Source organism: Stenotrophomonas sp. C-A, assembly GCF_054030835.1.
This window is the reverse complement of the sequence record NZ_CM132916.1, coordinates 2,591,428-2,649,098: the sequence shown is the minus strand read 5'-3', so window position 1 is coordinate 2,649,098 and position 57,671 is coordinate 2,591,428. Positions and strand designations below refer to the sequence as shown.

The 57,671-nt window shown below is 67.6% G+C and carries 43 protein-coding genes (1 of these 43 running past the window's edge); 25 read left to right on the top strand and 18 right to left on the bottom strand.

Annotated features, from left to right (window positions below; all coding sequences use genetic code 11):
• The first annotated feature begins 47 nt into the window (after positions 1 to 47).
• Entirely contained in the window at positions 48 to 12,431 is a 12,384-nt protein-coding gene (locus tag ACW5IY_RS12405; RefSeq protein ID WP_049437553.1) for a filamentous haemagglutinin family protein, read from the top strand.
• A gap of 351 nt (positions 12,432 to 12,782) precedes the next feature.
• Here the strand turns inward: ACW5IY_RS12405 and ACW5IY_RS12400 are convergent, their stop codons facing one another.
• From ACW5IY_RS12400 to gspH, 3 genes are read right to left on the bottom strand one after another with little or no spacing between them, the layout of a single operon-like run.
• Positions 12,783 to 13,397, bottom strand: a complete 615-nt coding sequence (locus tag ACW5IY_RS12400; RefSeq protein ID WP_049437552.1) for a prepilin-type N-terminal cleavage/methylation domain-containing protein — start codon at positions 13,395 to 13,397, stop codon at positions 12,783 to 12,785.
• A complete protein-coding gene (gene gspI / locus ACW5IY_RS12395) occupies positions 13,394 to 13,756 on the bottom strand; it encodes a type II secretion system minor pseudopilin GspI (RefSeq protein ID WP_049437550.1) in 363 nt (120 codons plus the stop codon). Before gspI ends, ACW5IY_RS12400 begins: the two co-directional genes overlap by 4 nt.
• Positions 13,753 to 14,199: a type II secretion system minor pseudopilin GspH gene (gene gspH, locus ACW5IY_RS12390; RefSeq protein WP_049437548.1), complete on the bottom strand. Its 447-nt coding sequence runs from the start codon at positions 14,197 to 14,199 to the stop codon at positions 13,753 to 13,755. Before gspH ends, gspI begins: the two co-directional genes overlap by 4 nt.
• Positions 14,200 to 14,314: 115 nt before the next feature.
• Between gspH and ACW5IY_RS12385 the strand changes: the two genes are divergently transcribed.
• On the top strand, positions 14,315 to 14,764 hold the full coding sequence (locus tag ACW5IY_RS12385) for a general secretion pathway protein (RefSeq protein ID WP_049437547.1): 450 nt from the start codon (positions 14,315 to 14,317) through the stop codon (positions 14,762 to 14,764).
• A 100-nt stretch (positions 14,765 to 14,864) separates the two neighbouring features.
• On the opposite strand, the gene ACW5IY_RS12380 is transcribed toward ACW5IY_RS12385, so the two are convergent.
• Positions 14,865 to 15,200, bottom strand: coding sequence for a hypothetical protein (locus ACW5IY_RS12380; protein WP_049437546.1), 336 nt, complete (start codon positions 15,198 to 15,200; stop codon positions 14,865 to 14,867).
• A gap of 201 nt (positions 15,201 to 15,401) precedes the next feature.
• On the opposite strand from ACW5IY_RS12380, the gene ACW5IY_RS12375 reads away from it, so the two are divergent.
• From ACW5IY_RS12375 to ACW5IY_RS12350, 6 genes are all read left to right on the top strand, one after another.
• Complete coding sequence (locus ACW5IY_RS12375) at positions 15,402 to 17,018, top strand: ShlB/FhaC/HecB family hemolysin secretion/activation protein (RefSeq protein WP_049437544.1); 1,617 nt, start codon at positions 15,402 to 15,404, stop codon at positions 17,016 to 17,018.
• 38 nt (positions 17,019 to 17,056) lie between these two features.
• Positions 17,057 to 18,841, top strand: a complete 1,785-nt coding sequence (locus ACW5IY_RS12370) for a DUF2341 domain-containing protein (RefSeq protein WP_049437542.1) — start codon at positions 17,057 to 17,059, stop codon at positions 18,839 to 18,841.
• Positions 18,842 to 18,851: 10 nt separating this feature from the next.
• A complete protein-coding gene (locus tag ACW5IY_RS12365) occupies positions 18,852 to 19,265 on the top strand; it encodes an ExbD/TolR family protein (RefSeq protein ID WP_049437540.1) in 414 nt (137 codons plus the stop codon).
• A 39-nt stretch (positions 19,266 to 19,304) separates the two neighbouring features.
• Positions 19,305 to 19,970 carry a cell envelope integrity protein TolA gene (locus ACW5IY_RS12360; protein ID WP_010485357.1) on the top strand — a complete coding sequence of 222 codons (666 nt, stop codon included), beginning with the start codon at positions 19,305 to 19,307 and terminating at the stop codon, positions 19,968 to 19,970.
• Positions 19,971 to 20,011: 41 nt separating this feature from the next.
• Positions 20,012 to 21,757: a putative porin gene (locus ACW5IY_RS12355; protein ID WP_049437539.1), complete on the top strand. Its 1,746-nt coding sequence runs from the start codon at positions 20,012 to 20,014 to the stop codon at positions 21,755 to 21,757.
• A gap of 97 nt (positions 21,758 to 21,854) precedes the next feature.
• A complete protein-coding gene (locus ACW5IY_RS12350; protein WP_049437538.1) occupies positions 21,855 to 22,184 on the top strand; it encodes a hypothetical protein in 330 nt (109 codons plus the stop codon).
• A 94-nt stretch (positions 22,185 to 22,278) separates the two neighbouring features.
• On the opposite strand, the gene ACW5IY_RS12345 is transcribed toward ACW5IY_RS12350, so the two are convergent.
• From ACW5IY_RS12345 to ACW5IY_RS12330, 4 genes are all read right to left on the bottom strand, one after another.
• A complete protein-coding gene (locus ACW5IY_RS12345) occupies positions 22,279 to 22,677 on the bottom strand; it encodes an OsmC family protein (protein ID WP_049437787.1) in 399 nt (132 codons plus the stop codon).
• A gap of 85 nt (positions 22,678 to 22,762) precedes the next feature.
• Positions 22,763 to 23,404, bottom strand: coding sequence for a hydrolase (locus tag ACW5IY_RS12340; RefSeq protein ID WP_049437537.1), 642 nt, complete (start codon positions 23,402 to 23,404; stop codon positions 22,763 to 22,765).
• A 53-nt stretch (positions 23,405 to 23,457) separates the two neighbouring features.
• Positions 23,458 to 24,138: a hydrolase gene (locus ACW5IY_RS12335; protein WP_049437536.1), complete on the bottom strand. Its 681-nt coding sequence runs from the start codon at positions 24,136 to 24,138 to the stop codon at positions 23,458 to 23,460.
• A gap of 72 nt (positions 24,139 to 24,210) precedes the next feature.
• Positions 24,211 to 25,077, bottom strand: a complete 867-nt coding sequence (locus tag ACW5IY_RS12330; RefSeq protein WP_049437534.1) for a pirin family protein — start codon at positions 25,075 to 25,077, stop codon at positions 24,211 to 24,213.
• Positions 25,078 to 25,227: 150 nt separating this feature from the next.
• Here ACW5IY_RS12330 and ACW5IY_RS12325 point away from each other — a divergent pair, with 150 nt between their 5' ends.
• Entirely contained in the window at positions 25,228 to 26,154 is a 927-nt protein-coding gene (locus ACW5IY_RS12325) for a LysR family transcriptional regulator (RefSeq protein ID WP_049437533.1), read from the top strand.
• Positions 26,155 to 26,180: 26 nt separating this feature from the next.
• Here the strand turns inward: ACW5IY_RS12325 and ACW5IY_RS12320 are convergent, their stop codons facing one another.
• From ACW5IY_RS12320 to ACW5IY_RS12305, 4 genes are read right to left on the bottom strand one after another with little or no spacing between them, the layout of a single operon-like run.
• Positions 26,181 to 26,504, bottom strand: a complete 324-nt coding sequence (locus ACW5IY_RS12320) for a DUF2149 domain-containing protein (RefSeq protein WP_049437532.1) — start codon at positions 26,502 to 26,504, stop codon at positions 26,181 to 26,183.
• Positions 26,504 to 26,980, bottom strand: a complete 477-nt coding sequence (locus ACW5IY_RS12315) for a MotA/TolQ/ExbB proton channel family protein (RefSeq protein ID WP_049437530.1) — start codon at positions 26,978 to 26,980, stop codon at positions 26,504 to 26,506. Before ACW5IY_RS12315 ends, ACW5IY_RS12320 begins: the two co-directional genes overlap by 1 nt.
• Positions 26,977 to 30,846: a cobaltochelatase subunit CobN gene (cobN, locus tag ACW5IY_RS12310; RefSeq protein ID WP_239684517.1), complete on the bottom strand. Its 3,870-nt coding sequence runs from the start codon at positions 30,844 to 30,846 to the stop codon at positions 26,977 to 26,979. Before cobN ends, ACW5IY_RS12315 begins: the two co-directional genes overlap by 4 nt.
• Before the next feature lie 41 nt (positions 30,847 to 30,887).
• Positions 30,888 to 32,831, bottom strand: a complete 1,944-nt coding sequence (locus tag ACW5IY_RS12305) for a TonB-dependent receptor domain-containing protein (RefSeq protein WP_049437527.1) — start codon at positions 32,829 to 32,831, stop codon at positions 30,888 to 30,890.
• Between the two features lie 184 nt (positions 32,832 to 33,015).
• Here ACW5IY_RS12305 and ACW5IY_RS12300 point away from each other — a divergent pair, with 184 nt between their 5' ends.
• The 10 genes from ACW5IY_RS12300 (at position 33,016) to ACW5IY_RS12255 (ending at position 44,203) form a co-directional block, all read left to right on the top strand.
• A complete protein-coding gene (locus tag ACW5IY_RS12300) occupies positions 33,016 to 33,519 on the top strand; it encodes an RNA polymerase sigma factor (protein WP_049437525.1) in 504 nt (167 codons plus the stop codon).
• Positions 33,520 to 33,601: 82 nt separating this feature from the next.
• Positions 33,602 to 34,558 (top strand): FecR family protein, encoded by a 957-nt coding sequence (locus ACW5IY_RS12295; RefSeq protein ID WP_049437524.1) that lies wholly within the window; start codon positions 33,602 to 33,604, stop codon positions 34,556 to 34,558.
• Positions 34,559 to 34,740: 182 nt separating this feature from the next.
• The gene (locus tag ACW5IY_RS12290; RefSeq protein WP_049437523.1) at positions 34,741 to 37,860 is read left to right on the top strand and encodes a TonB-dependent receptor; all 3,120 of its coding nucleotides are present in this window, start codon (positions 34,741 to 34,743) and stop codon (positions 37,858 to 37,860) included.
• Positions 37,861 to 37,887: 27 nt separating this feature from the next.
• Entirely contained in the window at positions 37,888 to 38,643 is a 756-nt protein-coding gene (locus ACW5IY_RS12285; RefSeq protein ID WP_049437521.1) for a Slam-dependent surface lipoprotein, read from the top strand.
• A 59-nt stretch (positions 38,644 to 38,702) separates the two neighbouring features.
• The gene (locus ACW5IY_RS12280; RefSeq protein WP_049437519.1) at positions 38,703 to 39,467 is read left to right on the top strand and encodes a Slam-dependent surface lipoprotein; all 765 of its coding nucleotides are present in this window, start codon (positions 38,703 to 38,705) and stop codon (positions 39,465 to 39,467) included.
• A gap of 90 nt (positions 39,468 to 39,557) precedes the next feature.
• The gene (locus tag ACW5IY_RS12275; RefSeq protein WP_049437517.1) at positions 39,558 to 41,012 is read left to right on the top strand and encodes a surface lipoprotein assembly modifier; all 1,455 of its coding nucleotides are present in this window, start codon (positions 39,558 to 39,560) and stop codon (positions 41,010 to 41,012) included.
• A 136-nt stretch (positions 41,013 to 41,148) separates the two neighbouring features.
• The gene (locus ACW5IY_RS12270; RefSeq protein ID WP_019337750.1) at positions 41,149 to 41,553 is read left to right on the top strand and encodes a response regulator; all 405 of its coding nucleotides are present in this window, start codon (positions 41,149 to 41,151) and stop codon (positions 41,551 to 41,553) included.
• A 9-nt stretch (positions 41,554 to 41,562) separates the two neighbouring features.
• Positions 41,563 to 43,158 (top strand): sensor histidine kinase, encoded by a 1,596-nt coding sequence (locus ACW5IY_RS12265; protein WP_049437515.1) that lies wholly within the window; start codon positions 41,563 to 41,565, stop codon positions 43,156 to 43,158.
• Between the two features lie 70 nt (positions 43,159 to 43,228).
• Positions 43,229 to 43,570, top strand: coding sequence for a type II toxin-antitoxin system prevent-host-death family antitoxin (locus tag ACW5IY_RS12260; RefSeq protein WP_010485378.1), 342 nt, complete (start codon positions 43,229 to 43,231; stop codon positions 43,568 to 43,570).
• 3 nt (positions 43,571 to 43,573) lie between these two features.
• Positions 43,574 to 44,203, top strand: a complete 630-nt coding sequence (locus tag ACW5IY_RS12255; RefSeq protein WP_010485380.1) for an AAA family ATPase — start codon at positions 43,574 to 43,576, stop codon at positions 44,201 to 44,203.
• 99 nt (positions 44,204 to 44,302) lie between these two features.
• On the opposite strand, the gene proP is transcribed toward ACW5IY_RS12255, so the two are convergent.
• The 3 genes from proP to ACW5IY_RS12240 form a co-directional block, all read right to left on the bottom strand.
• The gene (gene proP / locus ACW5IY_RS12250; RefSeq protein WP_049437513.1) at positions 44,303 to 45,790 is read right to left on the bottom strand and encodes a glycine betaine/L-proline transporter ProP; all 1,488 of its coding nucleotides are present in this window, start codon (positions 45,788 to 45,790) and stop codon (positions 44,303 to 44,305) included.
• Between the two features lie 170 nt (positions 45,791 to 45,960).
• Entirely contained in the window at positions 45,961 to 46,089 is a 129-nt protein-coding gene (locus ACW5IY_RS12245; protein ID WP_256202341.1) for a hypothetical protein, read from the bottom strand.
• Between the two features lie 85 nt (positions 46,090 to 46,174).
• A complete protein-coding gene (locus tag ACW5IY_RS12240; protein WP_019337747.1) occupies positions 46,175 to 46,402 on the bottom strand; it encodes a hypothetical protein in 228 nt (75 codons plus the stop codon).
• Between the two features lie 162 nt (positions 46,403 to 46,564).
• On the opposite strand from ACW5IY_RS12240, the gene ACW5IY_RS12235 reads away from it, so the two are divergent.
• The 3 genes from ACW5IY_RS12235 to ACW5IY_RS12225 all read left to right on the top strand — a co-directional run bounded on the left by ACW5IY_RS12235 (position 46,565) and on the right by ACW5IY_RS12225 (position 49,758).
• On the top strand, positions 46,565 to 46,981 hold the full coding sequence (locus ACW5IY_RS12235; RefSeq protein WP_019337746.1) for a baeRF12 domain-containing protein: 417 nt from the start codon (positions 46,565 to 46,567) through the stop codon (positions 46,979 to 46,981).
• 5 nt (positions 46,982 to 46,986) lie between these two features.
• Entirely contained in the window at positions 46,987 to 47,310 is a 324-nt protein-coding gene (locus ACW5IY_RS12230; RefSeq protein ID WP_049437511.1) for a thioredoxin family protein, read from the top strand.
• Positions 47,311 to 47,406: 96 nt separating this feature from the next.
• Complete coding sequence (locus tag ACW5IY_RS12225) at positions 47,407 to 49,758, top strand: GH92 family glycosyl hydrolase (RefSeq protein WP_049437509.1); 2,352 nt, start codon at positions 47,407 to 47,409, stop codon at positions 49,756 to 49,758.
• Positions 49,759 to 49,901: 143 nt separating this feature from the next.
• On the opposite strand, the gene ACW5IY_RS12220 is transcribed toward ACW5IY_RS12225, so the two are convergent.
• Both ACW5IY_RS12220 and ACW5IY_RS12215 read right to left on the bottom strand, forming a co-directional pair.
• Positions 49,902 to 51,275: a sensor histidine kinase gene (locus ACW5IY_RS12220; protein WP_049437507.1), complete on the bottom strand. Its 1,374-nt coding sequence runs from the start codon at positions 51,273 to 51,275 to the stop codon at positions 49,902 to 49,904.
• Positions 51,268 to 51,942 carry a response regulator transcription factor gene (locus ACW5IY_RS12215; protein ID WP_049437505.1) on the bottom strand — a complete coding sequence of 225 codons (675 nt, stop codon included), beginning with the start codon at positions 51,940 to 51,942 and terminating at the stop codon, positions 51,268 to 51,270. Before ACW5IY_RS12215 ends, ACW5IY_RS12220 begins: the two co-directional genes overlap by 8 nt.
• A gap of 62 nt (positions 51,943 to 52,004) precedes the next feature.
• Between ACW5IY_RS12215 and ACW5IY_RS12210 the strand changes: the two genes are divergently transcribed.
• Genes ACW5IY_RS12210 through ACW5IY_RS12200 form a run of 3 tightly spaced genes read left to right on the top strand, consistent with a single transcriptional unit; the run spans position 52,005 to position 57,495 of the window.
• Positions 52,005 to 53,252 carry a TolC family protein gene (locus ACW5IY_RS12210; RefSeq protein WP_049437503.1) on the top strand — a complete coding sequence of 416 codons (1,248 nt, stop codon included), beginning with the start codon at positions 52,005 to 52,007 and terminating at the stop codon, positions 53,250 to 53,252.
• Positions 53,249 to 54,421 carry an efflux RND transporter periplasmic adaptor subunit gene (locus ACW5IY_RS12205; RefSeq protein ID WP_049437501.1) on the top strand — a complete coding sequence of 391 codons (1,173 nt, stop codon included), beginning with the start codon at positions 53,249 to 53,251 and terminating at the stop codon, positions 54,419 to 54,421. Before ACW5IY_RS12210 ends, ACW5IY_RS12205 begins: the two co-directional genes overlap by 4 nt.
• The gene (locus ACW5IY_RS12200; protein ID WP_049437499.1) at positions 54,418 to 57,495 is read left to right on the top strand and encodes an efflux RND transporter permease subunit; all 3,078 of its coding nucleotides are present in this window, start codon (positions 54,418 to 54,420) and stop codon (positions 57,493 to 57,495) included. The genes ACW5IY_RS12205 and ACW5IY_RS12200 overlap by 4 nt, the downstream gene beginning before the upstream one ends.
• Positions 57,496 to 57,581: 86 nt before the next feature.
• Here the strand turns inward: ACW5IY_RS12200 and ACW5IY_RS12195 are convergent, their stop codons facing one another.
• A protein-coding gene (locus ACW5IY_RS12195) for a hypothetical protein (RefSeq protein WP_049589805.1) crosses the window boundary here: on the bottom strand, positions 57,582 to 57,671 show its 3' portion. It continues 231 nt past the right edge of the window; the window shows 90 of its 321 coding nt (coding positions 232-321); its start codon lies beyond the right edge, outside the window — the gene reads right to left on this strand; its stop codon occupies positions 57,582 to 57,584.

Here is a 57,671-nt window from a genome sequence, read left to right as displayed (position 1 = left end):
CCCCGATCGTCGCCGCAGCCGCGGCCCACCAGGTTGATGAGGTTCCGATGTCGCACCCGCTCCCGTCCGCTGTTCATCCGGCCGCGCCGATGCGCCGCAATCATCCGATGGCGTGGGCCATCGCGGTCGCCTTGGGCAGCATGGTGGCCCCGGCCAGCCAGGCGCAGCAGGCGTTCAGCCCGGGCTGGTTCGCTGAGCGGGGCGCGGCCCAGGGCAGCGCGGCACAGAGTGGCCGGATGCCCAACGGTGTGCCGATCCAGTTCCAGTTGCCGGCCCAGCAGCAGGATGCAGCACGGCAGAAGCTGCAGCAGTCGATCGACAACCTCGGCACGGCGGCGCAGGCGATTGCCCTGCAGCAGCGGCTGCAGGAACAGGCGCGGCAGGCGCGCCGCGAGGCTGGCTTCATCGTTGCCGATGGCCTCGGCAAGGATGGCCTGAGCGTCGACCAGAACCCGCTGACCCGCGGCTGGCTCAATGCGCGCGACGCAATCCAGTCGCAGGGCAGCGACGGGCGGGTGCAGGTTACGGTTGAGCAGACCGCGGACAAGGCGATCCTGAACTGGGAGACCTTCAATATCGGCGGCAACACCACGCTGAACTTCCTGCAGAACCCTGACTGGGCAGTCCTGAACCGCGTCAATGATCCGCAGGCGCGGCCCAGCCAGATCCTGGGCCAGCTGAAGGCCAATGGCACGGTGTTCGTGGCCAACCGCAACGGGGTGGTGTTCGGCAACAACAGCCAGGTCAATGTACGCAATCTGCTGGCGGCTGCAGCACGGATCAGCGATGCGCAGTTCCGTGACAACGGCCTGTACAGCCCCGACGCCAGCAGCAGCGCGCTCATCGATGCATTTGGCAAGGTGATGGTGGAGCAGGGTGCCCGCATCGCGACCCATGAGCCGACCAGCGCGACGCGCGGCGGTGGCTACGTGCTGCTGGCCGGGCACAGCGTGGAGAATGCTGGCCATATCGAAGCGCGCAAGGGCCAGGTGCAGCTCGCTGCCGGTGACAGTTTCGTGATCCGGCGCGGCGTGGGTACGGCGACCAATACGAGCTCCACCACCCGCGGCAATGAAATCGCGCCGCGCTTCGTCGCTGGCAGCACGGCGGGCAGCGTGCGCAACACCGGTCTGCTGCGCGCCCGCGAGGGTGACGTGACCCTGGCCGGGCGCAACGTCGAGCAGGCCGGTGTGGCCGTGGCCAGCACCACGCTAGCGCAGCGCGGCACCGTGCATCTTCTGGCTTCGGCCAGTGATGCCGGCAGCAGCGTCACGCTTGCCGATGGAGCCACCACGGCGGTGCTGGTCGAGGACGATGGCAAGGCCACGGTGCTGGATACGCAGCGCAACAGCCTCATCAAGGAGTCGGCAGAGCAGGACGCGATCCGCGCCGGCGCGCGCTCGGCAACCTTCGACAATCTGTCCCAGCACAATGATCGCCGGGACCAGTCGAGGGTGGAGATCGTCTCGGGTGGCAACATCCATTTCAGCGCGGATTCGCTGACGGTTGCCACGGGCGGCCAGATCATCGCCGACGCGGCAGCCCGCAGCTACGTAGACGACGCGTCACGCGTGGACGTGTCCGGCGCAGTGGGCGTACAGGTGTCGATGGAAAGCAACAATGTCCAGGTCAAGGTGCAGGGCAACGAACTGCGCGATGCCCTGGACAACCGCGATAGCGGCAAGCTGACCAGCAGCGAGGTCTGGGTCGACCGCCGCAGGCTGGTCCACGTTCCGGCCGGTAACGGGGGCTACGCGGGTGAGCGCTGGTACGCGGCGGGTGGCCTGCTGGAAGTGGGCGGCTATCTCGACAACCAGGGGCACTCGATCGGCGAATGGGCCGCGCAGGGAGGCACCGTCCTGCTGGGCGGCAGGGAAGTGATCACGCATGGCGGCTCACGCATCAACCTTGCCGGTGGCAGCCTGGATGTGCAGAGTGGCGTGATCCGGCAAAGTTGGGTGCGCGGCGTCGATGGCCAGGTCTACCGCCTTGATGACGCGCCGGCCGAGATGCTGTTCGATGGCCTGTACAGCGGCCATGAAGTAAAGCAGGAGCGTTGGGGCATCACCGAGACCTTCCGTGATCCGATTGTATTCGCGGCGCAGCGTGTCGATAACGGATACACGGTCGGCCGCGATGCAGGACGCCTGATCATCTCCGCACCGACCGCGGTGCTGGATGGAAAGGTTGAGACGGCTACCTTCCAGGGCGCGCAGCAGAACCGCAGGCCGGATACCGCGCTGGAGGGTTATGCGCAGGCGCAGACGGCGGTCGCGCGCAATGCGCAGCTGTACCTGGGGCGCTACGACGGCCAGGGCCGCAGCGGTGTGTTCGGCTCGGATGTGCGCCTGGATGACAAGGCTCGGACGAAGGCCGCGTGGTCGCTGCTGGCCCCGGTCAACGAGAGGCGGCGTGACACGGTGTGGCTGGATATCGCAGAGCTGAGTGCCCAGCAGTGGGGACGGATCGACCTGGCGACCGCCGATCGCATCCGCATCGACGGCAACCTCCGGCTTCAGGCAGGTGGACAGCTCAACCTGACCGGCAGCGAGGTGGAACTGGCAGGCGACATCGGCATTGCCGGCGGCCAGCTGTCGGCGGGCAACCTGCTGGATGTCCAGGGCCGGCCGACGGCGCTGCTGCACGATGGCCGCGCGCGAACCGCCATCGCCGACGGCACGCGGATCGATCTCTCCGGTGAATGGAGCAACGCGACACTGGCGATGCCGCGCGACGCGAGCGGTGCCTGGACGGATGGCGGCCGCCTGAGCCTGAGCAACAGTCATGACGTGGTCGTGGGCGCCGAGGTAACGGTCGACGTCGAGGCCGGCGCCGCGTTGGACCTGCGTGGCAAGGGCCACATCGGCAAAGGTGGCAGCATCAGCCTGCAGGCGAACAGCAGCACGGTTACGACCGACGGCAGTGGCCGGGTGCAACTGGGCGAGGGGAGCCGGTTCAGTGGTCGAGGACAGGGCAGCGGTTCCTTCTCGCTGGGGACCGGTGGCCAGGTGCGGGTGGGGGACGCGGACTTGGCGGGCGCGTCGCTGCGACTGGACCCCAGCCTGTTCGGCAGTGGCTTTGCACAGTACGACATCAATGGCCACCAGGGCCTGGAAGTGACCGATGGCGCGCAACTGGTCGCAGCCATGCCAGGCCTGCGCCTGACCCAGGATGCGCGGATGGCAACGGATCGGGCGACCGCACTGGCGGCGTGGGATGCGCCGCTGTACAGCGCCGATCCGTCGAGCGGGCGCGTCAGCCAGCGCTCGGGTGCGAGCATCAGCCTGCGTTCGGACCGCAACAACGTGGGCGGTGACCTGCGGGTCGGCAAGGATGCACTGGTGGCGGTCGATCCAGGGCAGACGATCTCGCTGCTTGGTGCAGGCAACATCGATGTTGAAGGCACGCTGCGCGCGAAGGGCGGCCGCATCCTGATCGACGATGTGCGCCCGGAAAACGCGCTGTACGCCGGGCAGCGCACCGAACGCACCTGGCGTTTCGCCGAAGGCGCGCTGCTGGATGCCGATGCAGACGCGATTTCGCTGCCCGATTCCAGGGGCCGCCTGCGCGGGCAGGTGCGCGCAGGTGGACGCATCGAGATTGGCGGGGCGCTGGACTGGGAGACCACCGCATTCGTCGACAACCGACCACCGGAAGCCTTCGTGGTGGTCGAACGCGGTGCGCGCCTGCAGGCGCGGGGCGCGTCGGCCGAACTGGACATCGATGGCCAGGGCCGCGTGCGCGTGGACAGCGACGGCGGGCAGATCGTGCTGCGTTCGGCCAACGCGCTGTACCTGGAGGGCGGGATGGACGCGGCCGCCGGTGGTGCCGGCGCACGCGGCGGCACGCTTGGCCTGGCCTTTGGCGGGAGCATCCATGCACGTGGCGCCAGCGAGGAGGTACTGCGAGCGCGTGCGATCAGCCTCAGCCAGCACAGCGCACCGGCGCAGCCACTGCCGGCCGCATTGGAATATGGCCACGCCGCGTTGTCGGTCGAGCAGCTGCAGGCCGGCGGCTTCGACAACCTTTCCATGTTCGGTGACATCCGCGCCGTCGGCGATGTCGACCTGCGCCTGGCCCAAAGCCTGCGCATCCACGGCCAAGGCACTTCTAGTCTGGGCATGGCCGTGGACGCCGTGCCGTCGTCGGCGTTGCGCCTGAGTGCGCCCTACGTCCGCCTGGCGCAGGCGCGCTGGCGCCAGCTGCCGGGCGAGAACCTGCTGGTCACGGCCGAGGTGGCCTCTGCGGCACCGGACCGGCATTCGCTGGCGGTGCAGGCCGAGCTGATCGACATCCGCGACGTCACCTGGCTGCCCGGGTTCGAACACGTGGCGCTGGAAAGCCGCAGCGACGTGCGCCTGACCAACGGCATTGCCAGCAGTGGCAATACCAGCGCGTTGATGACGGCCGGTTCGATGGACGTGACCGCTGCCCGCCTGTACCCCACCACAGGCGCGGTCGGCACGCTGGTGGCCGGCGCCTCGGCGCAGACCGTGCAGACCGCTGATTACTGGGCCGATCCGGATGCCGTGCTGCGCATCCACGGCACCGGTGCGGCCACGAAGCCGGCGCCGGAATCGGCGCTGGGTACGCTTCGCCTGGTGGCGGCCACGGTGCAGCAGGGCGGCAACGTACAGGCGCCGATGGGCACGCTGCAGCTGGGTGGCCTTATCCAGAACGGAACCGTCGGCAGCCGGGTGGAACTGCTGCCAGGCAGCGTAACCTCGACCAGTGGCGCCGGCTTGTCGCTGCCCTATGGTGGCACCGTCGATGGTGTCGACTGGCGGGTCGGTACGCGCAGCCTGAGTTCGCTGACGCCGGCCGGCATCTCCTCGATGGGGGTGACCTTGAAGGCGAATGAGATCGAGGTGGCGCCGGGGGCACTGCTGGACATGTCCGGCGGTGGTGAGTTGACCGGTGCCGCCTTTGTGTCAGGACGCGGTGGCTCTGTCGACGTGCTGCGAACGGCGTTGGCCGACGCCAATCCGCGCTATGAATTCAGTGCGTCGGGCAACCCGGTGTATGCGATCGTGCCGGGACGCGCCGGGACATTTGCCCCCAGCGGCGAGGAAGGATTCGCCGCACCGGCCGTGGGCCAGCAGATCACCGTGCCGGCGGGCGTGCCCGGCCTGGCGGCAGGCACCTACACGCTGATGCCGGCCAGCTATGCGCTGCAGCCCGGTGCATTCCGGGTTGAGCTGGGCGCCACCGGCACCTCGGGCATCGCGCAACCCATCGCGACCGGCACCGGCACCTGGCGCGTGTCCGGGCAGCAGCGCACGGCGCTGGGCGCGGCAATCTCGCCGTTGCTCACCGACATCCTGCTGACCCCCGCCGCAGTAGTACGCCGGCACTCGGGCTACAACGAAACCTCCTACAACAGCTTCGCGCAATCGGTGGCCGACCGCCGCGGCGAGTCGCGTGGCTGGCAGACCATCGATGCGCTCGGGTTGACCCTTGCGCTGGGCGAAGGCGCAGGTCGTGCAGACGCGCCTGCCATCCGCTTTGCCGGCACCGCGCGGTTCGGCGCCGCCACCGACAACGGGCGCGGCGGCACGCTGACAGCCACGTTGGCCAGCCCGGCGGTCGGTTCACTGGAGATCGTCGATGGCGGTGCGCAATCGCAGGCGCGTGATCGCGGTGCCACCTTCAGCGACGACGCGCTCAATGCCTTCCTGCCGGCGCGGATGATGATCGGCGGGCAGTTCAACCAGGAGGCCTCGCAGGTGGCGGTGACCGGCCAGGCGCGCAGCGTGGCGATCCGTTCCGGCGTCACCTTGAACGCACCGGAAGTGCTGGTGGCAGCGGCCTCCGGTGGCAGCGGCGTGCTGGTCGAGGCCGGTGCGACCCTCGATACACTGCCGTTCGCATCCGCCAACGCGAATGCCAGCGCGACCCTGCCTTACCAGGTCTCCGGCGGCCTGCTGGCGGTGTCCAACCAGCGCCTGAACCTGATCACCGGCACCACCGGGGTGGAGGCCGGTCCAGTGGCGATCGACATCGGGGGGTGCCAGACGGCGTGCGACGGCCAGACCCGGCTGGTTTCCGATGGCAGCATCGCGGTAGCGACCGATGGCACGCTGCAGATGCGCGACTCGGCCAGCTATGGCACCCGCCAGCTCGGCCTGAGCATGGCGGCGCTGAACCTCGGCAGTGCCGAAGCGATCGCCCAGGCCGCTGCGGCAGGTGCGCTGCCCAGTGGCATGACCATGAACCAGTCCGTGCTGCAGCAACTGCTGCGTGGCAATGATGCCATCGGCGCGCCGGCGCTGGACACGCTGAGCCTGGTCGCGCGGGACTCTGTCAACGTGTTCGGCAGCGTCGACCTGGACGCGCGCGACAGTGCTACCGGCCGCAGTGGCCTGCAGACGCTCGTGCTTGGTGCGCAGGCCATCCACGGCTACGGTGCTGCGACTGACCGGGCGCGCATCCTGGTGGACACGCTGGTCTGGGACGGCTCATTGGCGGCGAGCCAAGCGCCGGGCAGTGACGCGTCGGTGCCGCCGGCCGATCCGATGGTGGACCGGCTCGGCGCCGGGCAGCTGGACATCGTCACCCGCCAGCTGCAGCTGGGGCGGGCACCGTTCAGCCGCCCCAGCTCCGAGGTGCCGGCGAACCGGCAGGTCCTCGGATTCAGCGCGCTCAACCTGGGTGCTTCCGAGCGCCTGTCGTTCTCCGGGCAGGGTACGCTGGACGTGTTCCAGCAGCGTGGCGACTATCTGGCCGACAAGGGCTGGCAGTACAGCGGAGGCAGCCTCGGCATCGATACCCCCCTGTTGACCGCCGGTCCCGCCGCGCAGCTGCGCGTGCGCAGCGGCGGCGACTTCCGCCTGCAGGGTGGCGCCGGCAAGGCGGGTGGCGACGCACTGGGCAGTGAGCTGAGCATCGACGCCAATAGGATCGCGCTGGACAGCACGATCGCGCTGGCGTCAGGACGGCTGTCGGCGAACGCGCGCGAGGGCATCACACTTGGCAGCCGGGCGGCGCTGGACCTCGCCGGGCGCAAGGTCTCGCTGTACGACGTGGACAAGTTCAGCTGGGGCGGCGATGTCCTGCTGTCCAGCGACACGGGGGACATCCGCACCGATGCTGCCTCCCGCATCGATGTTTCCGCCCGCAACAACCGCGGCGGGCGCCTGACGGTCACCGCAATGGCCGGCCGAGCCGATCTGGCCGGTGATCTGCAGGGCGCCGCCAGTGGCCGCTACGACGCCGGTGGCACGCTGGTGCCGTACGATGGTGGCGAACTGGTGGTGCGGGCACGCCAGTTGCATGATTTCGCCGGCCTGAACCAGCGACTGACCGCCGGCGGCGTTGTCGGGGGTCGCAGCTTCCAGATCGGCGAAGGCGATCTGCGGATCGGTGACGAAGTGAAGGCGCGCCGGGTCGACATCAGCGTCGATGCGGGCAGCCTGACCGTGGCCGGCCGCATCGATGCCAGCGGCGAGCAGGTCGGCAGCATCCGCCTGTACGCCCGCGATCAGTTGCAGGTGGACGGCACGCTGGACGCGCACGGTACCGGCCTGCGCGTGGATAGTCATGGCAAGATCATCGACAGTCCGAACCGGGCCACCATCACGCTGGGCAGCGCCGAAGGCGCCGTTGGTCTGGGCAGCGCGGCGCACCTGGACCTGCGTGCAGGCAGCGACGTTGCCGTCGGTGACGGCCCTGGACAGAACGACGGTATGGCGCGGGGCTCGCTGAAGATTGATGTGCCGCGGCTGGGCAGCAACGACGCGGCGATTGCCGCGACCAATGGCGTGCGCATCGATGGCGCGGCCGACATCCAGCTCAATGGTGTCCGCCGCTACGACGATGCGCCCCTGGCCAGCACCGCTGATGTGCGCGGCAACCGCGCGCAGCTGGTCACCCAGCAGTGGCTGGACCGGGTGGTCGATCCGCACAGCGTGGCGTGGATCGATGCTGCGCTGGGCAACCCGGACCTGCAGCAGCGCACGCGCGCGCTGGGCGACGTCCGCCTTCGTCCCGGCGTGCAGGTGCTGGCGCGGCGCAGCATCGCCAATCCGGAGGGCGATCTGACCATTTCCGGCGACATCGATCTGTCCGGCTATCGCTACGGCCCCGATGCCAACCGTGCCGATCCATCGCGGCGTGGCTTCGGCGAATCGGCCTCGCTGGTGCTGCGGGCCGAAGGCAACATCAACGTCTACGGCAGCATCAACGATGGGTTCGCACCGCCGCCGTCCACGCCGGATGAGGGTGGCTGGCAGCTGTATGAGGGTCGCAATGGCAGCGCGGGGCACACCCCCTTTGGCGGCGGCCTGGTGGTGCCGGTGGACGGAGTGAAGCTGCAGCCCGGCACCGAGTTCCAGGCCGGCACCCGCCTGAACTATGACGTGCCGGTCGAATCGGTAACGCTTCCGGTCGGTACCGTGCTGCCCGCGCCGATGGTGATCTCGCAGAGCCTGCGCCTGCCAGCGGGCACGGTGCTGGGTGCGGCGGTGACCACCGACTCCGGGCAGACGCTGGCGGCGGGCACCGTGCTGCAGGAGCCGCTGGTGTTGGCGGCCGGTGCGCGCCTGGGGGCCGGCTTCCGCCTGCGCAGTGCCGTACAGATGGCGGCACAGGAATGGCCCGCCGGCGCGATGCTGCCGGTTGCGTTGCGCCTGGCACGGGAAGTCGAGCTCAAGGTGGGCGCGTACATCCCATCGTTGACCAAGGTGGAGTTGCCCGGCAACGGGCCGGTGAATCTGCGGCCGGCCGATGCCGACGGCAACCAAGGGCGCAACTGGGCGCTGGCGCCGATGCTGGCCGAGGGCACCACCTCCTGGGACCTGACCGTGGTTGCCGGCGCCGATGCCGGGGCAGCCGATCCACGCAGCCGGCGCTGGGGCAGCGAAGGCAGCGTGGTACTGGCCGACACGCACCAGGGCTCGATCGGTACGGTCAAGACCGAAATCATCTGGGTGGGTGATCGTGCGTTGACTGAGCGGGCATCGCTGGACTGGATCGGCGACACCTCCTATGCGGGCCGTCCGATCGCGGAGCTGGCCGACATGTACGGCTTCACCGAAGATGAGTTCTGCGCGATGTCGGCCGACTACTGCGGCCCGGCCCCCCGCCAGGTCGCCGCGCAGGGCTCGCTGGATTACTGGGGTGACGAGTCCTACGTGGGCACCCCTGCGAAGGACTTCGCGGCGATGTTCGGCATGACCGAAGACCAGTTCTGCAGCACCGCACCCAGCTACTGCGCCGGCGGTGGCACGCAGACCGAAGTGACCACCTACGGCAAGCGCGCGGGCACGCCGGCCTGGAGCGTGCTGCGCACCGGCAAGGGTGACCTGGAACTGCTCGCTGCCGGTGATGTCGTGATGAAGTCCGGCTTCGGTGTGTACACGGCGGGCACTCCCACCACGCTGGGCGAGGGCCGCGACGCTGCCTTCAATTCGCCCCGTGCAGCAGCCCCCAGGAACACCGCACTGCTGGGTCCGAACCTGGTGCCGGGCAGCTATGATGCTGCGTTGGCCGGCTACCGGGCCTGGTATCCCGATCATGGTGGCAACCTGCGCGTCGAAGCCGGGCGCGATATCGTCGGTGACGTCTGGACCGGGCGCGCAGAGTCGGGCACCAGCGAGCGCGACTGGGCGCTGTACTCCAGTGCCGCGGTCGGCAATTGGCTGTGGCGGCAGGGAACCGGCAGCACCACTGGCGTGGAGCCGGTGCCGACCAGCTGGTGGGTGAACTTTGGCGCCTACACCAACGTGTCCGCTGCTGCTGGCGCCTCCCCGCGGATGGTCGGCTTCACCGGCTTCGGCACATTGGGCGGCGGCAACCTGACGCTGGAGGCCGGGCGTGACGCCGGCGTGCGCGATGCGATAGGTGACGCGCTGGACTCGATGATCGCACCGCGCTCGGGAGCGATCATCGCGGCGGTGGGATCGACCGGCCGGGTCAGCGATGGCCAGCTGCACCTGACCGGCGGCGGCGACCTGCAACTGCGTATCGGTGGCGCACTGAATCCGAATCTGCGGGCGACGTTCTCCAGCCTCAATGCCTCCAGGGCGGGACAGAATCTCGACCTCAACGGTACCTTCAGCAATCTGCGTGGCAGCCTGCAGCTGGATGCGGGGCGCCTCGGTGCAATGGGCGTCACCCTGGAAAGCTACGCGACGCTGGGTCAGCAGCGCGCGGCAGACCTGTTTGCGCCCGACGCCGCCCGCGCGATGGGCGGGCCGGTGCTGGTGCTGGGTGACGCTGCCGCGCAGCTGCAGGCACGGGGCGATGTGGTGCTCGGCGGCGTCGCCGATGCAGGCCGGGTTCCGCTGGCCAACTACAGCGCAGTGCTGCAGGATGATGGCGCGCGCGCTGCAGGCAGCACGTGGTTCTCCCTGTGGACGGCCAACACGGCCGTGGATCTGTTCAGTGCCGGTGGCGACCTTGCGCCGGGCCTCGCCGGGCCGGAAAACGTGACGGGCAGCAATCTGTGGCCGGAGCGGATCCCGCTTGTTGTGGGCGGCGGCGAGGATCTGCTGAATTACTGGCTCTATCCTTCGCGCTTCAGTGCCATTGCTGCGCAGGGCGACATCAAGCTGGACCGGATCAGCACCACGCCGGGGACGCAGGATGTGATCCTGCTGGCCCCCTCAGCGACGGGACGGCTGGACGTCCTGGCCGGTGGCAGCATCTTCGCCCAGCGCGGCGCTACCCAGATCGCGCGCTCCGGTGCGGATGCGCGCCTGCCGGGACCATTCGACCCCGCATTCCTGGCCCAGCAGGGGGATTCAGGCGGTAATGTGACCCGCTCGCGGCACAACCTGTCGGTCGACGGCAACACCGGCTCGCCGGAGGCGTCGCTTCCGCTGTTCGCGTTCGGTCCGAATACCCCGCTGTCCACAGTGTCTGCGGCACTGGCGCCGAGCCGTTTCTACGCGGTGCAGGGCGACATCATTGGTCTGGCCACCGGCGCCCAGCGCACGCTGAATGTCAACGCGGGACAGCGCACGCAGCTGAACTGGTTCGAGGCCGCCGGCGCCGTGCAACTGCGGGCAGGCCGTGACATCCTCGGGGTGTCGATGACCGCGTTGAACACCACGCCCACCGATATCACGGTGGCGGCGGCGGGCCGCGACATCGTGCATCTGAACGCGACCATCGCCGGCCCCGGCAATGCCGAGATCAGTGCCGGCCGCCAGCTGCGCCAGGAGGATGCAGGCAGCATCGTCAGCCTCGGTGGCATCGTGCAGGGCGACACCCGTCCCGGCGCCAGCATCGCGCTGACGGCCGGCAACCAGCAGATCGATTTCGCGGCCCTGCGTACTCGCTATCTGGACCCCGGCAACCTTGCCGATCCCGCGCAATCGCTTGCGTCGCAGCCGGGCAAGGCAGTCAAGGTGTACGACCAGGAACTTAAGCAGTGGCTGCAGCAACGCTTCGGCGTGGCTGCCGACGGCGACGGGGCGCTGGCCGCGTTCGATGCGCTGCCGCAGGAACAGCAGCGCATCTTCCTGCGCCAGATCTATTACGCCGAGTTGCGCGAAGGTGGACGTGAGTATACCGATGCAGAAGGGCCCCGCTTCGGCTCCTACCTACGTGGACGCGAAGCCATTGCTACGCTGATGCCGGACAAGGGGGGGACCGGAGCGATGATCGACCGCACCGGCGATATCGTGATGTACGGTGGCTCCGGCGTGCGCACCGAGGCGGGTGGCAACATCGAGCTGATGGCGCCGGGAGGGCAGATCGTGATCGGTGTGCAGGGCGTGGTGCCACCGGCCAGTGCCGGACTGGTGACCCAAGGGCAAGGTGATATCCGGCTGTTCAGCCAGGACAGCGTGCTGCTGGGCCTGTCGCGGGTGATGACCACGTTCGGAGGCGACATCCTGGCGTGGTCGGAGCAGGGTGACATCAATGCCGGTCGTGGTTCGCAGACCACGTTGTTGTACACGCCACCGCGCCGCGTCTATGACGGCTGGGGCAATGTGATCCTGTCGCCACAGGCTCCCGCCAGTGGCGCAGGCATCGCAACGTTGAACCCCATTGCCGAAGTGCCCCCGGGCGACGTCGACCTGATCGCGCCGCTGGGCACCATCGACGCGGGCGAAGCGGGTATCCGTGTCTCCGGCAACATCAACCTGGCCGCACTGCAGGTGCTGAACGCGGCCAACATCCAGGTGCAGGGCGAGAGCAAGGGCCTGCCGGTGCTGGCATCGGTCAACGTCAATGCGCTGGCCTCGGCCAGTGCGGCAGCGAACAGCGCCAGCCAGGCGGCACAGGATGTGATGCGCAAGAGCCAGGACGACGCACGGCGCAACCAGCCGTCGGTGATCAGCGTGCAGATCCTCGGCTTCGGCAGCGGCACCAGCAGCATCAATCCGCCGGCGCGTGGCAACACGGCCAACAGCGGCTATGACGCCAACAGTGCCTTCCAGTTCCCGCAGGCCAGCCGCGACGAGGGCACACAGCGCCGCTAGGTGCCGACCTTGGTCGGCACACATTGCTGCCGATCGCGCTCGGCAGTAGATCCACGCCATGCGTGGATGCGACCGGGCCGGAAGAACGAACAGCATCGGGCCAGCCGCCACGGAGCGGTGGCGGCCCCAGCCAGGACGGCACGGAGGGCAGGGAGCGGCCATCAGCGGTGAGGACCACCGACACAGCGCCGCCGGGTGCAGGAGAGCACCCGGCGGCAGGCGGGGGGATCCATGCAATGCGCGGATTCCGGAGCCAACAACAATGCCGACCAACGGTCGGCACCCACCAAGGCACGGTCGGCGCCCACCGTAGATCCACGCCGTGCGTGGATGCTTTGCCTGGGAAGAATCCTAAAGCTCCAGCACCCGCCGGTAACTCAGCGGCCCACGCCCATCGCGCAGGCCCAACCGCAGTTCAAGTCCGGTGGCCGGCAGCACCTCGCCCTCGCTCGGCAACACGGCCCATCCCGTTCCTGGCTGCCAGGCCCGCACCTCGAACCGCTGCACCTCGCGCGCCACAGCGATGCCATTCGACAGTTCCGGCGCCGGCAATGGGTACCGGTCCGTAGCCGCACCACTGGCCCGCCACAGCGTGCTGCCCTGGCGCCACCAGCGTACCCGTTGCCAGTGCAGTCCATCACTGCCGACACTGCGGGTGATCTCCAGGGCGAAGCTCCCATCCGGATGCCGCTCGCTTACCAGCGAAGGAGGCAGCAGCCGCTGCGGTTGATCGGCCGGGCGCACTGCACCATTCATCAGCGCATCGTCGGTACGCATCTCGATATCGCGCTGGAACTGCTGAAGCACGCGCAGCGCAGTCGTGGTTTCCGCATCAGCCTGGCGCAGACGCTGGTCGCTGTTGGCCACGCTGTCGAGCGCCCGCCAGCAGATCAGTGCCAGTACGCCCATGATGGTGATCGCAATCATCACCTCGATCAGGGTGAAACCGCGCACGGCTCGCGTCATTGCGCGGCCGTCCATGGCAACTGCATCCGCGCCAGCGACTGCCGGGGAGCATCCTCGGCAACCACACTCAGTTCCAGCTGCGGCTGGCCGTCGCTGCCCGTGCCCAGATGCTGAAGCACCAGGAAGCTGCCGCGCCCCTGCACACAGCGCTGCCGGGCATCCTGCGGCGCCTGTCCGCTCAGGCGCAGTTCCTGCCAGCGATCCTGCGCGCACAACAGTGCCAGGCGACGGTCACGCAGCCGTGACTGGTCGTCGGTCGCCACTGCCACCGAGCGCATCATCGCCGCCAGTGCAATCGATACGATCGCCAATGCGATCAGCACTTCGATCAGGGTGAATCCGCGCGCCGCCTGCTTCATTGCACGACCTGCAACTGTCCGCTGCCATCATCACGAAGACGCAGTTTGCGACCCTCCAGCGACAATCCAAGCTCCCAGGAGATACCGATCCACTCCGGGCTCAGCTCAATGGGGTTGGCGGGCTGCACCGCAATGCCCGTTGCCTGCCACTTCTGCGGACGCAGCAGATCGTCGTGTTCAACGGTCACCCAGCGGCTGCCTTCGCGGCGGCTGAATCGATAGCCGTTGGCGTCGGCCTGCCAACGCAGGGGGCGGCCATCGATGCGCGCCTCATCGCGTGCCACCTGCAGGCGCTGCGCCAATCTCTCGGCCTCCTGTCGCAGCTGCCGACCCGGATCAAGCAGGCTGCCCAGGCCCAGCCCGATTCCGGCCGTGCAGATGCCGATGATCACCAGCACCACCATCAGTTCCAGCAGGGTGAAACCACGCGGCACGCGGTGCATCGACGTTGCCTCCTGTCCGGGTCGATAGCTGCCAGCGTAGGCCCGCATGATGAAACAAAAGCGTCAGCCACAGCTGCTAGCGTAGGCGGACACGAACGTGGCGGTGGTGCGGAACATGGATGGCAGGCGCTGGGATCGCAATCGCATACTGACCCTGCTGGCGGCGACGCTGCTGCTGGCCGTGGTGGCCTATTGGAGTGTCACCCTGTCTGCGGTGGCGCCAGCGGCCGCGGCCAGCGAGGCGAAGGCCGTGGCGCCGGTACGGCCGATGTTCGATGCAGTGGCCAGCCTGCCGCTGGTGCGGCTGTTGTCCCCCGGTGCAGTGCAGACCGAGGTGGTGGTGCTGGGCGTGATGGCCGGTGACCATGCGCCATTGGCCCTGCTCTCGGTGGATGGACGCCCGGCGGAAGCGTATGCGCCCGGCCAACGGCTCGGACCTTGCACCGTGCTGGCCAGCATCAGTGCCAGCGCGGTGGAACTGAACCAGGCCGGGCAATCGCGCAGCTTGCCGGTGCCTGAGCTGCCGCCGGTGCCGACCGATGGCATCGTGCCGGCCGCACTGTAGAGCCGAGCCTACGCTCGGCTGCGCCTGGAAGAACAGTCGAGCATGGCTCGACGCTACAAAACCCTGCCGAGCTTGGGCTTGGAACCGCGGCTGCGCAGGCTCAGCGCGCCGGGCGCTGCGGTACCACCGAACGACCAAAGGCGTCGCCCATGCGCTGTCGTGTGCCTTCCAGGTTGTACTGCATCAGCTGGTTTCCGGGCTGCCGCATCAGGCGTTCGGCCTCCGGTAGCGCCGGTGATTTCGCTGCTTTCGATGCCGGCGCAAGTTTGCGCTGCAGGCAGTCCCAGGCCGGAATGCGCTCGCCGTTGACCTGTACTTCGATGCAGGGCGCGGCGTCTTCCTGCTTCTTCGCCTCGCCGGCGCGAAGCGGGGCCAACACCAGCAGCAACGCAAGGGTGAGGGCAGCGCGCAGCTCCATTATCAATGATTCACGCATCTCGAATCTCCCGCAGCAATCGACGTTCTGCAATGAAGACGTGTGGCGAAGGCAGGGTCCGCCTGCGTGCGTTGCGGCGCTGTCAAAAGATGACAGTGCTGTCACAAAACTGTTGGCGGTTTTGACGCGACGTACACGTCCTGTTGGTAGACCCACGCGCCGCTCCCTGGCCACTCCCTTCGATACGACGCGATGCCTTCGATGAATCCTGTTCCGTGCCGAGCCGTCCGCCTTCCCTTGCGCCTGCATCCACTGGTGCTGGCCCTGGCCGCGATGCCGCTGCCATTGTTCGCGCAGGAGGCGGCGCCTGCGCCCAGCGTGAACATCAATGAATACATCGTGCGCGGCAATACCGTGCTCGATCCGCGCCAGATCGAGCGCGCGGTCGAGCCCTTCCTCGGCCCGGGAAAGACCCTGGCCGATGTCGAGAAGGCACGCGATGCCGTCAGTGCGCTGTACCAGCAGGCGGGCTACCAGTCGGTCTACGTGGAGCTGCCCGAGCAGCAGGTCAGTGGAGGCGTGGTGTTGCTGAAGGTACAGCAGACACCGATCGGCCAGCTGCGGGTCGTGGGGACGAAGCACGAATCGCCCGAGCGCATCCGCGAACGCGTGCCGGCACTGGCGGAAGGCAAGGTGCCGGACTTCGACCAGGCCCAGAAAGAACTGACCGCGCTGAATGAGGGCGGACGACGCCAGGTGATGCCGCTGGTGCGCGAAGGCCAGGTGCCGGGCACGATGGATGTGGACCTGCAGGTCGAAGAGAAGTCGCCGTGGCGTGCCAGCGCGTCACTCAACAACGACCACAGCGCCGACACCGAGAAGCTGCGCCTGAGTGCATCGCTGGCCTACGACAACCTGTGGAAGCGCGGGCACAGCGCCAACATCGGCGTGTATCTGGCACCGGAAGACACCAAACAGGCCAAGGTGTTCTCGGCCTCGTACACGATGCCGTTTGAAGGTACCCCATGGAGCCTGGAAGCGTCTGGCTACAAGTCCGACAGCCGCGTGTTGAATGCCGGCGGGCAGGTCGGTACCGGCACCGGTACCAATGTGATCGGCAACGGCCATTCGATCGGCCTCAAGCTCAACTACCGCCTGGCCGGCAGCAGCCAGTGGTGGCGCCAGCTCAGCCTCGGTGTGGATTTCAAGGACACCGAGGAAGACACGCAGATGGGCAAGGACAGCCTGAAGACACCGCTGAAGTACGCGCCGATCACCCTGGCCTTCGTCGGCGTGCGCCAGGGCGAGCAGGATCAGCTGAGCATCAATACCCAGCTGGTGGCCGGTACCCGCCGCCTGTTCGGTTACGGCAGTGATGCCACCGCGTTCGGGCAGAAGCGCTACTGGGCCGACCCGAGCTTCGTGGCCTTCAAGGCTGACGTGGCCAACACCCACACCTTCAGCAATGACTGGCAGTGGTATGCGCGTGGCTCGCTGCAGGCAACCGATGCGCCGCTGGTGTCGGCCGAGCAGTTCGCCGCCGGTGGCATGTACACCGTGCGTGGCTACCTGTCGGCCGAGGCGATCGGCGACTACGGCGGCCTGGCCAGCCTGGAATGGCGCACGCCTGCGTGGTCGCTGTGGAGCGGCACCGACCTGCGTGTCTACAGCTTTGCCGACGCGGCCTACCTGCGCCTGCGCCAGCCGCTGCCTGAGCAGCGTGACAAGTACAACCTGGCCTCGGTGGGCCTGGGCGCGCAGCTGCGCCTGGGCGAACACCTGCAACTGCGCCTGGACTACGCCTGGCCCTATGCCGACGGCCCGGTCACGCGCAAGGACGATCCGCGCCTGCATTTCAACATCAGCACCAGTTACTGACCCTTCCCTTGAACATGCGTTCTCCGGAGACCCTTCGCATGGACCGTTTGCTTTCCCGAGTGTTGTTGCTGCTGGCTGCGCTGGTTGCGCTGCCGGCCGCTGCGGCCGATGCCAATTGGTGGCAGGCCGAATGGAAGTACCGCAAGCCGATCACCGTCGACGCCGGCCCGCAGGGCGCGGGCCTGGCCGGTGACCCGGGCCGCACGCCGCTGCTGCTGCGCCTGCATACCGGCAACTTCGGTTTCGACGGCACCCAGGACGCGGGCAACGACCTGCGCTTCGTCTCGGGTGATGGCCGCACCGTGCTGGCCCACCAGATCGAGCAGTTCGATCCCAAGCTGGGCCTGGCCCTGGTCTGGGTGGACGTGCCGGCGATCAGCGCTGCGGCAGCGCAGACGATCTGGATGTATTACGGCAACGAGAAGGCCCCTGCCAGCGGCAATGGCCAGCAGGTGTTCGACCCGGACTACACGCTGGTTTACCACTTCGCCGAGGCCAATGCGCCGGCCCGCGACACCACCGCTTATGGCAACAATGCCGGGGCCGTGGCGCCCCCTTCGGAAGGCTCGGTGATCGGCCGCGGCGTTCAGCTGGGCGCAGGCCCGCTGCCGCTGCCGGCCAGCGCATCGCTCGCACAGGAGGGGGGCGCGCCGCTCACCGTTTCAGCTTGGATCAAGCCGGGCAGCAACAATGCGGCTCAGGCGATCTACGCGCGTCGCGACGGCGCGTCCGAGCTGATGCTGGGCATCGAGAACCGTGTGCCGTTCGTGCAGCTCAATGGCCAGCGCAGCACGCCGGCGCAGCCGATTCCGGAAGGGCAGTGGGCCCATGTTGCACTGACTGCAGAGAAGGGTGCTTTGCAGCTGTACCTCAATGGGCGCGTAGTTGCCCAGCTGAGCGGCGAGCTGCCGGCGCTGACCACTGCGCCGGTGGTCGGCGCCGATGCGCCGGGCGCGGTGCAGCCGCTCGCCAATTTCGAGGGCGCGCTGGATGAGCTGCGTATCTCGCGCGTGGCACGCCCGGCGGCACTGCTGCTGGCCGATGCCACCGCACAGGGCGCCGACTCGCGCCTGATCAGTTATGGCGCCGACGAGCAGTCGGCCGGGCAGAGCCACTTCGCCTTCATCCTCAAGGCGATGCCGTTCGACGCCTGGGTGGTGGTCGCCATCCTCGGCCTGATGATGCTGCTGTCGTGGGCGATCATGATTGCCAAGGGACGCCACTTCGGCCGTACCAGCAAGGCCAATGCGGTGTTCATCGAGAGCTTCGGCAAGCTGTCCGGCGTGCCGCTGCGCACCCTGTCCGACATGGACCGCCAGGGAAAGGCACCGACCGCGATGCATGACGGTTCGTTGTGGCGCATCTACCAGGTGGCCATCGATGAAATGCAGCAGCGCCACCAGCGCGACGGCAACAGTGGTTACCTCAGTGGCGCCACCATTGCGGCGATCCGCGCCTCGATGGATGCGGTCATGGTGCGCGAGCAGGAGGCGATGGCGCGGCGCATGAACTGGCTGTCGACCACCATCGAAGGCGCGCCGTACGTGGGCCTGTTCGGTACCGTGATCGGCATCATGCTGGTGTTCGTGGTGGCGGCGATGGCCGGTGCGGTGGACATCAACTCGGTGGCACCGGGCATGGCCGCGGCGCTGCTGTGTACCGCAGCCGGCCTCGGCGTCGCGATCCCGGCGCTGTTCGGCTACAACTACCTGGGCGCACGCGCCGAGGCGATCGGCGCGGACATGGCGGTGTTCATCGACGAGTTCGCCGCACGCCTGGCCGAAGAGCAGGACGGGCGCGGCCCGGCCGCGGTCCAGGGCTGAGGGGCGCGCCATGGGCCATAAGGCGAAGTTCGGCATCAAGAAGCGCGAGAAGGGCATCAACGTGACGCCCTTCGTCGACGTGCTGCTGGTGGTGCTGGTGATCTTCATCCTGACCAGCAACGCCTCCATCCCCGGCATCGAGGTCAACCTTCCGAAGGCCAGCAACAGCGTCGCGCTGGAGAAGCCGAAGACCAAGGCGATCACCATCGACCCCAGCGGCCAGGTGTTCCTGGATGCCTACCCGGTGACGATGGCCGAGCTGGAAGACCGGCTGCGCACCGAGCGCGCGACCACGCCGGATTTCCCGGTGATCGTGCGCGGTGATGCGCAGGTGCAGTACGCCCGCGTGGTCGAGGTGCTGGACCTGCTGCGACGGCTGGAGCTGGCCCAGGTCGGCCTGGTCACCGGCAAGGCGCAGGGCTGAGGCATGACGGCCCATCAACCCCCTCGGCCGGAGCCCGGCATGCGCGGTCGCCAGTTGCTGGTGACCGTCGCGCTGGTGCTGGCCGCGTTGCTTGTGCTCGGCATCGCCGTGTGGTGGATGCTGTTCAAGGACACCGCCAGCACCCGCCGGCCGGTGGTGCAGCCACCGATGCTGGCGCTGCCACCACCCCCTCCGCCGCCTCCGCCGCCGCCGGAAAAGCCGCCGGAACCGGAGACGCCGCCGGAAGAGACCATTCCCGAGCCGGAGCCGCTGGATCAGCCGACGCCGGCGGAAGAGCCGACGCCGACCCCGGACAACGCCGACCCGGTAACGATGAATGCCGATGCGCAGGCCGGTGGCGACAACTTCGGCATCCAGTCCGGCAGTGGCGGCGGTTCGTCCGGCGTCGGCCGTGGCGGCGCCGGCAATGCCACCTATGGGCGCTACCTCGGCTATCTGATGCAGCAGGCGATCTCGCGCGACGACAAGGTCAAGCGCCTGGCGTTCCAGCTGCAGGTGAATGTGTGGCTGTCCAACGATGGCCGCCTGGAAAAGGTCGAGCTGGTGCGCGGCAGTGGCAACGAGGAGGCCGACGCGGCCGTGCTCGATGCGCTGCGACGCATCGGCAAGGTCGACCAGGCACCGCCGCCGTCGCTCGATTTCCCCGCCCGCGTGCTGATCCAGGGCCGCCGGCCCGGGGCCTGACTCCGACTTCCGTGATTTCCCTTCTTTCGATGAGAACCGTGATGAACGACCACGTCCGCGCACGAACCGACTCCCGCTGCCCGCGGCCGGCCCGACGGGCGCTGCTGTGCTGCGCCGTGCTGCTCAGCCTGGCCGCCCCGGCCGGCGCGATGGCTGCCGAAACCACCATGGTCAAGCTGATCAAGGGCCTGATCGCCAGCGGTGCGCTGAAGCCCGAAGACGGCCAGGCATTATTGGTGCAGGCCGAGGCTGAAGCAGCCGCCGCATCGCGCACCGCGGCCACCGCAGCTTCGGCCGCCAGCGGTGGTGTGGCCCTGGAAGCCGGCGACGTGCGCGTGCCCTACGTGCCGCAGAGCGTGCGCGACGGCATTCGTGACGAAGTGCGCCAGGACGTGATGGCGCAGGCCAAGTCCGAGGGCTGGGCGGCACCGAACGAAGTGGCCGAGTGGACCAAACGCATCAAGGTTACCGGTGACATGCGTGTGCGCAGCGAGTCGCGCTTCTACTCCGAGCGCAACAGCGACATCGTGAGCAACTGGGCGTCGATCAACTCCGGCAACGGCTTCGACACCAACACCAATACCAACCTGCAGTTGCCGCCGTTGCTGAACACCCGACAGGACCGTCGCAACCTGTGGCGCATCCGTGCCCGCCTGGGCATCGAGGCAACCATCGGCCAGCACACCACGGCCGGCGTGCGCCTGGCCAGCGGCAGCAGCAACGGCCCGGTGTCCACCACCGAGCAGCTGGGCGGTGGCCTGAGCAAGAAGGACGTGTGGCTGGACCAGGCCTGGCTGGCCTACAGCCCGGCCGACTGGGTGACGGTGCGCGGCGGTCGCTTCGGCAATCCGTTCTGGACCAGCGACACGCTGTTCTCCAACGACCTCAACTTCGATGGCCTGGCCGCCAACCTGCAGTACGACTTCGACGGCGGTGACCTCGGCCTGTTCGGCAATCTGGCGGTGGTACCGCTGGAGTACACCTCCGACAGTGCACCCAGCCAGAGTCGGGTCAAGACCCCGAACGAAAACAAGTGGCTGTCCGGTGCACAGGTGGGCGTGAACTGGCGCTTCAACGACGACAATGCGCTGCGTGCCGCGTTGGGCTACTACGACTTCAAGAACATCAGCGGCCGCCTGTCCTCACCGTGCGCCCTGTACGCGGGTGCGGTGGGCTGTGACACAGACTGGTCGCGTCCGGCGTTCATGCAGAAGGGCAACACCCTGATGCTGATCCGCGACATCGCGCGCAATCCGCTGGACCCGGCCAATACGCCCACCCCGCAGTACGTCGGCCTGGCCTCGGCCTTCCGCCTGGCCACGCTGAACCTGCGCTGGGACACGCAGCTGGCACAGGGCATCGGTCTGCGCCTGGACGGCGATTACATCCGCAACATGGCCTACGACAAGCAGGCCATGTTCAGCCGCGCCAACAACGGCATCGTCAACAACTATGGCGCCGGTGGCACCGCCAGCATCGATACCTTCCGCAGCGGTGACACGGCGTGGATGGTGCAGGCCACCTTCGGTGCGACCGAGCTGAAGGAGAAGGGCCAGTGGCAGGCGCTGCTGGGCTACAAGCACATCGAGGCCGATGCGCTGCCCGACGCCTACAACGATCCGAATTTCCACCTCGGTGGCACCAACGCCCGCGGCTACTACGTGGGCGGTGCCTACGCGCTGGACGCGCGCAGCTGGATCAGCGGCAAGTGGATGGCGGCCAAGGAAGTGTCTGGCGCGCCGCTGTCGATCGACGTGTTCCAGCTGGAGTTCAATACCGGATTCTGAGTGGCGGCGTGATGCGGATCACGTAGTGCGTGGCGGGGGCGCAGCGATGCGCCCGTCTAAGGAAAGGAGACCACGCGTTGTTCAAAAGGAGGAGTGGATGAGCCGTCGCAAGCTGTTCGAGAGTCCCGAAGCGTCCAGCAAGGTGCTGGGTGTTGGACCGGCCTATGTTTCCGTGGAGGGCCTGCGCCAGCACCTGGCCGAGTTCCTGCTGTATGCGGGCCGGCCGGTGGTGATCATGCGCGGTCGCAGCGAAGTGGGCTATTTCCTGCCGGCGCGCTGCTGGCGCCAGCGCGACGATGATCCGCTGGCGGCCGCCGCCGCCGACCAGCTGCTGGATGCGGCCGGCTTCCAGGCCGAAGACATCCAGCAGGTGGAGCAGGAATTCAACGCGATGCGCCAGCGCACCGTGCTGCATTCACGGCGCTGAGCGGAATGTAGAGCCGAGCCCACGCTCGGCTGCATGCTGCGGAGCCGAGCATGGGCTCGGCTCTACAGTAGATCCACGCCAGGCGTGGATGGGGTTACGCTGCAGCCCCACGCTCACTGGTGATCCGCGCACCCTCACGCATCACCAGCGTGACCGGGGTCTTCTCCACCACCTCCAGCAAACGCTGCCACTGCGCATCGCTCAGCTCGGCGCTGGCATGCAGCACGCGGTGCACATGGAAGCGTCCGTCCGCGTCACGCTCCGAGCGCAGCTCGGCATGGAACTCGCCCAGTTCCCAGCCCTTGCGCTGCGCATACATGCGCAGGGTGATGGCGGTACATGCCGCCAGCGAGGCCAGGTACAGGTCGAATGGTGCGAAGCCCTTGCCCTGGCCACCCAGCGAGGCGGGCTCGTCCGCATCCACATCGAAGCTGCCATTGCTGACGTGATGCAGGTAGTTGTCGGCGGTCGAAACAATGCGTGCGTAGGCCATCAGGTTCTCCATCTGCCTGTAGCGTCGAGCCATGCTCGACTGCTTCAAAAGGCGGCGCAGGCCATGAACCCGCGCCGCCACGTAATCACTCGGTACGATCGTACGAGAACTGGATGCCCGCCGTACCACCGGTTTCAATGAAGAGGTTCATGAAGGCCGGCACCGTTTCCGAGCGGGCCCAGTCGCGCTGCAGCTCACAGAACAGCTGCGGCACGCTGATCAGCTGGCCACCGGCCTGTTCGATGCGGCGCAGCGCGGCATCGTGCGCGGCCAGCGAGGTGCCGCCGACGGCGTCGACCACCACATACACCTCATAGCCTTCCTTCAACGCATCCAAGGCCGGGAAAGTCAGGCACGCCTCGGTCCACAGCGCGGTCATGATCAGCTTGCGGCGGCCGGTGGCTTCCACCGCCTTGCGGAACTCGACGTCCTCCCAGGAATTGATGGTGGTGCGATCGTAGGTAGGGTAGTCGCCCAGAACCTTGCGCAGCTGTGGAATCGGCGGCTTGTTCAGGCCGGTCTTGACGTTCACCGTTGAATGCACGATCGGCAGCCCGTAGGCCACCGCGGCCCTGGCGGTGCCGACGATGTTGTTGATCAGCAATTGGCGGTCCATCGAGGCGATGGAGTTCACCTGCACTGGCTGGTAGTCGATGATGATGAAGGCGGAATTCTGCGGGGTCAGCAGGTGGTCGCTGGCTGGGTCGCGGATCGGTTCACTGGACATGGGGGGTCTCCTGTTCGAGGGCGTGCCGGCGATCGGCCGGCACCGGGGGCAGCTCAGCTGCGCTGCGAATCCAGCTGTTCATGGTTCTTCTGCACGTCCTGGGCCTTCAGGTAGCTTTCGATCAGCAGCTGGTAGTTCGGGAAGATCTTCGTGTAGACCTCGGCCCACTGCTGGGCATCGTCGCGGTTCCAGCTGCGCTGGATCTCCGAGGCGACCGCGGCAGTGTCCATCGGCACCACGCCGGCCTGCACCACGCGGGCCAGGGTGATCTCCTCGGCCATCTTCGAGTAGGTGCCCGACGCGTCGATGACCGCGAACACCTGGTAGCCATCGGCGACGGCGGCGATCGACGGGAAGGCCATGCACACGCTGGTGATGGTGCCGGCAATGATCAGCTGCCTGCGGCCGGTGGCCTTCACCGCAGCAACGAATTCCGGGTTGTCCCAGGCGTTGATCTCACCTTTGCGCGCCACGTACTGGGCATGCGGGGCGGCGTCGTGGATCTCCGGGATCAGCGGGCCGTTCGGCCCCTGCGGAACCGAGGCGGTGGTGATCACCGGCATCTTTGCCAGCGTGGCCATCTTCGCCAGCGCGGTGGCGTGGGCACGCACGCTGGTGAACGGCATGTCACCGATGGTCTGGAACAGGCCACTCTGGTGGTCGATCAGCAGCATCGCGGCATTGTCCGGATCGATCACCGGGCGGGCACCGTTGAAGTTGGCGGGGGTACTCATGGTCAGTCTCCTGGAAAAAGTGGGCGATGGCCCGGAGGGTGCGGCGGGCCAGTGCCCGCCGCCTTGAGACGATCAGTGCGCGATCTGGCCGAAGCGGCCGCTGTTGAAGTCGTTGACCGCCTGCGCGATCTCGGCCTGGCTGTTCATCACGAACGGGCCGTAGCCCACCACGGGCTCGTCGATCGGCTCACCGCTGAGCAGCAGCACGGTGGCGTCACTGTCGGCGTCGACGAACACGTCTTCACCGCTGCGGTCGAAGGTGACCAGCTGTGCCTCGCCGACCGGCTGGCCGCCGTTGATCCGCACCGTGCCCTTCAGCACCACCAGCGCCAGCGTGCGGCCATCGGCCACCGGCAGTTCGGCGTGGTGGCCCTGCCGCAGGCGGATGTCCCAGACATCCATCGGCGTGTGGGTACGCGCCGGGCCTGCGTGGCCGTCGAAGCGGCCGGCGATGACACGTACGCGGCCGGTGCCTTCAGGCAGTTCAACCGAGGGGATCTGTGCGTCAAGCAGCGTCTGGTAGCCCGGCGCACCCATCTTGTCCCGCGCCGGCAGGTTCACCCACAGCTGGACCATGTCCAGCGTGCCGCCCCGCTTGCTGAATTCCGGCGCGTGGAATTCCTCGTGGAGGATGCCGGAGGCAGCGGTCATCCACTGCACGTCACCCGGGCCGATGGTGCCCCCGGCCCCGGTCGAATCACGGTGGGCGACCTCGCCCTCATAGACAATGGTGACGGTCTCGAATCCGCGATGCGGATGCTGGCCGACGCCACGCGGGGTATCGCTGGGGGCGAAGGTGTAGGGGCCGGCATAGTCCAGCAGCAGGAACGGGCTCAGGTGCTGGCCGTGGGTGTTGTAGGAAAACATCGAGCGGGCGGGGAATCCGTCGCCTACCCAGTGCGGGCGGGGGGCGCTGTAGGTACCGGTGACACGCTTCATGGCGATCTCCTGGCCGGGGCTGCCGGCCGCTGTTCTTCGTTGCGAAGACGATATAGCCGTGACAATTGGCCCGGTAGACGCCAATATTTGCCGTCATAGTCCTATCTGGTGAACAATGGTTGCAGGCCGTGGGCCGCAGGAGATCGCCCCGTGTTCATCGCAGATATCCGCCGTTGTGACCTCAACGACCTGTTCTACTTCGCCATGGTGGTCGAGCACGGCGGCTTCTCGCAGGCCGGCCGGGCATTGGCCATGCCCAAGTCGAAACTGAGCCGGCGTATCGCGCTGCTGGAGGAACGGTTGGGCGTACGCCTGATCCAGCGCTCGACCCGGCGCTTCTCGGTCACCGAGGTCGGCCAGGACTACTACCGCCATTGCAAGGCAATGCTGGTCGAGGCCGAAGCGGCCGAAGAAGCGATTGCGATGTCACGCGCCGAGCCGCGCGGCACCATCCGCCTGGCATGCCCGATCGCGATCCTGCATGCGCGCATCGGCACGATGCTGGCCGATTTCCTCGCCCTGCACCCGCAGGTGACGGTGCAGCTGGATGCCACCAACCGACGCGTCGATGTGGTGGGCGAGGGTGTGGACGTGGCGATCCGCGTGCGGCCGCCGCCGCTGGAGGACAGCGACCTGGTGGTACGTGTGCTGGCGCGCCGGGTCTGGTGCACCAGTGCCAGCCCGGCGCTGCTGCAGCGGCTGGGCACGCCGCAGGTGCCGGCTGATCTGGCGATGATGCCGACGGTGGATCTGGCATCGCCCAGCCAGCAGCATGTATGGGAGTACACCGGGCCGGAGGACGTGCAGGCGAGTGTGCACCATCGTCCCCGGCTGGTCAGCGATGACATGATCGCGCTGCGCACCGCTGCGGTGGCCGGGGTGGGCCTGCTGATGCTGCCGCGGATGATGATCAGCGACGAGCTGGCCAGCGGTGCGCTGGTGCCGGTGCTGCCGGAGTGGGCGCCAAAGCATGGCATCGTGCACGCAGTGTTCCCGTCGCGACGCGGCCTGTTGCCTGCGGTGCGTGCGCTGATCGACTACCTCGCCGAACGCTTCGAGGCGCTGGAGGAACCGTAGATCCGCCCTCCACGCAGGGCGTGGATCTACCGGGCCGGGGTAGCCCCCTCCGGCACATACACCATGCGCCCATCCGGCAACCGATAGGTCACGCCAGCCTTGACCCCGCCGCCTTCGCCGATCTCGCCGGTGGACTGGTAGCGGGTCAGTTCCTCACCCTGCTTGACGGTGATGCGCATGTTGGCCTGGCCGGGGTTCTCGATCACGGTCACGTCCTGGCTGGTGAACGGATTGAGCGGATTGCGCACGATCACGATCATCAGGATGCCGGTGACCACCAGGAACAGGTCGATCAGGTTCACCACCGACAGGATCGGGTCGTCGGCTTCGTCGTCATCCAGGAAGCGCATCAGTGCACCTCCTGCAGGCGTTCGAACATGCGCAGTTCCTGTAGCAGCCAGCGCCGGCGCACGGTCAGCACCAGGTAGGTCAGGCTGGCGGCGACCAGGGCCAGGATCACCGACGAGAAGGCCACCACCATGTTCTCGCCCACGCCTTGCGCGTCGCTGCGGGTCAACGCCAGCAGCGCCGGTCCCATCGGGATCATGGTAGCGACCAGGCCGAGCATCGGCGCAGTGCGCGAGACGATGCGCAGGCCTTCCAGGCGCTTGAGGATATGCAGTTCCAGGTCGTCACTGCTGCCACCGTGGCGGGCCTGCCAGGCCAGCAGCTCGGGCCGGTGGCGGCCACGCCGGCGCTGCAGCCCTTCCCACAGGAAGGCGCCGAAGCTGAGGAAGGCATAGGCCAGCGACAGCAGGATCAGCAGCAGGACCGGTGACAGGAACAGGTGGGAGAGATCGTAAAGCGTGGATTCAAGCGCGTTCATGCGGAAGCCGTGGTGGAGGGGGAACGGGAAGGGCTGGCGCACCGTGCATTGCGCCGCGACTGCAGGGCAGCGCCTGCGCCAAGCAGGGCCAGCAGCACGGCGAGTGCCCAGTGCGTGGCAGGCGAGTGCGGCGCCGGTGGCGGCACTTGCCGCATCACCTGGCCACGCACCTTGGGCGCTGGGGTGGCGGCCGGATCGACGGTGGCGCGTTGTTGGGCGGCGGTGGCGGCAGCATCGGGTGCCGGTGTGGCGGCCGCCGCGCGGCCGAGCCCATAGCCGGGAGGTGCCTGCGTCGGTGCCGGTTCCGGCGCTGACGAGGCCTGCAGCTGCTGCAGGCGCGCCTGCAGCTCCGCACGGGTGCGGTCATCGGGTCGCCAGTAGCCGCGCGCGATCGCCTCCTGCAGGCGCTCGATCATCTGCACCTGCGCGCTGGCGTTGTGCTGCTCGAACCACTGGGCCAGGCCCAGTTGCCGGCTGTCGCGCACGAAGGTGTCATGCACCGCCTGCCACTGGTCGGCACGGACCGTGTCTGGCGCGGTTACCTGCCAGCCGAACAGGTTGTCGACGTTCTTCAGTACCTCCAGCGTGCCGGCATAGCCTTCGGCCTGCATCGCACCGATCCATTGCGGGTTGAGCGTCTGCGCGCGCAGCTCATCGGCGAGGAAGCGTGCGGTGCTGCGCGTGCGCGGTGCCGGTTCGCGCAGGTCGGAGACGTAAAGCGCCGGGCTGGCACCGTCGAGGTGGCGCACGGCCAGCGCCAGCCCGCCCAGATACTCGAAGGGATGGTCGGTGCTGAGCAGGCCATGGGTGTTGGAGGAGCGCGACAGCACCGCCGCCTGCACGCCGCGCAGCTGTTCGGCGAACAGGTTGCCGCCGGGCAGGGTGGTCGCCTGGCCGTCACTGCCGTAGCCGTGCTGCAGGCGATCCAGGAAGCCGCTGGCCAGCGCCGCATCGGCCTTGCCCGCTGTGCCGCCGCGCGCCAGCACGGCATGGTTGAGGCCGCTGCCGTACTCGCCGGGGGCGTTGCTGAAGATGCGCAGGCGCGACAGGCGTTGCGCCCGCTCCGCAGGGACACCGTCGCGCTGCAGGCGCTGCTGCACGGCCAGTGCATTGCCGGCAACCGGGTTGCCGGGCGAGGCCGGCATCGCCGCCAGCTGCTCGATGGCGCCAGCCAGCAGTCGCAGGAACGGATCGAACTGGTCGCGGTAGACGCTGGTGGCCTGGATCACCACATCGATGCGCGGGCGTTGCAGTTCCGCGTCGGGCACGATATCCAGGGCGATCACTCTGCCACCACTGTCCCAGCGTGGGCGCAGGCCCAGCGCGTGCAGTACCTGCGCCTCCAGCACGCCGAGATGGCGGATGGCCTCGCTCGACCACAGGCTGATGGCGAGCTTGCGTGGCAGCTGCCCTTCGTGATCATCACGATAGGCCTGCAACAGCTGCTGCAGGGCGAGCTCGCCGGTGTCGAATGCCGCACGGGTGGGAATGCGGTCGGGCTCGAACGCGAACAGGTTGCGGCCACTGCGCAGCTCCGGCGTGCGGATCGGATCGCCGCCGGCGCCGGGCTGCACGAAGCCACCTCCCAGGCCGTGCAGCAGTGATTCGATCTCCTGTGTATCGGCCAGAGCTGCATCCAGTTGCACGGCATGCTGCAGCGCTGCGCGTAGATCCGGGTTGGCGACGCTGCCGATCGGCGCACCGTCGCGCAGATGGCGCGCCAGCGTGCGATAGCCGGGGCCCTGCTGGATCTGCCGGTAGTCCACCGCAGTGGCCTCCATCGGATCTTCGCCCAGCGCTTTCAGATAGCCCGGCCCCAGCTGCTGCATCACCATCAGCAGGCGGTGCTCGGGCGAGGCCGGCTGGCCGAAGGTATGCAGCCCCAGCGGCAGGTTGCGTCGTGCCAGCTCATGCAGATGGTCATGCAGCACCGGCAGGAAGCTGTCGAAGCGCGCCTGCATGTCCACCGCGCTCCAGCCGAGGTCGGCGGCGATGCCGCTGTCGGTGGCCAGTGCGCGCAGGCGTGCGGCGGTGGCATCACGCACCGGCCCCTGGTCCAGCTGCTGCAGTTCGTGCACCACCGCGTGCAGGTCGCGCAGCTCGTCGTACAGGCCGGACGGCGCGAACGGCGGGGTCTGGTGGCTGACCACCACTGCACGGCCACGGCGCTTGGCCTGGATCGCCTCGCCCACGTTGTCCTGGATGTAGGGGTAGAACACCGGCAGTTCGCCCACTGCCAGCCACGGATAATCGGCGGCCCACAGGCCGCGGTCCTTGCCCGGGGTCCATTCCTGCGTGCCATGGGTGCCGAAGTGGATCAGCGCATCGGCCTTCCACTGCTGGCGCAGGTACAGGTACGCCGCCAGGTAGTAGTGGCTCGGCACCGACGCCGTATCGTGGGTGGCCTCGCCAACGCGGCCCGCGCGCGGCGGCTGCGGCATCAGCAGCAGGTTGCCCAGGCGCAGGCGCGGCAGCACGAATACGGCCTGTCCGTGCCGCTGGCGTACCGCGGGGTGGTGTGCAGGATCGCCCCATTGTGCGCGTAGTTCGTCGCGGCGCGAAGCGGGCAGGGACGCCAGCCAGCGGCGGTAGTCGGCCACCGTCAGGGTATCGGCCAGCCCCGCATCGAGCAGCGCGCCCAACCGCTCAGGATGGTAGTAGCCCCTCAGCAGCGCCTGCAGTTGCTCGATCAGGGTCTTTTCATCCACCGGCTGCGTCGAATACCCGGCCTGTGCCAGCCGTGGCAGCAGCGTCTCGATGCTGCGCGGTACGTTGAGATGCGACGCGGACAGGTTGCGCTCGCCGTCCGGCGCATTCCAGAATAGCAGTGCCAGCCGCTTGTCGGCCGCGGCCGTGTGGCGGAGCGCGGCCAACCGCTGCAGCTTGGCGGCCAGCGCATCGATCTGTTCGGGAATTGGCTGCAGTTCACCGCGTGCATTGGCCGAGACCACGATCGGATCACTGGCGCCCCAGGCTTCGGGTACAGCGAGGAAAGTCGCCAGCGTCGCCATCGGAATGCCGGTGGTCGCTGCGCGCCAGTCATCCGCATCGCCTTGCCGATGGTTCAGCGCCTGCAGCACCGGCACGTCCATCGTGGCGAATTCGGCGGCACGCGCGCTGCCGTTCTGCAGATGGGTCAGATTGACCAGCGCATCCACCTCGATGCCGCGCAGCGCCTGCTTCAAGCCATCGTCGGCGGCGGCATCGAACCAGACCCCGAACAGCGCGACTTTGCGTGCGCGCCCGGCCTCGATCAGTGCGTCCAGCACCTGGGTCTGCATGCCACTGAGCATGCTGCCGGAGATCAGCACGGCCACCTTTGGCCACGTCGCCTGATCGTCGCGTTGCCACTGCGCCTGCAAGGCCTGCGGGCTGTCCAGCCACTGGCTGCCGCGCGTGCTGTAGCCGGTGGCCGGCAGCACCTGCGGCAGCGGCAGTCCGTCGGTCCCGGCACCGCTGCGCCAGGCCTGCAGGTAGGCAGCCAGCGTGCGGATGTTGGCCTCGCCACCGTTGCCGTAGTAACCGGCGATCCTGCGCGCCACCTCGGCGGGCAGGTGGCCGGAGGCCGGTGCACCGCCGCCCACGCGCAGCCACGGCACCTTGCCGTTCTGCAAGGGCCCATCAACCACCGCCATCACCTGTTCGACATCGGTCGGTCGCGGCGTATCCAGCAGCACCAGGTCGGCGCTCGCCGGCCAGCCAGCGGGCAGCGCTGCCGCCGGGTCAACCACGCGCTGCTGGAAGCGCACCCCTGCCGGCGCGCCCAGTGCATCCAGTCGGGCGATCCTGCCGGGCAGCACGAAGCTGCTGCTGACCACCTCCACCCGCAGGGGGTCGGGCTCGGCACGGGCCGATGCGGCAAGCATCAGCCACCCGAGCAGCAGCCATATCCACCCGCTGCGCATGGTCAGAACGCCAGTTCGATGCCGGCATGCACGTAGCGGCCGGTTTCCGGATAGGGGTACAACGCGCCGGTTTCGTCCAGCCGTTTGTCGGCCAGGTTGTCGATGCCGGCCACCACGCTCACCGCCGCAGTCACGCGCCAGCGCGCATCCAGCGACCACAGCCAGTAGTCGGGCAGGGTCACCTGGCTGCTGCCGGCCACCTGCTGCTGTGGGCCGATGTACTCGCCACGTACCGCAGCCTGCAGCGGTCCGCGCTGCCAGTTCAGCGCAGTTGCACCGCTACGGCGCGGACGCTCTGGCAACCATTGGTCGGTCTGGCGGTCACGCGGGTCCAGCCAGCTCCAGTTCGCCTCGAAGGAAAGATGCTCGCTGATCGGTGCGGTGCCGGCCAGCTCGAGGCCACGGATGCGGGCACGGGCCACGTTGGTGTAGTTGCGCAGTTCGCGGCCGCGTACACCGCAGGCACGCACGCAGGTGGTCTGGATCAGGTCCTTGAGCTCGTTCTGGAAGGCGGTGGCCTGCAGCGACCAGCGTTGCTGCTGCCAGGCGACCGACAGTTCGGCACTCGTGTTCAGCTCCGGCTTCAACTGCGGATTGCCGACAATGGTGAAACGCCCACCGCCACCCACCGCGGAGTACTCCGGCGACAGCTGCTTGAGGCTCGGCGCCTTGAAGCCGCTGCCGATGCCGCCCTTGATCGTCAGTGCTTCAGTGGCGTGCCACACCGCATAGGCGCGCGGGCTGTGGTGCCAGCCGAACTCGGGATGGCGGTCGCCGCGGCTGCCGAATACCAGCGAGAGTGCGTCGCTCACCTGGATCTCGTCCTGCACGAACACCGCGCTCTGGTCGGACTGCAGGTGGCCACTACGCGCACCGGCCGCATCATCAAGTTCCTGGCGCCGCCATTCGCCACCGACGCTGACGCGGTGGCGTGCACCCAGCGCAACGGTGGCGCGCGCATCGACGATCTGGTCGGTCAGCTGCTGCGGCCGCGAGGCCTCGCCGCGGTCGCGACGGTTGTCGCGGTCCAGCGTTGCACGGTAGGCGCTCACCCGGGTTTGCCCCCAGTCCCACTCGCCCTGGTGGCTCAGTGTGGTCTGGCGGCGACGGATGTCGTCGATGGTCTCGTACACGTAGGGTGCGGTGCCGGCCTGCAGCGCATGGCGGCGGCGTTCCTCGCTGCCCTGCAGGTGCGAAAGATCGATGCGCTGGTGCGCATCCGGCGTCCAGGTCAGTACCGCGCGGCCGGTATTGACACGGCGGCCCTCCTGTTCGTCCAGGCGGTCGTCGGTGGGGTCTCGGGTGGCATCCTTCTGCCGGTGTTCGGCAAACACACTCAGGCCCAGCGTGCCGGGCAGCAGTGCGCCACCGGCGTAGAAGCCGGCCTGGGCAGTGTTGCCACCGCGGTCACCGCCAACCACGCCGGCGTTGTAGACCAGGTTGCCTTGCCAGTCGTCGGTGGCGCGGCGGCTGATCACGTTGACCACGCCGCCCAGCGCCTCCGAGCCGTACAGCGAGGACATCGGACCGCGTACCACCTCGATGCGTTCGATCGCGGCAGCAGGCAGCCAGCCCAGATCGAAATCCGAGTGGGCGATGGCATCGGCCGACGCACTGACGCGCTGGCCGTCCAGCAGCACCAGCGTATAGCCCGGGTCCATGCCACGGATGCGGATGCCGCGGCGACCGAAGCCGACCCCGGCCACCGTCACGCCCGGGCTGCCGCGTAGTGCGTCGGCTAGGTCCAGCACCGGCCGCAGCTGGATCTGCTCACGGGTGATCACGCTGATGGAGGCGGGCGCGTCGCTGGCCAGGCGATCGGTGGCCGTGGCGGTCACCACGATCGGATCCAGCTGCGAAGGGGCGTCTGCCGCCGCTGCCACTGCGGGCGCCAAGGCAAGGAAGATCGCGCCGGACAGGCGGCGGGCGGGGACGGAACGGGACATGGGAAGGGGTCGCTACGAATGTGACGATATAACATAGCATTCTCTTCACAAGATCTTCATAGGCCGAAGGTCCTGCCTGTAGCGACCTCGCTGAATGGGGTGCGGTATCGCGGCGGGACGCCTACAATCCCGGCTCGGACCGTCGCCATCACGCCCATCATTCCCCGGTCCGGCCTTGGCACCTATGTCTCCCAATGCCCTGGCGCTGGTCGAGCTGCTGATTCGCGAGCGCCGTGCGTTGTCTCGCTTCATCGCGCGCTATCTCGACCCGGCCAGTACCGAGGACACCCTGCAGAACCTGTACCTGAAGGCCAGCAGCGTGCCCGGCGACCCGCCCATCCTGGAGCCGCGCGGCTATCTGTACCGGATGGCCTATCACCACGCGCTCAACCGCAGCCAGGCCGATGCCCGCGAACGCCGCGCCATGGCCGAGTACGCCACCGACATGGCCGAGGCGGGCCTCGACGGCGAGGCTCAGGCGCTGGACCAGGCACAACTGCGCGAGATCACCCAGACCATCCTTGCGCTGCCAGCGCAGGTACGCGAATGCTTCGTGCTCAACCGGTATCTGGGCCTGAGCGAGCGCGAGATCGCCGCCCGGCTGGGTATTTCCAAGAGCCTGGTCGGCAAGCATGTGCTGCGCGCGGCGCTGTTGATCCAGCAGCACCAGCAGGGAATGCATCGATGAGCTGCGATTGCCGTGGGCAGATCGCGCCCGCCGTTGTCACAACAGGAAAGCGCGCCCGTTCGCGGTGCGGCAGGCCACAACCATGACCACGTCCGAACCCTCGCCGCGTCAGGCCAGGCAGGCGTTGCGCTGGGTGATCCGGTGCAGTGCAGGCCCGCTGCCGGAACGCCAGCAACGAACCCTGCAGCGCTGGCTGCAGGCGAATCCCCGCCACGCGTTGGCATGGCGCCAGCAGCAGGCCTTCTGGCAAGGGTTGGATGCCGCCGGGCCCGAGGTGCTGGCCGCGCTGCCTGGGTTGACGGCTGATCGCCAAGGGTTGCGCCCGATCGCGCCGCGTCGGCGCCTGCCGTGGTTGCTGGCCAGTGCTGCCGCGGTGGTCCTGATGGTTGCCGCTGCGCCCCACGCGCTGCTGCTGGCACGCAGTGACCTGCGCAGCAGCGATGCACCGCGCGTGGTGCAGCTGGAGGACGGCAGCACCGCGGTACTTGATGCGGGCACCGCACTGGCGGTTGCGTTCGATGGCCAGCAGCGGCGCCTGCGCCTGCTGCGCGGCCAGGCCTGGTTCCAGGTGGCGCATGAACAGCGACCGTTCCAGGTCGAGGCCGGCGGTGGCCAGATCCGTGACATCGGCACCGCCTTCAGCGTGTCGATGCAGGACACCACGGTCGTAACCCAGGTCAGTGAGGGCGTAGTGGATGTGCGCCCCGGCGATGGCAGCGTACAGCGCCTGCATGCCGGGCAGGCAAGGGTGTTCCGTGACGGTCGCTGGCTGCAGCCGCTGCGGCAGGCCGATCCGGATGCCGTGGCGCCGTGGCGGCGTGGCGAGGTAGTGATCGACGATCAGCCGGCCGCGCAGGCCATCGCCGATCTGGCGCGCTACCGCCGTGCTCCGGTGTGGGTACTGGGCGGGCAGAGCACGGACGTACGGGTCAGTGGCCTGTTCCACCTGCAGCAGCCGGAGACCGCCATTGACGCGGTGGTCGCACAGGCGGGACTGCGCGTGCAGCGCTTGCCAGGTGGCGCGCTGGTGGTGTGGTGAGGTGCCTGCGGCGCAGCGCACGGCCCGCCAGATGAAAAAAACATGAAAAAACCGTGGGCACTCGCTGTGCCCTGCTGTCTATAGAGGTATAGCCAGAGCGAAACACCGTTTCTCCTCAAGCCAGACATGCCACCGGCACCGGATGTGCCCGTGGTTCCGCCACGCTTGAGGAGTTCCTGTCCATGCCGTCCACGGCATTCGCCTGTCATCGTCGCGCCACCGTCCTGGCCCTGGCCATCTCCACCGCACTGCTGCCGCTGGCCTGGGTGCCTGCCGTGCAGGCGCAACCGGCGATCGTCGCGCCGGTGCGCCAGTACGCCATTCCGGAACAGCCCTTGGCCGACGCCGTGCGTGCCTTTGGCCGCCAGGCCGACGTGCAGGTGGTGTTCCGCAGCGATCTGGTGCAGGGCCGCCGTTCGAGTGCGGTGAACGGTGAGTACAGCCAGATGCAGGCCCTGCAGCAGCTGCTGCGCGGGAGTGGCGTGCGTGCACAGCGCGGCATGGACGGTACCTGGAGCCTGCGGGCCGCAGCGGAGGCGGGTGAGGGGGAAGGGGTGCGGGTGACCGAAACACTGGACGTGGCCGGTCGCCTGCAGTCGGAAGGGGGCGAGGCGCGTGATCGGCGCGGCTACGATGATGTGTTCGCGCTGGACCTGACCACGGCGTATTCGGGGCGTGACCGGGTGGAGCGCTATCGCGGCTCCAATCCGGCCGACGTGGTCAAGGATCTGGTCGGTGTGTTCAGTGGCGACGCACGCAACAGCGGCGCGCTGGACATCAACATCCGCGGCATCCAGGGGCCGGGGCGGGTGCCGGTCAGCATCGACGGTGGCGAGCAGGCGCTCACGGTCTGGCGTGGCTACAACGGTGTCAGCAACCGCAACTACATCGATCCCAACCTGATTGGTGGCATCCAGGTCATCAAGGGGCCAGGGCTGGTGCGCGATGTGCATAGTGGGATCGGTGGTGCGCTGGTGATCAAGACCATCGACCTCGATGACATCGTTGCAGCCGGCGAGCGCTTCGGCGGGGAGCTGAAGATCGAAGGCAGCAGCAATGCGGTGGCGCCGCGCCTGCCGCGCCTGCACACCGGCGAGGACTACCGCACGGTATCCGGCTTCCCGCAGGCGTCGCCGGCCTCGCCCTACGACGACCGCACCCTGGTGGTGCCGGTGAAGTCGCGCAGCGGTAACAACCCCTTCGACGGCGAGGACCAGGCCTGGCGCCTGGCGCTCGGTTATCGCGGCGACACCGTGGACCTGATGGCCGCCTACGCCTGGCGCAAGCGCGGCAACTACTTCTCCGGCAGCAAGGGCAGTGGCTACTACGACCAGGATCCGCGCGAGCAGTTCGAGTACCAGGGTATCGATTACATCACCACGCTGGCGCGCTACTTCAAGCCCGGCGATGAAGTGCCCAACACCTCCAGCGAGCAGGAATCGTGGCTGCTGAAGGGCAGCTGGCAGATCAACGATGACCAGCAGCTCAAGGCCACGTGGCGGCGCACGCTGTCGCACTACGGCGAGATCATGCCCTCGCGCATCCTGTCCGCGCCGGATTACGGCCGTATCCAGTGGCCGCTCAGCCGCGTCGCCTCCGATGCCTGGAACCTGGAGTACCGCTTCCAGCCGGCCGGCAGCCGCTGGCTGGACCTCTACGCCAACCTGTGGCGCACCGAGACGGACAGCGATACCTACACCGCGGGCGGCTTCCCGAACTTCGCACCGGGCAATCCGGACTGGAATGCCGGTGCCAGCCCGATTCTGCGCAACACCGCGCTGGCAAATGCGAGCAACGACCGGACCGGCCTGACCCTGAGCAACCGCTTCGCCCTGCATTCGACCCTGGACCTGACCGTGGGCGGCAACTGGCAATACGAGAAGCTCGGTTCGCGTGACCCGTATTTCGGCCCGTCCGACGGCTGGCGCATGTACCCGCGCGCTGGCCGCCGCCAGGAGGGCGAGGGCTACCTCACTCTGGAATGGCGTCCGGTCGACTTCCTGACCCTCAATGCCGGCGTGCGTTACAGCCGTTACTGGGCGTTCGACGACTTCCTGCAGGCCCACCCGGAACTGCAGACGACCTCGATCGTGCCGCGCGAAGCGCAGTACCGGGTGAATGAACTGCCGCCGCGGCCGGACAGCCTGCAGGGCGAGATCGACGCACTCGAGAGCGAGCGGGAATTCTGGGACAGCATCGGCATGGGCTGGATCGTCGATCAGTCGCTGGCCGACCTGCTGCGCAAGTACGAGACACCCAGGGAGGTCCAGCACGGCATTCCCTGGTTGCCCGATGCCAACGGCAACTACAGCCGTGCCACCAATCCCTGCCTCAACGGCCAGGTCGCCGCCATCCCCGGGCTGCTGCCGATGGTGCTCGGCACCGACATCCGCTGCAGGATCGGGGGCGGGGCGATGCAGTCGGTGGCCGGGCGCAACGAACGGCACCGCGATCACGCCTGGTTGCCGACGTTCTCGGCGACGGTGCGTTTCTCGCCGGCCGCTCGTGTCTATCTGCGCTACAGCGAGGCGGTGCGCTTTCCCAGCATGTTCGAAAGCACCATTGCGTTCTCCAGCAGCCTCAATCCGCTGTATCCACTCAAGCCGGAGCATGCCTACAACTACGAGCTGGGGTACGTGCACAACCTTTCCGGGCTGTTCGGCAACACCGCCGATGCCGACGTCAAGCTGGCTTATTACGTGCACAAGACCCGCAATGTCATCGAGCGTGATGCGTACTTCATGTTCGACAACATCGACAAGCAGACTGTCCGCGGCATCGAGCTGCAGGCGCGCTTCGACAACCGGCGCTTCTTCACCGATCTGGGCATCAGCCGCATCCTTGAAAACGAAGTCTGCGATGAAAGCTCGGCGGTACGGCTGGATGCGGACCAGGGGCGGGTGCCCAACTGCGTCCAGGATGGCTTCGTCAGCGGCTATCTGTTGACCCAGGCCACGCCGAAGCTGTCGGTGAACTGGTCACTCGGCACCCGCCTGTTCGATGAGCGCCTGGAGCTGGGCAGCCGCATCGTGCACTACCAGCGGCACGACAATCCGGACCTGCAGGCCTACCGCGACCGCCTGATCGCCGGGGGCAGCAGCCTGCTCTGGCAGAACGTGCCTTTCACCTGGGGAAACATCACCACGGTGGATGCCTACGCCCGCTGGCGCTTCAACCAGCACGCCAGCGTCGAGCTGGTCGGCAGCAATCTCGGCAACCGCTATTACGTCGACCCGGCAACACGCTCAACGCTGCCTGCACCGGGCCGCACGATCAAGCTTGGCGTCACCGCGCGCTTCTGAGTCCGCATTCGACAGGGAGAACCACCGATGAAACAGCACCGTACCCTTGTACTTTCGATCGGCCTGCTGGCTTCCATGCCGGTCATGGCTGCCGACATCACTGGTGGGCAGAGCCCGGCCCAGGACGGTGTCCATTACATCAATGCTGGCGAATCGACACTCAACGCCGGTCCGCACCGCTCCGGTCGCGCAGGCATTTCGTTGGGGCCGTATGCCAACGCGGCGCGAGTGGACGTGGCCAGCCTGGTGCCCTACGCCACCACGGTGGTGCGTGGCGCAACCACGGTCCGCACGCTGGGCCCGGACGCAGGCCTGCCGTTCGCCACCGCTGGCGTGGGCCACTTCAGCTTCGTGCAGGTGGGCAATGCAGATGTCTGGTTCGGTGAATGGTCATCCAGTGGCGCGCAGGCGGGCTTCAATCACCGCCAGGTGTTCTTCGTCGGTGACCGTGCCGGTACTTCGCTGCCGGCAGGCGTCGTCACCTACACCCTGACTGGCATCAACCGCTTTGATGGCAGCAGCGTGCTGGAAGGTGCACTGCGGGCGAATTTCGATACCGGTACCGTCACCGCCGGCTTGGTCGGGACCGGATACAGGCTCGCCGCGAGCGCCACGCTGGATCGCGCCACCGGTGCGTTCAGCGGTTCGGCCATCGCCAATGGTTCGATCATCGGTACCAGCAGCGGCCAGTTCTTCGGCGCCGGTGCCAGTGCCGTGACCGGCATCGCAACCTTTGCCGGCAACAGCCAGTTCGATACGTCCTTCGGCGGTCAGCGCAACTGATCCGCCGCCGTTCCTTTTCGTGTTGTACCCGTAGTTCCCTCAACCCAAGGAGCAATACCATGAAAATGATCAACCGTTCCCTGTTGGCCGTCGCCGCTGCGCTGGCCCTGGCCGGCACCGCGCAGGCGGCCGACATCGTCGGCGCTGCCAGCCCGGCGACCGATGCGCAGCTGTACGTCAAGGTGGGTGCGTCGGAAGTCAACGGCGGCCCGCACTCGGCCGGCAAGGCCGGTATCGGCGTCGGCACCGTGTCCAATGCCAAGCCGGTCGATTTCCAGGGCCTTGCGGCCTACTCGGCCCCGACCACCGTCAATGGTGTCACCGTACGCACTCTGGCTATGCCGATCACCGGTACCCCGGGCAGCCATTCCGGCATGGGCCACTTCAACTTCGTCAAGGTCGGCAGCGGCGATGTGTGGTTCGGCGAGTGGTCCAAGGATGGCGCCGCTGGTGGCTTCAACAACCGCCAGGTCTACTTCGTCGGTGACCGTGCCGGCACCACGCTGCCGGCCGGTGTGGCCACCTACAGCGTCGCGGGCCTGAACAAGTTCAATGGCAGCAACCTGCTGTCGGGCACCTTCCGCGCCAACTTCGGCAATGGCACCCTGCTCGGTGGCCTGAGCGGTGGCGGCCTGTCGATCAACGTCAACGCCAACATCAACAGCGCCAACGCCTCGTTCGCCGGCACCGCCACCGCGAACGGCTCGGTCAGCGGCACCACCCAGGGCCAGTTCTTCGGCGCCAACGCGGCCACCCTGGCCGGTATCGCCACCTTCACCGGCAACAGCCAGTACGACACCGCCTTCGGCGGCAGCAAGAACTGATCGCCACGCCCCTGACGGGGCAGGGCAGGGACAAGCCGCGATCCGCCAGTCCCTGCTTCGGCCCGTTGCATGCACCACCACGGATCGACCATGCGCCATTCCATCTTCCTTGTCGTACTGCTGTTGGCTGCCACCGACGTGCGCGCCCAGCAGGACGATCTTCGTCGTGTGCTTGAACAGGGCACCGAACTGCGCCACCAGCAGCAGGACCAGCAGCGCCTGCAGCAGGCGGAGTCGGAGCGGCCGACCATCACCATCGACGGCCAGACGCTGCGCGTGGAGCGCACCGTCGATGATCTTGGCCAGGCCCTCTACCTGTCACTGCAGCATCAGCAATGGCAGGCTGCCGCTGCGTTCCTCGAGGAGTACATCGAACTGCCGGGGCATGATCCCCTGCTGCGCCACTATGCGCAGGGGGCGCTGGCGCGGGTGGCAGGCGACCATCGTCGCGCGGCGAAGGAGTACGAAGCGCTGCTGGCGGCGCAGCCGGATTTCCTGCCGGCCCGCCTCGAGCTGGCACGTGTCTATGCGGAAGATCAGCGCGATCGCGATGCGGCCGCGCTGTTCACGGCCATCGCTGCAGGCATCAATGCCGATGATCCGGCCACGGCCGGCGTCCGCGCGCGCGTGGAGGGCTACCTGAGTGCCCTGCAGGCGCGCCAGCGCTGGAAAGGCGCGCTGTCCGCCGGCCCGGCGTGGAGTGACAACATCAACCGCAGCTCGGCCAGTCGCACCTGCCTGTTCGGCGTGGGCGACACCTGCATCATCGAACGGAAACTGCCCGACGCCCAACGCGCGGTGGGCATCGACTACGACGCCAGCCTGGAACGGCGCTGGGTGCTCGGCGGGCATCATGGGCTGTACGTGCGCGGTCTCGCCTTCGGTCAGGGATGGCGCGGGCACAGTGCCTACAACGAGCTCAATGCCAACGTGCAGGCGGGTTACAGCTGGCGTAGTGCACGGCAGACCGTGCTGCTCGCCTCCAGCTATGACTACCAGGGCCTGGGCAATCATGCGCTGCAGGGCGGCAGCGGCGTGCACGGGGAATGGCAGTACGCCCTGGATGCACGCAGCCTGCTCAAGCTGGAGGCCGACTGGAAGCGCCAGCGCTATCGCCAGCAGGGCCTGGCCAGCAACTACGACGGCGAGCTGGCATCGGTGTATGCCACCTGGTTTCGCGCGCTCAATCCGCGCTGGACGGTCTTCGCCGGGCTGGATGTGACCGACAGCAGCGCCGCCGACCCGGCCAACGGCTACCGCCAGCGCGGCCTGCGGCTGGGCGCGGCACGGCAGTGGAGCGGCACCACGGCCACCGTATTCGTGTCGCTGCGCCAGCGCGACTACGACACCTGGAGTCCGTTGCTGGAGGCGCGCAGGCAGGACGACGAACAGAACCTGATCGCCGTCGTGCGCAGCGAGCGCTTGGCCGTGGTCGGGCTGGTACCCAGCCTGAGCCTTCGCTACGCGCGCATCGACAGCAACGTCGGCTGGCTTTACAGCCACGACCGCAGCCTGCTCAGCCTGAAGTGGGAACGGGCCTTCTGAACGCGCCGTTGCAACGCGGTGGTGAACGTGCCGTGGCCGCGATCTTCATCCATCATCACGCGCTCTTGTAGCCCGGTTCGCGCATCCTGCGGGCGTTGCGGCGGAGGTGGGCCGCGTGTATCGAGGAGCGCCTGTCGTGCTGGAAGCGGGCAACAAACCAGAGGGCCTGAAAGGGCTGCGTGTACTGGTGGCGGAGGATGAATTCGCCATCGCGATGTTCCTGGTCGACTATCTGGAGCTGAAAGGCGCACAGGTGGTGGGGCCTGCCGGTGACCTGCAGGCGTTGGGGCAGCTGGTCGATACCCATCCCATCGATGTGGCGTTGCTGGACATCAACCTGGGCGGTGAGCAGGTCTATCCGCTGGCCGATCGGCTGGCCGAGGCGGGTACACCCTTCCTGCTGACCTCCGGTTATGACGACAACCTGCCCAGCCGCTTCGCCAGCGCGCCGCGCTGTACCAAGCCTTATCACATCGAAACCCTGGTGCAGCAGCTGGCCGGGCTGGTGGCGGCGCCGCAGGTCTCTGCGGGCATCGCCTGATTGCGCGGCATGTCGCGCCGTCCTGAAGGCATCCACGCCGCCAAGCTGCGTGGCGGGATGCCACCTGCACCGCGCCTGCATGCGCGCCACGATGGCATGGCGGCGCGCATTGCCCGCCATGACTGGTCATCCACGCCACTGGGTGCCTGCGAGCAGTGGCCGCCCCACCTGCGCGCCACCGTCGACCTGATGCTGGCCCATGGCTTCCCGATGATCGTGCTGTGGGGCGAGCAGCTGGTGCAGCTCTACAACGATGGCTATGCCGAGATCCTGGCCGACAAGCATCCCGGCGGGCTCGGCCAGCCGACCCGCGAGTGCTGGCCCGAGGTCTGGCACATCAACGGCCCGCTCTATACCCGTGTCTGGCAGGGCGAGACGCTCACCTTCGAAGACAAGCTGTACCCGCTGGTCCGGCGTGGCCGTCTGGAAGACGTCTGGTTCACCATCACCTACAGCCCGATCCGTGGCGAGGAAGGGCGCATCAACGGCGTGCTGGTGACGATGTTCGAGACCACCGCCGCGCATCTGGCGCTGGCCGCGCGCGAGCGCGAGGAACTGCGGCGGCGCGAGAGCGAGCGACGCCTGGAGCTGGCCTTCAGGATGCTGCCGGTCGGCCTGTGCATCGTCGATCTGCAGGGTCGCATGCTGCTGTCCAACGACCAGATGCGTGCCTACCTGCCCAGCGGCAAGGTGCCTTCCACCGATGAGGCCAACCTGCATCGCTGGCGTGGTTGGCATGCCGACGGTAGCGCCATCGGGCCGGAGGATTTCGCCATTGCCCGTGCGATGCGCGGTGAGACCGTTGTGCCGGGGCTGGAGTTCCAGTACCTGCACGACGATGGCCGCGCGCGCTGGACCCGGGTCGCGGCCGCGCCCCTGCGCGATGGCGACGGCGAGGTCAGCGGGGTATTTGCCATCGCCGTGGACATCGACGATCTCAAGCGTGCCACCGAGCGCCAGTCGGTGTTGCTGGCTGAACTGCAGCACCGGGTGCGCAACATCATGTCGACCATCCATGCCATTGCCTGGCGGACCCGCGAGTCGGTCAGCAGTGTGGATGAATACGCCGAACGGTTGTGCGGGCGACTGATGTCGCTGGCACGCACGCAGAGCCTGCTGACCCGTGGCGCCAATGCCGGGGTCTGCCTGCGTGGCATGATCGATGAGGAGATCGCGGCGCAGACGCCGGCGGCGGCCGCCTACCGCCTGCAGGGCGAGGACGTGCTGCTGCCGCCGAAGGCGGCCGAAGTGCTGTCCTTGGCGATCCACGAATTGGCGACCAACGCCCTGCGGCATGGTGCACTGACCCATGAGGATGGCCGGATCGAGGTGACCTGGCACCTGCAGGTGCAGGGTGGGCAGCCGTGGCTGGGGCTGCACTGGTGTGAACGCCATGCCGCCGTGGAAGACTGGGAGCTGCCCCGGCAGCGTGGCCTTGGCCGGGCGCTGATCGAGCAGCGCGTGCCGTACGAGCTGGCCGGCAGCGGCGAGCTGCGCTTTGGCCCACAAGGCCTGGATGCCTGGATCCGCTTCCCGCTGCGCGAGCGTGACAGTCTGCTGCAGACCGATGCGCCGGGCGCAGCGGCGGACGGTTCCGGCAGGTAAAGGTCCATTTATCCCCAATTGGGCCAAATTGGGTATAGTGGCCATTATCCACCCTACCCGGAGCCGTGCCATGACCCTGCCGCTGGATCTGCCTGGCCTCGAGAAGGCCCCAGCCTCGTCGGTGAAGACCCGGGGCTGGCCGAGCCTGATGCGTACCGTGCGCGAGAAGCAGGCGCTGGTCATCACCAACCACAACCACCCCGAAGCGGTGATCGTGGACATCCGCACTTACCAGGAGCTGCTGGCCAAGGCCGCCGGCAGCGATGCCGGTGAGCGCAGTGAAGAACTGCTGCGCCTGCGCGGCGAATTCGACCAGACTCTGGCTGGCCTGCAGCGCGGTGAGGGGCTGGGCAAGGTGCTGGGCCAGCCGATCCGCCGCGGCCGCAAGGTCACCCTCGGCCGTCCGCTCTGACCGATGGGGCGGATCCTGGTGCTGGCCGGCGTCAACGGCGCCGGCAAGAGTTCGCTGCTGGGAACCTGGCTGGAAGCCGAAGGGCTGGGCTGGTTCAACCCCGATTCGTTCACCCGCCGCCTGGTAGAGGCGGGCTGGCCGCTGCCCGACGCCAATGCCGAGGCTTGGCAGGAAGGCACCCGCCGCCTGCGCCAGGCCATGGCCGATGGCACGGACTTCGCCTTCGAGACCACGCTGGGCGGCAACACCATTCCGCGCCTGCTGCGCGAGGCCTGCGAGCACCATCACGTCGCGATCTGGTTCTGTGGCCTGGCCACGGTGGACCTGCACATTGCCCGTGTTGCAGCGCGGGTGGCCGCCGGCGGCCATGACATTCCGGTGGAGAAGATCCACGCCCGCTTCGATTCGGCACGCGAGAACCTGCTGGAACTGCTGCCACACCTGGCCGAGCTGCATGTCTACGACAACAGCGCTCCCGCCGACGCCGACGGCTGCGTCGAGCCGCTGCCGGTGCTGGCGATGGCGCACGGCCAGCTGCAGTACCCGGTCTCGGTGGCCGAGCTGCTGCACACGCCGGACTGGGCCAAACCCATCGTGATGCGTGCGATGGAGTTGAACGCTGCGCGCGATTGAGGGCGCGTACGTTGTAGAGCCGAGCCCACGCTCGGCTGATCCCTCGAAAGGCAGCCGCGCGCGGGCTTGGCCGTACAACAACGCCGGCTTCGCTGAGCCTCAGGCCGGCTTTACCTGCTCAGGCTCCGCAGTCTCCGGCAGTGGCGGCAGGCTCGGGTCCACCGTCACCGGCACATCGCTCTTCAGCAGTGCGGCGGCTTCCTTGTCGCTGCCGACCGCCGGCGGTGAACCGCGCAGCGGCAGGCCAGCGGTCTCCTTCACGAACAGCATGGTGACCAGGCCGATCACTGCCGCGCCCATCAGGTAGTAGGCCGGCACCAGCGGATCGCCGGTACGTTCCACCAGCCATGCGGTCACCAGTGGCGTGGTGCCACCGAACAGCGACACCGACACATTGAAGGCGATCGACAGTGCGCTGTAGCGCACCGGGGTATAGAACAGCGCCGGCAGCGTGGACGGCATCGAGCTGGTGAAGCACACCAGTGCCAGGCCCAGCAGCATCAGGCCGAGGAAGATCAGCCAGTCGTTGCCGCTGCCGATCAGCAGCAGGCAGGGTACGGCCAGCACCAGCAGCGCGATGCAGGCACCGATGATCATCGGGCGGCGGCCCAGCCTGTCACTGAACAACCCGCCGACGATGTTCAGCGGCATCATCACCAGCATCACGATGATGATCAGCAGCAGGCCCTTGCTCTCGGCGTAGTTCATGGTGACGCTGAGGTAGCTGGGCATGTAGGTCAGCAGCATGTAGTCGGTCACGTTGAACACCAGCACCAGGCCCATGCAGACCAGCAGTTGGCGGCCATGTACCTGGAACAGCGCGCCAAGCCCGGGCCGGTCGTGCTCGCGCTTCTCGGCTTCCTCGGCGAAGGCGCGGAAGGCCGGCGTTTCCTCCAGTTTCATGCGCATGTACAGGCCGAGCAGGCCCAGCGGGCCGGCCACCAGGAATGGAATGCGCCAGCCCCAATCCAGCATCTGTTCGCTGCTCAACAGCATGTGCAGCGCGGTCACGGTTCCGGCGCCGGCGATGTAGCCGCCCAGCGTACCGAACTCCAGCCAGCTGCCCATCAGGCCGCGGTTGCGGTCGGTGGAATACTCGGCGATGAAGGTGGCCGCACCGCCGTACTCGCCGCCGGTGGAGAACCCCTGCACCACACGTGCCAGCAGCAACAGCACCGGTGCCCAGATGCCGATGCGCTCGTAGGCGGGAATCAAGCCGATCGAGAACGTGCCCAGCGCCATCAGGATCATGGTGAACGCCAGCACTTTCTGGCGCCCATAACGGTCGCCGAGCGGGCCGAACACCAGGCCGCCGAGTGGACGCACCAGGAATGCCACGGTGAAGGTAGCGAAGGCAGCGATCACCTGTGCCGTGGGGTTGCTGGACGGGAAGAACACCTGGCCGATGGTGACGGCCAGATAGCCGTAGACACCGAAGTCGAACCACTCCATGGCATTGCCGAGTGCGGCGGCGCCCACGGCGCGCTTGAGCATGGGCTTGTCGACGACGGTGATCTCATCGACCTTCAGATGGCGGCGGCGTTTGAACCAGCCGAAGTGGGCATGGGAATCGGGCGTGTCCTGCATAGGGGCTCCCTTGTAGGTATGGAATAGGGGAATGTGTGCAGGCGGAATGCCACGCGCACGGCGAAGCACCGCCGCAGAGGCAGAGACGCGACAACGGGATCACAGCGGCCGCGCAGTCAGCGGTCGGACATCACATCAGCGTAGGGGTGCAAGCAGAGGGCCTGCGGGCGTCATCCGCCGGGATCCAGCGCGAGGCGATGGAAATGCAGGGCGGGAGCATTCGTGGCAAGCGAAGCGCCGGTCGGCAGTGCTTCCCACGTAACAGGTGCGCCCGTCACGTAGTGGGTCGTGTCGATCATCCGTTCATCATAACGGCATCGGCGTGAGCATGCAGCGAAGCAGGCTGATCTGCACGCTGTGTTCCACCTCGCCTGTTCAGAAGGCTCAGGCCGACTTCGCCACCAAGCCGAACACCGTGCAGGCCATCGCCAGGGCGCCCGGCAGTGCCAGTTTTCGCGTGACCAGTGCGGCGCCGATCATGGTGAGCACCGAGAGCATGATGGCCAGGGCGAAGAACGGTTGGCCCTGCAGGAACTGGTGGATGCAACCGGCACAGCCGGCAATGGCCAGGCTGGTGGCAAAGCAGACGTGGAACAGTGAGCCAGCGTACACAGAGGTTCCTCGCGATGATGGAGGCCATAGCGGCAGGCAGCCGGACAAATTTAGCGCTGATTGCAGATTGCGATGACGGGATCACATCCTGTACGCGCTCTGGTGACATCGGCGTGCATAAGGTGGGGCGCACACCCACTTTTCGGATTGATGGAGGATGCAATGGCGCGGACGATTCCCGAAGGAACCCTGATCGTGGTTGCCGACGGTGGTTCGGCACGGGTGTTCACCAACGTGGGCAGCAACCACCAGTTGACCTTGAAGCAGGAAGGCGAACTGCGCCTGCAGGACATCAGCGAGCAGGGCGTATCCGGGCAGGGGCCTGCGGGTGCAGTGCCGAAGGACATGTCGGTCTCGCAGCTCAACGAGGCGACGTTCGCCAAGCAGGTGGCCGAACAGCTCAACGAAGATGCCTTGAAGAACCGCTATGCGCACCTGGTGTTGATCGCCGACCCGACCACGCTGGGTCGCATTCGTCCGCTGCTGCATAAAGAGGTCCAGGCGCGATTGCTAGGGGATATTGCCAAGGATCTGACCAACGCGCCGTTGGAAGACATCCAGAAGGCACTGGCGGCGTAGCGCTCATGCCGTTCATGCGTGATCACCTTGCGAACGAGCCCACCTCTGTGGAGGTGGCGGCGCAGGCTGGCTGGCAGGTGCTGGAGTTCGGTGCGCCCTGGTGCGGTCATTGCCAGGCGGCGCAGCCTGCGTTGCAGGCCTTTGTCGAAGCGAACGATCTGCCGCATTGGAAGATCGAGGATGGCAAGGGAAGGCCGTTGGGGCGAGCGTTCAAGGTAAAGCTGTGGCCGACGGTGGTGCTGCTGCGCGATGGAGAAGAGATCGCGCGGGTGGTAAGGCCGCTGGACAGCGCGGATCTCATGTCGTTGCAGAGCGCGCTTCCCGGTTGAAGATTGAACCGGGCGTGGGAAGCCGGGCAGTCGCACTGCAGCATGCGGCGTGGCAGGCCCGGTGCTAGGATCCGGCTATCACCTGAATCGATCCAAATGCCGATGCCCACGCTGGACCGTCGTCTCCTGATCGCTGTCGCCGCCACGGCGATGTTCGCTTCCGGCCTGGTTTCGGCCGCGCCTGCCAGAACCGCCGCCGACAAGGCCTATGCCTCGGTCGACCCGTTCATTGGTACGGGTGGTGAAGGCCACACTTACCCGGGTGCCACGGTGCCGTTCGGCATGGTCCAGCTCAGCCCGGACACACGCATCCAGCCACGCGAAAAGGCCTATGGCTGGGCAGCCGGCTATCGCTACGACGACCGCAGCATCGTCGGCTTCTCGCACACGCATTTTTCCGGCACTGGCCATTCGGACCTCGGCGACATCCTGCTGATGCCGTTCACCGGCAATCCCGGCCTGGAGCGCGGTGATCCGGAAAAGCCGCGTAGCGGTTTCGCGTCGCGCTTCCGCCACGATGACGAGAAGGCTGAGCCGGGCTACTACGCCGTCACCTTGGACGATTACAAGGTGCGCGCCGAGCTGACTACCAGTGCGCGCGTGGGCGTGCATCGCTACGCGTTCCCCAAGGGCACCGACGCCAAGGTGCTGCTGGACATGCGTACCAGCATGTACGACTACCCAGGCAAGGTACTGTGGTCGCGGGTGCGGGTGCGCGCCGATGGCACCGTGACCGGTTTCCGAGAGACACGCGGCTGGGCGCCGGGTCGCCAGCTGTACTTCGCGATGCGTTTCTCGCGTCCGCTGGCCGGGCATGAGCTGCACAACACCGAGCGGGACATCGTCTACAAGGGCTTCCCGCCGCCGGGCGAGAAGGATCCAGCGCAGCGCGCACAGATCGAGGGCCGCCAGCTGGTCGGTACCTTCGCATTCGGCAAGCTGGATGCACCGCTGGTGGTCAAGGTGGCGATCTCGCCCGTCAGCGAAGCCGGCGCCATTGCCAACCTCGACGCGGAAGTGGCCGACTTCGATTTCGATCGCGTGCGTGCGCAGGCGAAACAGGAATGGACGCAGGCGCTGTCGGTGCTTGATATCGACGCCCCGGAACACGCCCGCCGCAGTGCCTATACCGCGCTGTACCACACGATGCTGGGGCCGACGCTGTTCATGGATGCCGATGGCCAGTACCGCGGCTCGGACAATGCCGTGCATCAGGCCACGGATTACACCAACTATTCCACCTTCTCGCTGTGGGACACCTACCGCGCCCTGCATCCGCTGCTGACCCTGGTGCAGCCGGAAAAGCGCAACAGCGACTTCATCAATTCGATGCTGGCCCACCATGAGCACAGCCCCTACGGCATGCTGCCGGTGTGGTCGTTCCATGGCCTGGAAGACTGGTGCATGATCGGCTACCACGCGGTGCCGGTGATCGCCGATGCCTACGTGAAGGGCATCCGTGGCTTCGATGCCGACAAGGCGCTGAAGGCAATGGTCGAGACCGCGAATTACGGCCCGTATGACGGCATCGCGCAGTACCGCGAGCTGGGTTACGTGCCCATCGACGAGGAAGGCGAGGCCGCCAGCAAGACGCTGGAATACGCCTTCGATGACTGGACCATCGCGCGCATGGCGCAGGCGATGGGCAAGACCGATATCGCGACGACCTTCGACAAGCGTGCCGGCAACTGGCGCAACGCCTTCGACAAGGACACCGGCTTCATGCGCGCACGAAAGCGCGATGGCAGCTTCCGCACCCCGTTCGACCCCAGCGCCAGCGGCTATGGCACCGACTACACCGAGGGCAACGCCTGGCAGTATTCGTGGTACGTGCCGCAGGACGTCGCCGGCCTGGCGGCAGCGCACGGTGGCAGCGACAAGCTGCTCGCGCGCCTGGACGAAGTGTTCAACGCCAAGGTGGATCCGTCCATCTTCGAGCACATGGAAGACATCACCGGCCTGATCGGCTGGTATGCGCATGGCAACGAACCCAGTCACCATGTGGCCTACCTGTACTCGTACGCCGGCCAGCCGTGGCGCACCCAGGCGCGCCTGAAGCAGATCATGGACACCCAGTACGCTGATCGTCCGGATGGCCTGGCCGGCAACGATGACGTCGGCCAGATGTCGGCGTGGTACGTGTTCACCGCGTTGGGCTTCTATCCGGTGGCGCCGGGCTCGGGCGAGTACATCCTCGGCCGCCCGTTCCTGCCGAAGACCGCGATGCGCCTGCCGAACGGCAAGACGTTCACCATCGTGGCCGATGGGTTGGATGACAAGCACACCTATGTGGGCAACGTGAGTCTCAACGGCAAGCCGCTGCAGCGCACCTTCCTGCGCCATGACGAGATCCTGGCAGGTGGCGAGCTGCGTTTCACCATGCAGGCCGAGCCGAACAAGGATTGGCCGGGGCAGGGCGCGCAGGCGCCGTACTCGATGAGCCGGTGATGCGATCCTGGTAGGTGCCAACCTTGGTTGGCACGCTTCACGGGTGACCTGATACCTGTAGAGCCGAGCCCATGCTCTGCTGCTTTTGGCACGGTGCCTGAGCCGAGCATGGGCTCGGCTCTACAAGGGCAATTCGACAAAGGTCAACGGAACCGCACCCCCACCCGCGCGCCACCGAGCGGCGCCGTTTCGATCTTCAACATCGCACCGTGCCGCTGCGCGATCTCGGCCACGATTGCCAGTCCCAGGCCGCAGCCATCGCCCTCGCTGCTCGCCCGGTAGAAGCGTTCCGTGACGCGCGCGCGTTCGGCTTCGGCGATGCCTGCGCCATCATCGTCCACCCATACGTGGACGCCGCCGGCCTCCTGCCGAACGCCGAGGGTGATCACACCGCGTGAGGCGCCATAGCGCAACGCGTTGTCCAGCAGGTTGCCCAATGCCTCGCGCAACAGCTGCGGATCGCCCTGTATCGACACGCCGTCGTCGGGCCCGTCGTAACCCAGGTCCACGCCCGCAACCAACGCACGGTCGGCGTAGCGTTCGACCACGCCACGCGCCAGCGCGGCCAGATCCAACGGCTGCAGCGGCAGTGCACTGCCATGTGGATCTTCCGATCGGCTGAGCATCAGCAGCTGGTTGACCAGGTGCTGCAGCCGCGCCAGCCCGGCCAGCGTGCCGGACAGCGCCAGTTGCTGGGCCTGCGGATCGTGCTGGCGCAATGAACTTTCCAGCTCCACCTGCATCGCTGCCAGCGGCGTGCGCAGCTGGTGCGCGGCATTGCTGACGAAGCGCCGCTGTGCATCCTGCATCGCGTCCAGGCGCTGCAGCAGCGCGTTGTAGGCCTCCACCGCCGGCCACAGTTCGCGCGGGGCTTCCTGTGCCGGATCCAGCGGCGCCAGCGGATCCGGCCGCGGGCTGGCCAGCTTCCGCGCGACCAGGTTGGCATGGCGTGCGGCAGCGCCTGTACCGGACCAGGCCAGCCATGCCGCCAGTGCCAGGATCGCAGCCTGGAACGGAACGCTGGTCAGCAGTAGCTTGCGCTCCAGCCGGTGGCGCTTGCGCAGTGTCTCGGCCACGCGCAGCCGGATGTCATGGCCCGGTCCGGCGCTGACCACCACTTCGACCATGCGCACGGCCTGCCCACGCAGCCGCGCATCATAGTAGACCGGGTCGTCGCTGCCGGCGGACATCGACGGGCGTGGCAGTGCCTCGGGCAGGTCGCCATACAGGCGCCCACCCCCGGCGTCGACCACCTCGCCATGCACTTCGTCGGCGGTGTCCCAAGTGAACATGCGTGACACCGCCGGGGTGATCTCGATGGACGCACGGCCGTCCTGCACCGTCACCAGCTCGGACAACGACATCGCCGAATCCAGCAGCCAGCGGTCGTAGACCTGGCCGGCGTAGAAGCGCGCCAGGGCGAATGAACCCACTGCGCTGCACAACAGCAGTACCAGCAGTGGCAGCCACAGGCGTCTCAGCAGCAGGCCACGCAGGCTGTGCACGCGCTCAGTCACCCACGGCCTCCAACCGGTATCCAAGCCCACGCAGCATGCGGATGCCGACGCCGGCGTGGGTGTGTTCCAGTTTGCGGCGCAGGCGGCTGACATGCACTTCGATCACCGACAGGTTGGCCTCGTGGTCCCAGCTGTACAGCGCGTCGAACAGGCGCTGCTTGGTAACCGTGCGGCCGGGATGCTGCATCAGTGCCTCGACCAGCGACAGCTCGCGCGCGGTCAGCTCGATGCGCTGGCCGTCCACCTGCACTTCATTGCGGATGCTGTCGAAGCACAACCGGCCCAGGCGCTTCTGCGCCGGTGCATCGCTGCGGCGGCGCGACAGCGCACGCAGGCGCGCTTCCAGTTCTCCCAGGGCGAAGGGCTTGGCCAGGTAGTCGTCGCCACCGCGGTCGAGGCCGAGGATGCGGTCCTCCACACCATCGCGTGCGGTCAGGATCAGCACCGGCAGGATGACGCCGTCGTTGCGCAGGCGCGAGAGCAGGTCCAGGCCATCCACGTCGGGCAATGAAAGGTCGAGCACCATCACGTCATACGGCGCGCTGGCCAGTGCTGCCGGTGCGTGCAGCCCCCGCGAAAGGTGGTCGCACAGATGACCGGCACCCTGCAGGGCGCGGATCAGTCCATCAGCCAGGGCGGCGTCGTCTTCGATCAGCAGGATTCGCATTGCAAGCTTCGTGCAAGGTTGGGGCAAGTTTGGCGCAAGTGCATCACCTTACCGTGACGTGCATGAATTTCTCCCCTCGTCTTGCGGCCGTGTTGGCCACTCTTCTGTGCGCGCCCACCGCTTCGGCGCTGTCCCTGCAGGAAGCGCAGCGCGCAATGGAAGCACACAACCCGGACCTGCATGCGGCGGCACTGGAGCTGCGCGGTGTGCAGGGCGATGCGCAGACGGCGGCGTTGCGCCCGTCCACCGAGTTGTCGATCGGCACCAGCAAGATCAGCCCCAAGCATGGCATCGGCCCTGGGCGCTGGCAGGACAAGCGGGTGGACAGCACCGTGGGCCTGGGCTGGACCTGGGAGCGCGGTGGCAAGCGTGCGTTGCGTATCCGCCAGGCCGATGCGCTGCTGGAAGTGGCCGGGCTGGAGATGCTCGATGCGCGGCGCCGCCAGCAGGTGGCGCTGCATGAAACCTATTTCGGCCTGAAGGGCGCACAGGAGCGGGCGCAGATTGCCGATGCCAACCGCCAGAGCTCGGCCGAGCAGATGGCGGCGGCGGACAAGCAGGTTGCCACCGGGGCGATGGCGCCGGTCGACCGCGCGCGGCTGGCGGTGGACGACCTGGCGGTAGCCGACGCGGCGCGCGAGGCGGCACTGGATCTGCGCGACGCGCGGCATGCGTTGGGCCTGCTGCTCGGCCGCGACGACAGCCATGACCTCAGCGCCGATGATCCGTGGCCAGATCCCGCGGACAGGGCCGATGCGCGCACTTTCGATCCTCAGCAGCGTGCCGACCTGCGCGCGGCACGTTCGCGCCTGGCTGCGGCGGACGCCGGTGTGGCATTGGCGCGCAGTGAGCGCCACCGCGACATCCAGTTGGGCGTGGAGGCCGAGCGCGAGCCGACTGACATCAGCGGCGTCACCTGGGGTGTGTCATTGACCATTCCGCTCGGCGGCCCGTCACGTGCACGCGGCGCGATCCAGCGTGCCGAGGCCGACCGTGACAGTGCCGCGCTGGAGCTGCAGGTGCTGCAGCGCGAAGCGCGCGCCGAACTGGACCAGTTGCAGGCCAGCGCGCAGTCCGCCGCGCAGCGTCGCAGCGACTACGAAGGACTGCAGTCCGATGCCGCACGCAAGGCGGTGCAGGGCATTGAACTGGCCTACCGCCGCGGCGCCGCCAGCCTGACCGATCTGCTGGATGCGCGCCGCAGCTGGCGCGAGTTCGAGGCTGCGTTGATTGAAGCGCGTGCCGACCATGCCATTGCTTTGGCGCGCTGGGAAGCGGCCACATCCATTGCTGAAGGAGAGTTCCGATGAAGTCCACCGTCGCCTATCGGCCGCAGGCGCGACACGCCGTGCTGCCGGCCTTGCTGGCGCTGGCTCTGCTGGGTGGCTGCGGCCGCGAGCCGGCGTCCTATACCGAGGACGCGCCGAAGGTCAGTGCCGGCCAGATCCAGTTTCCTGCCGGTAGCCGCCAGCTGGACGTGCTGCGCAGCGAGGCGGTCACCGCCAGCGCCAGCGCCAGCCTGCAGCTGCCGGGCCGGGTGGTCTGGGACGAGACGCGCTCCAGCGCGCTGCGTACGCCGTTGGCGGGGCAGGTGGCGCGCATCGAGGCACAGCCGGGGCAGAAAGTGAAGGTGGGCCAGGTGATCGCCTGGATCACTTCACCCGAATTCGGCCAGGCCCAGGCGGAGGGCGTGCGCGGCCGTGCCGAGCTGCAGCAGGCGCGCAAGGAGCTGGAGCGCACCCGCGAGTTGCATGCGGCAGGTGTGGCGTCGGGCCGCGAACTGGACGAGGCCGAGGCCAATTTCGCCGGCAGCCAGGCCGATCACGCGCGTGCGACCGCCTTCGCCAAGGCGTATGGCAATGGCCCGCACGTCGACCAGCGCCTGCCGCTGCGCGCGCCGATCGATGGCGTGCTGGTGGAGCGGCGGATGAGCCCGGGCATGACAGTCAGCCCCGACAGCGAACAGCCGTTGGCGGTGATTGGCGATCCGGACCGCCTGTGGTTGCTGCTGGATGTACCGGAGAGCCTGGCCGGACGCTTGAAGGCGGGCATGCAGGTGAGCGTTTCCGGGGCCGATGGACAGCCGCTGCAGGCGACCCTGCAGCACGTGGATGACTTCGTCGACAGCGAACGTCGTGTGGTGCAGGCGCGCGCCGAGCTGGACAACCGCGCACGCGGTTTCAAGGCGGGGCAGTACGTGCGCGCCCAGGTGGCGTTGCCGGCCGAGGGAGGTGTCTCGCTGCCCGATGCGGCCGTGTTGTTGATCGACGGCAAGCAGGTGGTGTTCGTGGAGGAGGGCAAGGGCCGCTTCGTGCGTCACGCGGTGCATCCCGAGGAACTGGGCGATGGCCGGCTGTGGGTCCGTGAAGGCCTGGCCGCAGGCGCCAGGGTGGTGGTCGAGGGCGGCCTGCTGCTGCAGCAGCTGGCGGACAGCGCGCCTGCCGCCGCCAGCAGCGGCACGGGGCACGCCGCCCCATGATCGATCGCCTGATTGCCTACTGCCTGCGCCAGCCGCTGATGGTGATGCTGGCACTGCTGCTGTTCATCGGCGCTGGCATTGCCGCGTTCCGCGTGCTGCCGGTGGAAGCCTTCCCGGATGTGTCCGACACCCAGGTGACAGTGGTGTCGCTGCACCCGGGCCGTGCCGCCGAAGAGGTCGAGCGCGAGGTGACGATGCCACTGGAAGTGGCGTTGTCCGGTATCCCGCATTCGGTGCGGGTGTTCTCGCATACGCAGTTCGGCCTGTCGATGATCATCCTGACCTTCGACGACAAGGCCGATGACTACTTCGCGCGCCAGCAGGTGCTGGAACGCCTGCAGGGCGTGGAACTGCCGGAAGGGGTAACGCCGGAACTGGAGGCGATGAGCTCGGCGGTAGGTGAGATCTACCGTTATGTGCTGAAAGGCCCGCACATGACGCCGACCCAGCTGCGCACCGTGCAGGAATGGACAATGGAACGCAGCCTGCGCACCGTGCCGGGCGTGGCCGATGTGATCAGCTTCGGTGGCTTCGCGCGCACCTTCCAGGTCAAGCCGGACCTGGACAAGCTGCGTGACCGTGGCATAAGCCTCGGTGAGTTCGCCGAGGCGCTGGAGAAGGGCAGCTCGAATGCGGGCGGCGGCTACGTGGAGCGTGGGCAGCAGCAGTTCCTGATCCGTGGCGTGGGCCTGATGCGTTCGCCGGCGGACATCGGCAACGTGGTGGTGGCGCAGCGCGGGGGCACGCCTATCCTGGTGCGCGACCTGGCCGGCATCGCCGACACCGGCCTGCCGCGCCAGGGCCTGGTCGGCCAGGACGACAATGACGATGCGGTGTTCGGCATGGTCCTGATGCGCAAGGGCGAGAACCCGTCCGATGTGCTCGACGCCCTGCATGCGCGCATCGCCGAGATCGAGGCCAACCAGTTGCCGGCCGGGGTCAGCATCGAGCCGTTCTACGACCGCTCGTGGCTGGTCACGACCACGTTGAAGACGGTCTTCCGCAACCTGCTGGAAGGCGCAGTGCTGGTGTTCCTGGTGTTGTGGCTGTTCCTGTACAACGCCCGGGCCGCGCTGATCGTGGCGGCGATGATGCCGCTGGCCCTGCTGTCGACCTTCCTCGGCCTGCATCTGTGGGGTGTGCCGGCGAACTTGCTCTCGTTGGGTGCGATGGATTTCGGCATCATCATTGATGGCGCGGTGATCGTCACCGAACACATCGTCTCGCGACTGTCGAAGCTGCCACCTGCGGCCGATCGGAAGACGCGGTTCTCGACCATTCTTTCAGCGGCATCGGAAGTGGGCCGCCCGACGTTCTTCTCGATGCTGATCATCATCGCCGCGCACATCCCGATCTTCACCCTGCAGCGGCAGGAAGGACGCATGTTCGCGCCGATGGCGTACTCGGTGACCTCGGCGTTGATCGGTGCGCTGATCCTGGCGCTGACCGTGGTGCCGCTGTTCTGCTACTGGTGGCTGCGGCGCGACCGCATGCGTGACGGCAATCCGCTGATGGACCGCCTGACCGGCTGGTACCGGCCGATCCTGGAGCGTGCATTGGCCCGCCCGCGTGCGGTGGTACTGACTGCAGTTGCGCTGCTGGTCGGCACGCTGGCATTGGGCACCCGGTTGGGTTCGGAGTTCCTGCCTGAGCTGGACGAAGGCTCGATCTGGCTGACCGCCACGCTCGACCCCAGCACCAGCCTGGCCGAAGCCCAGCAGCAGTCGCGGCGCATCCGTGAGCTGGTCGGCACCTTCCCGCAGGTGTCGACGGTGGTGGCCAAGCTGGGCCGCCCGGAAGACGGCTCCGACGCCAAGGGCGCCAACCAGATCGAGGCATTGGTGGCGTTGAAGCCGGAGAAGGAGTGGCCGAAGGGCGTGGACAAGCGGCAGCTGGTGAGCGATCTGCAGCGCACGCTGGAGCAGCGCATTCCGGGGCCGGAGTTCTCGATCTCGCAGCCGGTGCGCGACAACATCCTGGAGAGCATCTCGCAGATCAAGGGCCAGGTGGTGATCAAGGTCAGCGGCTCGGACCTGGACGTGCTGAATCAGCAGGCGCAGGCGATCCTGGGCCAGGTGCGTGGTGTGGAGGGCGTGGAGAGCGCCTTCATTGACCGTGACGGGTCGTTGCCGCAGCTGCAGATCGAGATCGACCGCGACCGTGCCGCGCGCTATGGCCTCAATGTGCGCGACATCGACGAGGTGATCGAGACCGCACTGGGCGGGCGCCAGGTCGGCGAACTTTGGGAGGGCGACCGCAAGTTCCCGATCACGCTGCGCCTGGACGACGCCGACCGCGACCTGCAACGGTTGCGCACGGTCCCGGTGGGCATCGGCGATGGCCACACCGTGACGCTGTCCGACGTGGCCGACTTCCGCATGGCCAGCGGCGCGATCAACATCTCGCGCGAGAATGCACAGCGGGTGAAGGCAGTGAGCATCTTCATCGCCGGGCGTGACATGGGCAGCGTGGTGGCCGACATGCGTAGACGCGTGGACGCCAGCGTGCAGCTGCCGGAGGGCTACCGGCTGGAGTGGTCCGGCGAGTTCGAGAACCAGCAACGTGCAATGAAGCGGCTGGGCTGGGTGATCCCGCTGTCGGTGCTGATCATCTTCGTGCTGCTGTTCGATGCCTTCAAGGACATCAGCAGCGCCGCGCTGATCCTGGCCAACGTGCCACTGGCGATGATCGGCGGCATCCTCGCCCTGTGGTTGACCGGCATTCCACTGTCGGTGTCGGCGGCGATCGGTTTCATTGCATTGTTCGGGCAAGCGGTGCTGAACGGGGTGGTGATGCTCAGTCGCTTCGCGCAGCTGCGCGAGCAGGGCATGGACCTGCTGCAGTCGGTCGTGCAGGGCTCGCTGCAGCGCTTGCGCACCGTACTGATGACCGCACTGCTGGCGATGTTTGGCCTGCTGCCGATGGCGACCTCGCATGCGATTGGTGCCGAGACCCAGAAGCCGCTGGCGGTGGTGGTGATTGGCGGCCTGCTGTCGGCGATGTTGCTGACCCTGCTGGTGCTGCCTACGCTGTACTACTGGGTACACCGGCGCCGCGAGGCCCGGACGGGCTGACGATAATGTAGAGCCGAGCCCGTGCTCGGCTGCTTCTGGCTTCTGCGCGAAGAGCAGCCGAGCACGGGCTCGGCTCTACAGCAGCGCTACGTCACCACGCCACGCCCTGCCAGGCAATCATCATCGGTACGATCAGCAGGCCCAGGCAGCTGACGCACAGCATCGTCGTGGTGATG

Bases quoted from the DNA above. Each gene is read 5' to 3' on its own strand.
- ACW5IY_RS12405 (WP_049437553.1), top strand. From the start codon at position 48: ATGTCGCACCCGCTCCCGTCCGCTGTTCATCCGGCCGCGCCGATGCGC.
- ACW5IY_RS12400 (WP_049437552.1), bottom strand. From the start codon at position 13,397: ATGACGCGAGCCGTGCGCGGTTTCACCCTGATCGAGGTGATGATTGCG.
- gspI (WP_049437550.1), bottom strand. From the start codon at position 13,756: ATGAAGCAGGCGGCGCGCGGATTCACCCTGATCGAAGTGCTGATCGCA.
- gspH (WP_049437548.1), bottom strand. From the start codon at position 14,199: ATGCACCGCGTGCCGCGTGGTTTCACCCTGCTGGAACTGATGGTGGTG.
- ACW5IY_RS12385 (WP_049437547.1), top strand. From the start codon at position 14,315: ATGGATGGCAGGCGCTGGGATCGCAATCGCATACTGACCCTGCTGGCG.
- ACW5IY_RS12380 (WP_049437546.1), bottom strand. From the start codon at position 15,200: ATGCGTGAATCATTGATAATGGAGCTGCGCGCTGCCCTCACCCTTGCG.
- ACW5IY_RS12375 (WP_049437544.1), top strand. From the start codon at position 15,402: ATGAATCCTGTTCCGTGCCGAGCCGTCCGCCTTCCCTTGCGCCTGCAT.
- ACW5IY_RS12370 (WP_049437542.1), top strand. From the start codon at position 17,057: ATGGACCGTTTGCTTTCCCGAGTGTTGTTGCTGCTGGCTGCGCTGGTT.
- ACW5IY_RS12365 (WP_049437540.1), top strand. From the start codon at position 18,852: ATGGGCCATAAGGCGAAGTTCGGCATCAAGAAGCGCGAGAAGGGCATC.
- ACW5IY_RS12360 (WP_010485357.1), top strand. From the start codon at position 19,305: ATGCGCGGTCGCCAGTTGCTGGTGACCGTCGCGCTGGTGCTGGCCGCG.
- ACW5IY_RS12355 (WP_049437539.1), top strand. From the start codon at position 20,012: ATGAACGACCACGTCCGCGCACGAACCGACTCCCGCTGCCCGCGGCCG.
- ACW5IY_RS12350 (WP_049437538.1), top strand. From the start codon at position 21,855: ATGAGCCGTCGCAAGCTGTTCGAGAGTCCCGAAGCGTCCAGCAAGGTG.
- ACW5IY_RS12345 (WP_049437787.1), bottom strand. From the start codon at position 22,677: ATGGCCTACGCACGCATTGTTTCGACCGCCGACAACTACCTGCATCAC.
- ACW5IY_RS12340 (WP_049437537.1), bottom strand. From the start codon at position 23,404: ATGTCCAGTGAACCGATCCGCGACCCAGCCAGCGACCACCTGCTGACC.
- ACW5IY_RS12335 (WP_049437536.1), bottom strand. From the start codon at position 24,138: ATGAGTACCCCCGCCAACTTCAACGGTGCCCGCCCGGTGATCGATCCG.
- ACW5IY_RS12330 (WP_049437534.1), bottom strand. From the start codon at position 25,077: ATGAAGCGTGTCACCGGTACCTACAGCGCCCCCCGCCCGCACTGGGTA.
- ACW5IY_RS12320 (WP_049437532.1), bottom strand. From the start codon at position 26,504: ATGCGCTTCCTGGATGACGACGAAGCCGACGACCCGATCCTGTCGGTG.
- ACW5IY_RS12315 (WP_049437530.1), bottom strand. From the start codon at position 26,980: ATGAACGCGCTTGAATCCACGCTTTACGATCTCTCCCACCTGTTCCTG.
- cobN (WP_239684517.1), bottom strand. From the start codon at position 30,846: ATGCTTGCCGCATCGGCCCGTGCCGAGCCCGACCCCCTGCGGGTGGAG.
- ACW5IY_RS12305 (WP_049437527.1), bottom strand. From the start codon at position 32,831: ATGTCCCGTTCCGTCCCCGCCCGCCGCCTGTCCGGCGCGATCTTCCTT.
- ACW5IY_RS12300 (WP_049437525.1), top strand. From the start codon at position 33,016: ATGTCTCCCAATGCCCTGGCGCTGGTCGAGCTGCTGATTCGCGAGCGC.
- ACW5IY_RS12295 (WP_049437524.1), top strand. From the start codon at position 33,602: ATGACCACGTCCGAACCCTCGCCGCGTCAGGCCAGGCAGGCGTTGCGC.
- ACW5IY_RS12290 (WP_049437523.1), top strand. From the start codon at position 34,741: ATGCCGTCCACGGCATTCGCCTGTCATCGTCGCGCCACCGTCCTGGCC.
- ACW5IY_RS12285 (WP_049437521.1), top strand. From the start codon at position 37,888: ATGAAACAGCACCGTACCCTTGTACTTTCGATCGGCCTGCTGGCTTCC.
- ACW5IY_RS12280 (WP_049437519.1), top strand. From the start codon at position 38,703: ATGAAAATGATCAACCGTTCCCTGTTGGCCGTCGCCGCTGCGCTGGCC.
- ACW5IY_RS12275 (WP_049437517.1), top strand. From the start codon at position 39,558: ATGCGCCATTCCATCTTCCTTGTCGTACTGCTGTTGGCTGCCACCGAC.
- ACW5IY_RS12265 (WP_049437515.1), top strand. From the start codon at position 41,563: ATGTCGCGCCGTCCTGAAGGCATCCACGCCGCCAAGCTGCGTGGCGGG.
- ACW5IY_RS12260 (WP_010485378.1), top strand. From the start codon at position 43,229: ATGACCCTGCCGCTGGATCTGCCTGGCCTCGAGAAGGCCCCAGCCTCG.
- ACW5IY_RS12255 (WP_010485380.1), top strand. From the start codon at position 43,574: ATGGGGCGGATCCTGGTGCTGGCCGGCGTCAACGGCGCCGGCAAGAGT.
- proP (WP_049437513.1), bottom strand. From the start codon at position 45,790: ATGCAGGACACGCCCGATTCCCATGCCCACTTCGGCTGGTTCAAACGC.
- ACW5IY_RS12245 (WP_256202341.1), bottom strand. From the start codon at position 46,089: ATGATCGACACGACCCACTACGTGACGGGCGCACCTGTTACGTGGGAA.
- ACW5IY_RS12235 (WP_019337746.1), top strand. From the start codon at position 46,565: ATGGCGCGGACGATTCCCGAAGGAACCCTGATCGTGGTTGCCGACGGT.
- ACW5IY_RS12230 (WP_049437511.1), top strand. From the start codon at position 46,987: ATGCCGTTCATGCGTGATCACCTTGCGAACGAGCCCACCTCTGTGGAG.
- ACW5IY_RS12225 (WP_049437509.1), top strand. From the start codon at position 47,407: ATGCCGATGCCCACGCTGGACCGTCGTCTCCTGATCGCTGTCGCCGCC.
- ACW5IY_RS12215 (WP_049437505.1), bottom strand. From the start codon at position 51,942: ATGCGAATCCTGCTGATCGAAGACGACGCCGCCCTGGCTGATGGACTG.
- ACW5IY_RS12210 (WP_049437503.1), top strand. From the start codon at position 52,005: ATGAATTTCTCCCCTCGTCTTGCGGCCGTGTTGGCCACTCTTCTGTGC.
- ACW5IY_RS12205 (WP_049437501.1), top strand. From the start codon at position 53,249: ATGAAGTCCACCGTCGCCTATCGGCCGCAGGCGCGACACGCCGTGCTG.
- ACW5IY_RS12200 (WP_049437499.1), top strand. From the start codon at position 54,418: ATGATCGATCGCCTGATTGCCTACTGCCTGCGCCAGCCGCTGATGGTG.